General features: G+C 63.0%; 51 protein-coding genes. 32 read left to right on the forward strand and 19 right to left on the reverse strand.

What is annotated here, in order from left to right:
• From ACKUUH_RS11480 to ACKUUH_RS11490, 3 genes are all read left to right on the forward strand, one after another.
• Positions 1-530 (forward strand): hypothetical protein (locus ACKUUH_RS11480; RefSeq protein WP_407950055.1); only part of this gene is annotated, 530 nt, incomplete at its 5' end.
• Between the two features lie 41 nt (positions 531-571).
• Positions 572-1534, forward strand: coding sequence for a class I SAM-dependent methyltransferase (locus tag ACKUUH_RS11485; RefSeq protein ID WP_407950056.1), 963 nt, complete (start codon positions 572-574; stop codon positions 1532-1534).
• A 52-nt stretch (positions 1535-1586) separates the two neighbouring features.
• Positions 1587-2690 carry a glycosyltransferase gene (locus ACKUUH_RS11490; protein WP_407950057.1) on the forward strand — a complete coding sequence of 368 codons (1104 nt, stop codon included), beginning with the start codon at positions 1587-1589 and terminating at the stop codon, positions 2688-2690.
• A gap of 4 nt (positions 2691-2694) precedes the next feature.
• Here the strand turns inward: ACKUUH_RS11490 and ACKUUH_RS11495 are convergent, their stop codons facing one another.
• The gene (locus tag ACKUUH_RS11495) at positions 2695-3999 is read right to left on the reverse strand and encodes a UDP-glucose dehydrogenase family protein (RefSeq protein ID WP_407950058.1); all 1305 of its coding nucleotides are present in this window, start codon (positions 3997-3999) and stop codon (positions 2695-2697) included.
• A gap of 155 nt (positions 4000-4154) precedes the next feature.
• Here ACKUUH_RS11495 and ACKUUH_RS11500 point away from each other — a divergent pair, with 155 nt between their 5' ends.
• The 4 genes from ACKUUH_RS11500 to ACKUUH_RS11515 all read left to right on the forward strand — a co-directional run bounded on the left by ACKUUH_RS11500 (position 4155) and on the right by ACKUUH_RS11515 (position 9178).
• Positions 4155-5129 carry an NAD-dependent epimerase/dehydratase family protein gene (locus tag ACKUUH_RS11500; protein ID WP_407950059.1) on the forward strand — a complete coding sequence of 325 codons (975 nt, stop codon included), beginning with the start codon at positions 4155-4157 and terminating at the stop codon, positions 5127-5129.
• A gap of 114 nt (positions 5130-5243) precedes the next feature.
• A complete protein-coding gene (gene gmd / locus ACKUUH_RS11505; protein ID WP_407950060.1) occupies positions 5244-6323 on the forward strand; it encodes a GDP-mannose 4,6-dehydratase in 1080 nt (359 codons plus the stop codon).
• A complete protein-coding gene (locus ACKUUH_RS11510) occupies positions 6316-7347 on the forward strand; it encodes a GDP-mannose 4,6-dehydratase (RefSeq protein ID WP_407950061.1) in 1032 nt (343 codons plus the stop codon). The genes gmd and ACKUUH_RS11510 overlap by 8 nt, the downstream gene beginning before the upstream one ends.
• A gap of 304 nt (positions 7348-7651) precedes the next feature.
• Positions 7652-9178, forward strand: coding sequence for an undecaprenyl-phosphate glucose phosphotransferase (locus ACKUUH_RS11515; protein ID WP_407950062.1), 1527 nt, complete (start codon positions 7652-7654; stop codon positions 9176-9178).
• Positions 9179-9181: 3 nt separating this feature from the next.
• On the opposite strand, the gene galU is transcribed toward ACKUUH_RS11515, so the two are convergent.
• Positions 9182-10072 carry a UTP--glucose-1-phosphate uridylyltransferase GalU gene (gene galU, locus ACKUUH_RS11520; RefSeq protein ID WP_407950063.1) on the reverse strand — a complete coding sequence of 297 codons (891 nt, stop codon included), beginning with the start codon at positions 10070-10072 and terminating at the stop codon, positions 9182-9184.
• A 307-nt stretch (positions 10073-10379) separates the two neighbouring features.
• On the opposite strand from galU, the gene ACKUUH_RS11525 reads away from it, so the two are divergent.
• The 4 genes from ACKUUH_RS11525 to ACKUUH_RS11540 all read left to right on the forward strand — a co-directional run bounded on the left by ACKUUH_RS11525 (position 10380) and on the right by ACKUUH_RS11540 (position 14813).
• Positions 10380-11813 carry a mannose-1-phosphate guanylyltransferase/mannose-6-phosphate isomerase gene (locus tag ACKUUH_RS11525; RefSeq protein WP_407950064.1) on the forward strand — a complete coding sequence of 478 codons (1434 nt, stop codon included), beginning with the start codon at positions 10380-10382 and terminating at the stop codon, positions 11811-11813.
• A 187-nt stretch (positions 11814-12000) separates the two neighbouring features.
• The gene (locus ACKUUH_RS11530) at positions 12001-12591 is read left to right on the forward strand and encodes a polymer-forming cytoskeletal protein (protein WP_407950065.1); all 591 of its coding nucleotides are present in this window, start codon (positions 12001-12003) and stop codon (positions 12589-12591) included.
• Positions 12592-12698: 107 nt separating this feature from the next.
• Positions 12699-13466 (forward strand): MBL fold metallo-hydrolase, encoded by a 768-nt coding sequence (locus tag ACKUUH_RS11535; RefSeq protein ID WP_407950066.1) that lies wholly within the window; start codon positions 12699-12701, stop codon positions 13464-13466.
• A 243-nt stretch (positions 13467-13709) separates the two neighbouring features.
• Positions 13710-14813: a hypothetical protein gene (locus tag ACKUUH_RS11540; RefSeq protein ID WP_407950067.1), complete on the forward strand. Its 1104-nt coding sequence runs from the start codon at positions 13710-13712 to the stop codon at positions 14811-14813.
• 27 nt (positions 14814-14840) lie between these two features.
• Here the strand turns inward: ACKUUH_RS11540 and ACKUUH_RS11545 are convergent, their stop codons facing one another.
• Positions 14841-15731 (reverse strand): metal-dependent hydrolase, encoded by an 891-nt coding sequence (locus tag ACKUUH_RS11545; RefSeq protein WP_407950068.1) that lies wholly within the window; start codon positions 15729-15731, stop codon positions 14841-14843.
• Between the two features lie 175 nt (positions 15732-15906).
• Here ACKUUH_RS11545 and ACKUUH_RS11550 point away from each other — a divergent pair, with 175 nt between their 5' ends.
• The gene (locus tag ACKUUH_RS11550; protein WP_407950069.1) at positions 15907-16203 is read left to right on the forward strand and encodes a hypothetical protein; all 297 of its coding nucleotides are present in this window, start codon (positions 15907-15909) and stop codon (positions 16201-16203) included.
• A 9-nt stretch (positions 16204-16212) separates the two neighbouring features.
• Here ACKUUH_RS11550 and wbaP read toward each other — a convergent pair whose 3' ends face one another.
• The gene (wbaP, locus tag ACKUUH_RS11555) at positions 16213-17778 is read right to left on the reverse strand and encodes an undecaprenyl-phosphate galactose phosphotransferase WbaP (RefSeq protein WP_407950070.1); all 1566 of its coding nucleotides are present in this window, start codon (positions 17776-17778) and stop codon (positions 16213-16215) included.
• Between the two features lie 184 nt (positions 17779-17962).
• On the opposite strand from wbaP, the gene ACKUUH_RS11560 reads away from it, so the two are divergent.
• Positions 17963-18577, forward strand: coding sequence for a pseudaminic acid biosynthesis-associated methylase (locus ACKUUH_RS11560; protein WP_407950071.1), 615 nt, complete (start codon positions 17963-17965; stop codon positions 18575-18577).
• Positions 18578-18585: 8 nt separating this feature from the next.
• On the opposite strand, the gene ACKUUH_RS11565 is transcribed toward ACKUUH_RS11560, so the two are convergent.
• From ACKUUH_RS11565 to pseB, 5 genes are read right to left on the reverse strand one after another with little or no spacing between them, the layout of a single operon-like run.
• Positions 18586-19278: a glycosyltransferase family 2 protein gene (locus tag ACKUUH_RS11565; protein ID WP_407950072.1), complete on the reverse strand. Its 693-nt coding sequence runs from the start codon at positions 19276-19278 to the stop codon at positions 18586-18588.
• Positions 19251-20336, reverse strand: coding sequence for an N-acetylneuraminate synthase family protein (locus ACKUUH_RS11570; RefSeq protein WP_407950073.1), 1086 nt, complete (start codon positions 20334-20336; stop codon positions 19251-19253). The genes ACKUUH_RS11565 and ACKUUH_RS11570 overlap by 28 nt, the downstream gene beginning before the upstream one ends.
• Positions 20333-21217, reverse strand: a complete 885-nt coding sequence (locus ACKUUH_RS11575; RefSeq protein WP_407950074.1) for an SDR family oxidoreductase — start codon at positions 21215-21217, stop codon at positions 20333-20335. The genes ACKUUH_RS11570 and ACKUUH_RS11575 overlap by 4 nt, the downstream gene beginning before the upstream one ends.
• A gap of 19 nt (positions 21218-21236) precedes the next feature.
• A complete protein-coding gene (locus tag ACKUUH_RS11580; RefSeq protein WP_407950075.1) occupies positions 21237-21953 on the reverse strand; it encodes a cytidylyltransferase domain-containing protein in 717 nt (238 codons plus the stop codon).
• 29 nt (positions 21954-21982) lie between these two features.
• On the reverse strand, positions 21983-22984 hold the full coding sequence (gene pseB / locus ACKUUH_RS11585; protein ID WP_407950076.1) for a UDP-N-acetylglucosamine 4,6-dehydratase (inverting): 1002 nt from the start codon (positions 22982-22984) through the stop codon (positions 21983-21985).
• Between the two features lie 83 nt (positions 22985-23067).
• Between pseB and galT the strand changes: the two genes are divergently transcribed.
• Both galT and galK read left to right on the forward strand, forming a co-directional pair.
• Complete coding sequence (gene galT, locus ACKUUH_RS11590) at positions 23068-24159, forward strand: galactose-1-phosphate uridylyltransferase (RefSeq protein WP_407950077.1); 1092 nt, start codon at positions 23068-23070, stop codon at positions 24157-24159.
• On the forward strand, positions 24156-25205 hold the full coding sequence (gene galK, locus ACKUUH_RS11595) for a galactokinase (RefSeq protein ID WP_407950078.1): 1050 nt from the start codon (positions 24156-24158) through the stop codon (positions 25203-25205). Before galT ends, galK begins: the two co-directional genes overlap by 4 nt.
• Positions 25206-25229: 24 nt before the next feature.
• On the opposite strand, the gene ACKUUH_RS11600 is transcribed toward galK, so the two are convergent.
• Both ACKUUH_RS11600 and ACKUUH_RS11605 read right to left on the reverse strand, forming a co-directional pair.
• Positions 25230-26930, reverse strand: coding sequence for a DUF368 domain-containing protein (locus ACKUUH_RS11600; RefSeq protein ID WP_407950079.1), 1701 nt, complete (start codon positions 26928-26930; stop codon positions 25230-25232).
• Positions 26931-27027: 97 nt separating this feature from the next.
• On the reverse strand, positions 27028-28341 hold the full coding sequence (locus ACKUUH_RS11605; protein WP_407950080.1) for an alpha-glucosidase/alpha-galactosidase: 1314 nt from the start codon (positions 28339-28341) through the stop codon (positions 27028-27030).
• Positions 28342-28442: 101 nt separating this feature from the next.
• Between ACKUUH_RS11605 and ACKUUH_RS11610 the strand changes: the two genes are divergently transcribed.
• The 8 genes from ACKUUH_RS11610 to ACKUUH_RS11645 all read left to right on the forward strand — a co-directional run bounded on the left by ACKUUH_RS11610 (position 28443) and on the right by ACKUUH_RS11645 (position 37551).
• Complete coding sequence (locus ACKUUH_RS11610) at positions 28443-30428, forward strand: beta-galactosidase (protein WP_407950081.1); 1986 nt, start codon at positions 28443-28445, stop codon at positions 30426-30428.
• A 79-nt stretch (positions 30429-30507) separates the two neighbouring features.
• Positions 30508-31785, forward strand: a complete 1278-nt coding sequence (locus ACKUUH_RS11615; RefSeq protein WP_407950082.1) for a lytic murein transglycosylase — start codon at positions 30508-30510, stop codon at positions 31783-31785.
• A gap of 186 nt (positions 31786-31971) precedes the next feature.
• Positions 31972-33390: a circularly permuted type 2 ATP-grasp protein gene (locus ACKUUH_RS11620; RefSeq protein ID WP_407950083.1), complete on the forward strand. Its 1419-nt coding sequence runs from the start codon at positions 31972-31974 to the stop codon at positions 33388-33390.
• 7 nt (positions 33391-33397) lie between these two features.
• Positions 33398-34342, forward strand: coding sequence for an alpha-E domain-containing protein (locus ACKUUH_RS11625; protein ID WP_407950104.1), 945 nt, complete (start codon positions 33398-33400; stop codon positions 34340-34342).
• Between the two features lie 9 nt (positions 34343-34351).
• Positions 34352-35170 carry a transglutaminase domain-containing protein gene (locus ACKUUH_RS11630; protein WP_407950084.1) on the forward strand — a complete coding sequence of 273 codons (819 nt, stop codon included), beginning with the start codon at positions 34352-34354 and terminating at the stop codon, positions 35168-35170.
• Between the two features lie 52 nt (positions 35171-35222).
• A complete protein-coding gene (locus ACKUUH_RS11635; RefSeq protein WP_407950085.1) occupies positions 35223-35966 on the forward strand; it encodes a peptidase in 744 nt (247 codons plus the stop codon).
• A 74-nt stretch (positions 35967-36040) separates the two neighbouring features.
• Entirely contained in the window at positions 36041-37294 is a 1254-nt protein-coding gene (locus tag ACKUUH_RS11640; RefSeq protein WP_407950086.1) for a hypothetical protein, read from the forward strand.
• The gene (locus tag ACKUUH_RS11645; protein ID WP_407950087.1) at positions 37291-37551 is read left to right on the forward strand and encodes a hypothetical protein; all 261 of its coding nucleotides are present in this window, start codon (positions 37291-37293) and stop codon (positions 37549-37551) included. The genes ACKUUH_RS11640 and ACKUUH_RS11645 overlap by 4 nt, the downstream gene beginning before the upstream one ends.
• On the opposite strand, the gene ACKUUH_RS11650 is transcribed toward ACKUUH_RS11645, so the two are convergent.
• Both ACKUUH_RS11650 and ACKUUH_RS11655 read right to left on the reverse strand, forming a co-directional pair.
• Positions 37548-37916 carry a limonene-1,2-epoxide hydrolase family protein gene (locus ACKUUH_RS11650; protein ID WP_407950088.1) on the reverse strand — a complete coding sequence of 123 codons (369 nt, stop codon included), beginning with the start codon at positions 37914-37916 and terminating at the stop codon, positions 37548-37550. The genes ACKUUH_RS11645 and ACKUUH_RS11650 overlap by 4 nt on opposite strands.
• Before the next feature lie 66 nt (positions 37917-37982).
• On the reverse strand, positions 37983-40052 hold the full coding sequence (locus ACKUUH_RS11655; protein WP_407950105.1) for a 3-hydroxyacyl-CoA dehydrogenase NAD-binding domain-containing protein: 2070 nt from the start codon (positions 40050-40052) through the stop codon (positions 37983-37985).
• A 186-nt stretch (positions 40053-40238) separates the two neighbouring features.
• Here ACKUUH_RS11655 and ACKUUH_RS11660 point away from each other — a divergent pair, with 186 nt between their 5' ends.
• From ACKUUH_RS11660 to ACKUUH_RS11670, 3 genes are all read left to right on the forward strand, one after another.
• Positions 40239-40931 carry a TetR/AcrR family transcriptional regulator gene (locus ACKUUH_RS11660; protein WP_407950089.1) on the forward strand — a complete coding sequence of 231 codons (693 nt, stop codon included), beginning with the start codon at positions 40239-40241 and terminating at the stop codon, positions 40929-40931.
• A 118-nt stretch (positions 40932-41049) separates the two neighbouring features.
• On the forward strand, positions 41050-42366 hold the full coding sequence (locus ACKUUH_RS11665; protein ID WP_407950090.1) for a cytochrome P450: 1317 nt from the start codon (positions 41050-41052) through the stop codon (positions 42364-42366).
• 292 nt (positions 42367-42658) lie between these two features.
• Positions 42659-43792, forward strand: coding sequence for an aromatic ring-hydroxylating oxygenase subunit alpha (locus ACKUUH_RS11670; protein ID WP_407950091.1), 1134 nt, complete (start codon positions 42659-42661; stop codon positions 43790-43792).
• 11 nt (positions 43793-43803) lie between these two features.
• On the opposite strand, the gene ACKUUH_RS11675 is transcribed toward ACKUUH_RS11670, so the two are convergent.
• Both ACKUUH_RS11675 and ACKUUH_RS11680 read right to left on the reverse strand, forming a co-directional pair.
• Positions 43804-44112: a helix-turn-helix domain-containing protein gene (locus ACKUUH_RS11675; protein ID WP_407950092.1), complete on the reverse strand. Its 309-nt coding sequence runs from the start codon at positions 44110-44112 to the stop codon at positions 43804-43806.
• Positions 44113-44124: 12 nt separating this feature from the next.
• Positions 44125-44580: a type II toxin-antitoxin system RelE/ParE family toxin gene (locus ACKUUH_RS11680; protein ID WP_407950093.1), complete on the reverse strand. Its 456-nt coding sequence runs from the start codon at positions 44578-44580 to the stop codon at positions 44125-44127.
• A 126-nt stretch (positions 44581-44706) separates the two neighbouring features.
• On the opposite strand from ACKUUH_RS11680, the gene ACKUUH_RS11685 reads away from it, so the two are divergent.
• The 6 genes from ACKUUH_RS11685 (at position 44707) to ACKUUH_RS11710 (ending at position 51589) form a co-directional block, all read left to right on the forward strand.
• The gene (locus tag ACKUUH_RS11685) at positions 44707-45651 is read left to right on the forward strand and encodes an AAA family ATPase (RefSeq protein WP_407950094.1); all 945 of its coding nucleotides are present in this window, start codon (positions 44707-44709) and stop codon (positions 45649-45651) included.
• An 8-nt stretch (positions 45652-45659) separates the two neighbouring features.
• Positions 45660-47117 carry a VWA domain-containing protein gene (locus tag ACKUUH_RS11690; protein WP_407950095.1) on the forward strand — a complete coding sequence of 486 codons (1458 nt, stop codon included), beginning with the start codon at positions 45660-45662 and terminating at the stop codon, positions 47115-47117.
• A gap of 252 nt (positions 47118-47369) precedes the next feature.
• Complete coding sequence (locus ACKUUH_RS11695) at positions 47370-48374, forward strand: DUF459 domain-containing protein (protein WP_407950096.1); 1005 nt, start codon at positions 47370-47372, stop codon at positions 48372-48374.
• The gene (locus tag ACKUUH_RS11700; RefSeq protein WP_407950097.1) at positions 48343-49587 is read left to right on the forward strand and encodes a GDSL-type esterase/lipase family protein; all 1245 of its coding nucleotides are present in this window, start codon (positions 48343-48345) and stop codon (positions 49585-49587) included. Before ACKUUH_RS11695 ends, ACKUUH_RS11700 begins: the two co-directional genes overlap by 32 nt.
• 130 nt (positions 49588-49717) lie before the next feature.
• Positions 49718-51169 (forward strand): MBOAT family O-acyltransferase, encoded by a 1452-nt coding sequence (locus tag ACKUUH_RS11705; RefSeq protein ID WP_407950098.1) that lies wholly within the window; start codon positions 49718-49720, stop codon positions 51167-51169.
• Positions 51170-51175: 6 nt separating this feature from the next.
• Positions 51176-51589 carry a hypothetical protein gene (locus ACKUUH_RS11710; protein ID WP_407950099.1) on the forward strand — a complete coding sequence of 138 codons (414 nt, stop codon included), beginning with the start codon at positions 51176-51178 and terminating at the stop codon, positions 51587-51589.
• A gap of 2 nt (positions 51590-51591) precedes the next feature.
• On the opposite strand, the gene ACKUUH_RS11715 is transcribed toward ACKUUH_RS11710, so the two are convergent.
• From ACKUUH_RS11715 to ACKUUH_RS11730, 4 genes are all read right to left on the reverse strand, one after another.
• Positions 51592-51921: an AzlD domain-containing protein gene (locus tag ACKUUH_RS11715; RefSeq protein ID WP_407950100.1), complete on the reverse strand. Its 330-nt coding sequence runs from the start codon at positions 51919-51921 to the stop codon at positions 51592-51594.
• Positions 51918-52652, reverse strand: a complete 735-nt coding sequence (locus tag ACKUUH_RS11720) for an AzlC family ABC transporter permease (protein ID WP_407950101.1) — start codon at positions 52650-52652, stop codon at positions 51918-51920. The genes ACKUUH_RS11715 and ACKUUH_RS11720 overlap by 4 nt, the downstream gene beginning before the upstream one ends.
• 145 nt (positions 52653-52797) lie before the next feature.
• A complete protein-coding gene (locus ACKUUH_RS11725; protein WP_407950102.1) occupies positions 52798-54216 on the reverse strand; it encodes a glutamate synthase subunit beta in 1419 nt (472 codons plus the stop codon).
• Positions 54217-54219: 3 nt separating this feature from the next.
• On the reverse strand, positions 54220-56663 hold a 2444-nt coding region (locus ACKUUH_RS11730), incomplete at its 5' end, for a glutamate synthase-related protein (RefSeq protein WP_407950103.1).

Here is a 56663-nt window from a genome sequence, read left to right on the forward strand (position 1 = left end):
TGAACGTCAACCTGCACCGCTACAAGGATGTCTTTCAATGCATGAGGGCCAACGCGCTGAAAGAAGTTCCCTGGCCCGAGAACCGCGCGCCGGAGACCGAGTTTCATCTGAACTTCGTCCGGCGCTTTCCGGTTCTGATGCGAGAGCCAGCCATCTACCTGGTTCACGATGACGCCGAGACCCGCTTGAGCGTGCCGCAGACGTTGTCGCGCTTCAGGAGCGAGGCGGAGTTCGAAAGGCTGAATAGCCTCGAGCGCATCATCGACGGCCACGGCGATGCGCTGCGCGCCCATGGTCCGGCGCTCTGGGAACATATGCTGACGAATCTGATTTCTCTCGAAGCGATTTTCGGGCGGAAAGAGAAGATGCGAGAGCTATACTCTTACGGTATCCGAAATGGTGGCCGGAAACTTCGCCTCACGCTCGTGCTTGCGGCAGGCCTTTTGGGGCCGACGGTTATTGTGAAGATGAGGTTCTGGTATAAGCGGATGCGGGCACTGGCCAAGCTACGCAAACCAGCCTCGACATGAGACGCGCGTTGCAATTTTTCCTTCTCCAGCGGTGACCTGCGATGCTTGCCCCCCTGAAATCCATCGAACACATATTGGCGAGCCCGATCGATCCGTCCGCGGAGGTGGAGTTTCTGTGGCGTGGTGATGCGCTGATGGAATCGAAGGTGGTCGACGGGGCTGGCCGTTCTGTGCCGGTGCCGCTGATATCGGGGCAGCCGGTCCTGATCGACTTCGACGAAAGCGCGGTGCCTCGGCAGTGGTTTGAAGAGAGACGGGAAAGTTACTCCCTCGTCGCAGAGCGGCGCAGCCTCCCACGAGCGATCAAGGCCCGCTTGTTCGGGACCTACGAGGTGAGCAGGCGGAACTTCGAAAAATTCAGCCGGGAGATTACGTCCGGGCAGCCCGGCCCTCGTCTTGTGCTGATGGTGGGGGCGGGGCAGAAAGGTATGGGCACGGAGGTGCTCTACGACGATCCGGACACAACCCTGATCGCATTCGATATCTATCCTTCGCCGTTTACGGTGTTTGTGGCCGATGCCCACCGGATACCTGTGAAGAACGAATCCGTCGATGCCGTGTGCATCCAGGCCGTTTTGGAGCATGTTCTCGATCCAGCTCGGGTCGTGTCCGAAATTCTTCGCGTGCTGAAGCCTGGCGGCGTCGTCTATGCCGAAACGCCGTTCATGCAACAAGTGCACGAAGGTGCTGCGGATTTCACGCGATTTACAGAACTCGGACACCGCTGGCTATTCCGCGATTTCGACACGATCGAGCGCGGAGCGATCGGCGGTCCCGGGCTTTCCGTGTACTGGTCGATGAAATATTTCTTCCGTGGTCTGACCCGCAGCCGGAAGCTAGCGAACATTCTGAGCATTCCATTCGGGCTCCTTGCGTTGCTCGATGCTGTGATGCCATCCGGTCAGATTATCGACGGTGCGAATGGTGTCTATTTCATGGGCAGGAAATCGGGCGGGCGTCTCGCGCCGCGCGAAGTCTTCGAACAATATCTCGGTGCGCAGTGACCGTATGACCGCCCATCTGCCATAGAGAGATACCTCTGTTTCTGCGAGAGCCATGCGCATTCTCTATTTCATAAACGGTTTCGATCCCGGCGGCGCCGAGCATGGTTTGCTGACGCTTGTCGAGAGCGGGTTCTTTTCCGGCCACGATCTTCACGTCATGGGTATCTGCCGCGGACGAGGGGGGCTCGCGGATGCGCTGCGCGCTTCGCTCGGCGAGGGCAAGCTGAAGATCGTCGATGACCGGGAAGACCTGACCCTTCGCGCCTGTGTTGCGGCGGCCTTCGCGCTGGCGTGGGAGATCAGGCGCTTCCGTCCGGACGTCGTCGTTCTGTCCCTGAAGCAGGCCAATGTGATCGGCCGGTTCGTGCTGCAGGTGTTTCCCGGCCCGCGATGCGTTTCCTTCGAGCACATCTCGCGCTACCGCGCCCGCCGGGCCGAAGCGGTTTACGGGAAGCTGCTTGCCGCCTTGTCGGGGCGCGTTGACGAGGTCTGGTCCGATTGCGAGGAAACTCTTGAGGCCACGCGTCCCTATTTCAGGAAGCCGTCGCGGCGCGAGGCCGTCGTCCCGCTGTTCCGCGTTCGCCCCGGCGGTGCGGTCAAGACGGACTATTCAGCAGGCACGCCGCTCAGGATTGCCGCCGCCGGACGCCTGGTCGACCGGAAGAATTTCGACCGGCTCATCCTCGCGGTAAAGGCACTCACCGAGCGCGGAACGCCGGCGGCGCTCACGATATTCGGGGATGGACCCGAGCATGAAAGGCTGAAAGGTCTCATCTCCAGCACCGGTCTCGAAGCTCATGTCCGGCTCGCCGGGTATCGCGACCGGTGGTTCGAGGAGGCGGCGGACAGCGATCTCTTCGTCAATGCGAGCGACACGGAAGGCTTCTGCATCGTCGTTGCCGAGGCGATGTCGGTCGGTTTGCCGGTCGTCGCTACCGATGTGGGCGGGATCAGGGAGTATGGCCGCGACAACGAGAACATGCTGAAGGTCGCCGATGCCGGCATCGAGGCGCTCGTGGCCGCGATACAGGAGCTTGCAGGCGACGAAGGGCTTCGCCGGTCGCTCGGCGAGCGCGCCCGGGAAGACATATGCCGCCGCTACTCCGAGGAGAGCATCAGGGAGCGCGGACGCTCCGTCCTCGGTGAGGCTCGGTAGTTTCCTACCGGCCGATGCCGGTGTAGCTGAAGCCCGCGCGTTCCACCTCGGCCATATCGTAGATATTGCGGAGGTCGACCATGATGGCGCCGCGGAGGCTCTTTGCCAGCCGGGCGAGATCGAGCGCCCGGTATTCGTTCCACTCCGTGATGATGACCACGGCGTCGGAATTCAGGGCGGCCTCGTAGGGCGTGTCGCAATAGACGACGCTATCCGGCAGGAGGTGTTTTGCCTCTTTCATACCTTGCGGATCGTGCGCCCGCACGGTGGCGCCACGTTCGATCAGCGCGGGAACGATGTCGAGCGACGGTGCGTCGCGCATGTCGTCTGTTTCGGGTTTGAATGTCAGGCCGAGGACGGAGACCGTCTTTCCCTTCACGGAACCGTTGCAGGCGCGCTCTATCTTGTCGACCATGTGACGCTTGCGCTCGCTGTTCACTTCGACAACCGCCTCGATAATGCGGGTCGGCGATTGATATTGCTGCGCGGTGCGGACGAGGGCGAGCGTGTCTTTCGGGAAGCACGAGCCGCCGTAACCGGGGCCTGCATGAAGAAATTTCGAGCCGATGCGGCGGTCGAGGCCGATGCCGCGTGCGACGTCCTGCACGTTGGCGCCCGTCTTTTCGCAGATATCTGCCATCTCGTTGATGAAGGTAATCTTCATGGCGAGAAAGGCGTTCGCCGCATATTTCGTGAGTTCGGCCGTGCGCCGGTTGGTGAAGAGTATCGGCGTTTCGTTGAGATTGAGCGGGCGGTAGAGCTGGCGCATCACCTCGCGGGCGCGCTCGTCTTCTGCGCCCACGACCACGCGATCGGGCCGCTTGAAGTCGTCGATGGCGGCGCCTTCCCGCAGGAACTCCGGATTGGAGGCGACCGAGAAATCGGCATCGGGCGCGACGCGGCGGATGATGGCCTCGACCTCATCCGCCGTGCCGACGGGGACGGTCGATTTCGTCACAACCACGGTGTAGCCGGTGATGGCGGCGGCGATTTCCTCCGCTGCCGCATAGACATAGGAAAGGTCGGCATGGCCATCGCCGCGCCGGGTCGGTGTGCCGACGGCGATGAAGACCGCATCGGCATCCGCGACCGCGGAAGTGAGGTCGGTGGTGAAGGTGAGCCGGCCGGCAAACCTGTTGCCATTCACGAGAACGTCGAGCCCCGGCTCATAGATCGGGATTTGACCCTGCATCAAGGCGTCGATCTTGGAGGCATCCTTGTCGACGCAGATGACCGTATGGCCGAAATCGGCAAAGCAGGCGCCGGACACCAGTCCCACATAACCCGATCCAATCATCGCCACGCGCATGCCGGTACCTCTGTTCTGCTGGCTCGAAACCTCAGCCCGTTCATAGCGGCTTTGGCCCGTTAAATGAAGTCTCGGAGCCGTCTCCGGCTTGCTTTCCTCTGCATATATGGACCATCTTCCCGAAGCGGCCGATCATGGCAAGTGGACAAAAAAGCATGACAGTTCTCGTGACAGGCGCTGCCGGTTTCATCGGCAGTCACGTTTGCCATTATCTCCTCGATCGCGGCGATACGGTGGTCGGTATCGACGATCTGAATGCCTATTATGACCCCGCCCTCAAGGACGCGCGGCTTGAACGCTTGCGGGGCCGGAACGGCTTCTCCTTCCTCAAGGGCGACATTGCCGACACCGGCGCCCTGGCGGATGCCGTCCGGGGGAGAAAAATCCTCAAGGTGGTTCACCTCGCAGCCCAGGCCGGCGTTCGCTATTCGCTCGAAAATCCTCGCGCCTATGTCCGGTCGAATCTCGACGGACATCTCGAGATCCTCGAGCTGTGCCGAGGGCTCGGCACCGTCGAACATCTCGTCTACGCGTCTTCCAGCTCCGTCTATGGCGGTAACGAGAAGGTTCCCTTCAGCGAAGACGATCCGGTCGATCATCCGGTATCGCTTTACGCCGCCACCAAGAAGGCGGACGAGCTGATGAGCCATGCCTATTCGCATCTCTACGGCATTCCGCAGACGGGGCTCCGATATTTCACCGTGTACGGCCCCTGGGGGCGGCCCGACATGGCCTACTGGCTTTTCACCGAGGCCATGCTGAGGGGCAAGCCGATCCGAGTCTTCAATGACGGCAATATGTGGCGGGATTTTACCTATGTGGACGACATCGTCCGGGGGACGGTTGCCGCGCTCGATCATCCGCCGCAAGCCGGGACGGGGGCGCCGCACAGGGTCTACAATATCGGCCACAACAAGCCGGAGCGGCTCGGGACCTTCATCGACATCCTGGAGGAGGTCCTCGGGGTGAAGGCCATTCGCGAATATGAGCCCATGCAGGCGGGCGACGTGCCACGGACCTACGCCGATATCGGCGCGATCGGGCGGGATCTCGGCTTCAAGCCCGAGGTTGGCCTCCGCGAGGGACTGACCCGGTTTGCCGAATGGTATCGCGGCTACTTCAAAATCTGAGACTTTCAGGCGGGTTGCCGGGCTCCCTTGGGGCTTGCTTCGGGGGCCGAAAAACGCTCAATTCCGTCCGTTCCGGGCCGGTTTCAGGGCCGGCCGATGTAACGGGGAACGGATGTGACGGCGACGAGAGCGAGAAGGGCCTTGATCACGGGCATAACGGGGCAGGACGGGGCGTGGCTCGCACGCCTGTTGCTCGACAAGGGCTACATCGTCCACGGCGTAAAACGCCGCTCCTCCTCCTTCAACACCGGCAGGATCGACGATCTCTATCAGGATCCGCATCTCGACAGCGTCCGGCTCTTCCTGCACTACGGCGACCTGACGGACGCCACCAACCTCATCCGGATCGTGCAGGAGACGCAGCCGGACGAAATCTACAACCTCGCGGCGCAGAGCCACGTTCATGTCAGTTTCGAGACGCCCGAATATACGGCCAATGCCGATGCCGTAGGTACGCTGCGCCTGCTCGAGGCGATCCGTATTCTCGGCATGTCGGACACGGTCCGCTTTTATCAGGCTTCGACATCGGAGCTTTACGGCAAGGCCCAGGAGACGCCGCAGACCGAACGGACGCCGTTCTACCCGCGCAGCCCCTATGCGGTGGCCAAGCTCTACGCCTTCTGGACGACGGTGAACTACCGGGAAGCCTACGGGATGCATGCCTCCAACGGCATCCTGTTCAATCACGAGGGGCCGACCCGCGGCGAAACCTTCGTCACGCGCAAGATCACGCGGGCGGTTGCGGCCATCGAACTCGGCCTTCAGGAAACGCTCTATCTCGGCAACATCGACGCGCGGCGCGACTGGGGCCATGCGCGCGACTATGTCGAAGGCATGTGGCGGATCGTGCAGCAGGATGAACCGGACGATTATGTGCTTGCGACCGGCGAGACGCATTCGGTTCGAGAGTTCGTGGAGCTCGCTTTTGCCGAAGTCGGCAGGCACATTGCCTGGAAGGGCGAGGGGGTGGACGAGGTCGGTCTCGATGCATCGAACGACAAGGTGCTGGTGAAGATCGATCCCCGCTACTTCCGGCCTACCGAAGTCGACGTTCTCCTCGGGGATCCAAGCAAGGCCCGGCAGAAGCTTGGCTGGCACCACAAGACCAAATTCCCTGAACTTGTCGCCGAAATGATTGCGGCCGATCTGAAGGCCGTGGCCCGCGAAGCGAACCGGATCGGCCGGCATGACTGACAAGCGCTCGGCGCTGGTGACAGGCGTGACGGGTCAGGACGGCGCCTATCTGGTCGACCTGCTGCTCGGCAAGGGATATGCCGTCCACGGTATCGCCCGCGACGTGTCGGCATTCGATCACCGCAGGCTGTGCAATGCCCGAAGCGATGCGGGCGAGTTCCATCTCTACAATTGCGATATCACCGATGGTGCAGGCCTGAGAGATCTCGTTGCCGCGATCCGGCCCGACGAGGTCTATAATCTTGCGGCCCAGAGCCATGTTCCGACGAGCCTTGCCGAACCCCATCGGACGATGGAGATCAACGCCACGGCTGCCGTCAGCCTGCTGAAGATGATTGTCGACCTCGGCTTCCAGGGGCACACGCGACTCTTTCAGGCATCGAGTTCGGAAATCTTCGGGGAGGCGAGTGGAGCCGTTCTCACGGAATCGTCGCCCATGCGGCCCCGTAATCCCTATGCGGAGTCCAAATATTGGGCATACGTCGCATCGACGCGGCTGCGTGCTGAAACGGGACTTTTCGTGGCAAACGGCATCTTGTTCAATCACGAGAGCCCTTACCGGAGCCCTGCCTTCGTTACCCGCAAGATATCCATGGCGGTCGCTTTGTGGACGCGGGGCGGAAGCGCGCCGCTCCGGCTCGGCAATCTCGATGTCAGGCGGGATTGGGGGCATGCGCGTGACTATGTCGCAGGCATGTGGCTGTCGCTGCAGCGGGACGAGCCGGGCGACTACATCTTTTCGACAGGCGAGAACCATTCCGTTCGCGAATTCGTCGAACTTGCCTTTGCCACGGCGGGGCGAAGAATTCGGTGGCAGAGCGAGGGGCTTCACGAGGCCGGCTATGACGCCGAGACGACAGAGCGGCTTGTCGAAATCGACCCCGCCTTCTTCCGCCCCAATGAAATCAGCGCGACGCTGGGTGATGCTTCGAAGGCGCGTCACGAACTTCAATGGCGTCCACGGACGGATTTCGCTGAGCTCGTGCGCGAAATGGTTGTGGCGGACCTGGACCGAACTCGCTGATCCCTCAGGGCGGCCGTTAACCTACGTAAATGTAAGTTCTCCGCCGAAAGTTGCAGGCCGCCGCAAGGCGGACTGAAATGGTCTACAAATCAATACTGCAATTCGCGGCGGCGGCTGTTTTCGATCAAAGCTTATTGTCTTAGTATCGAGGATACTTCCTCTGTCCTTCGGAGCAGGAGCACGGCTGTTCTCCAATGCGCTGACGGGAGGGCTGTATTTCGGTGAGCAAAGCCGGGGTTCGTGAGGCATGCACTGCATGCATATCTGGTTGTCAGCCAGTCTGGCGTGAGGGGACGCCTGTTTCATGATGAGTGTTGGCGAAAAATCCGGCGATGGCATGGCGCGTGGGGAGGGACAGCCTGCGGGAGATGCGCCGCGCGACACGCCGGGTTCCTCCGGCGGGCGTGCGCCCCGTGTCCACGCCGAATTGGTGAGAGAGCAGGCACTCGTCTCGAAACGGGTGGTTTCCGACACCGTCATGTGCGTGGACGGTATTGCCATATTTCTCGCGGCTTTGGTTGCGAAGTGGGCTTACATTGTTACGGTCCTTCAAAACAACCCGGATATAGGTCCCTATGCCGCAGTCGGAGCCGTCGGCGCGGCGATCGCGGTCGCGGCGATGTATTATCAGGGGCTCTACGACTTCGAGGTGCTTAGCGAAGCCAGGGGACAGACGAAACGGATACTTCTGGGTCTCGTTGTGGCGGCGCTGTTTCTGATTGCGGCCGGCTATCTGCTAAAGATATCCGAACAATATTCGCGTGGCTGGTTCATCGTCTGGTTCACGCTTTCCGCGTTCACGGTGCTTGCGGTGCACGTCATCACTACGCAGGTCCTGCGGTGGCTCCGCGCGCTGGGTGCCTTTGCAAGAAACATCGTGATCTACGGCAGCGGCGATATTGCGGAGAGCATCATCCGACGGGTGGAAATGTCGTCGATGAACCTCAGGGTGGTCGGTGTCTTCGACGATCTGTCGCGCGATCAGACGGCGCAAGTCCCGGTGTTGGGCGGGCTTTCCGATCTCATTTCCTTCGGGCAGCAACGGCGCATCGATGAAATCCTCATCGCCATGCCGATGACAAACGAGTTGCGGATCGCAAATCTCGTCGAGCAGCTATCTTTGCTGCCTGCCGATATCAGGATTTGTCCGAGCGCAACGGCCTTCCGGATACCGCCCAAAAAACTTCTGGACTATGAGGGGTTGGCGGTGCTCGAACTCGAACGGCGGCCCATGGACGGTTGGGCGCCGATCATCAAGAATATCGAAGACAAGCTGCTTGCCGCGTTTCTCCTGATCGCCTTTGCGCCGTTCTTTGCTCTCATTGCTCTGGCAGTGAAACTCGACAGCCGGGGACCTGCCATTTTCAAGCAGCGCCGCCACGGCTTCAATCACGAGGTCTTCACCCTCTACAAGTTCCGTACGATGCATGTGGTCGAGGATGGGCCCGGCATAGCGCAGGCGACGCGGCATGATCCGCGCATAACGCGGGTCGGCCGCTTCCTCAGGAAGACCAGCCTCGACGAGCTGCCGCAACTTTTCAATGTGCTGCGTGGCGACATGTCCCTTGTCGGTCCGCGTCCGCACGCGCTCTCGCACAATGAATATTATTCGACGGTGCTGGCGCGTTATGCGAACCGGCACAAGGTGAAGCCCGGTATGACCGGGTGGGCGCAGGTCAATGGCTATCGCGGCGAGACCGACACGCCGGAAAAGATGCGCCGCCGCGTCGAGCACGATCTCTGGTACATCGAGAACTGGTCTGTCTGGCTCGACGTGAAAATTCTCTGCATGACGCCGTTCTACGGTTTTATCGGCACCAACGCTTTCTAGCGGCTATTTCTTGACGAGCTTGTCGAGCAAAGGCCGGAACTTCGGTTCGATGTCGGGCCGGTCGAGCGCAAGCGCCACATTGGCGGCCAGATACCCGACCTTGTCGCCGCAATCATATGTAGTGCCTTCGAAGCGATAGGAAAAGAAGTCCTGTTCTCCCATCAGCGCGATCATCGCGTCGGTCAACTGGATCTCTCCGCCTGCGCCGGGTTTCTGCGTCGCGAGTTTTGCAAAAATCTCTGGCTGCAGAATGTAGCGGCCCGAGATGATGAGGTCAGACGGCGCATCTTCGACCTTCGGCTTTTCCACCATGCCCGTGATGCGGAAGGTTTCATGGCCCATGTCGTCGGCGAGGGCGACCACGCCGTAGCGGTTGACGTGTTCGTGGGGCACTTCCTCAACGGCAATGATGTTGCCGCCATGCCGGGAATAGACGTCGATCATCTGTGCGAAGCAGCCGCGACGCCCGTGGATCAGCATATCCGGCAGGGCAAGCGCAAAGGGTTCATCGCCCACGATGTCCCGCGCGCACCAGACGGCGTGGCCGAGGCCGAGCGGCTCCTGCTGACGAACAAAGCTCGCTGCTCCCGCCAGAGGACGCGAGGCCTTGAGCATTTCGAACTCCGCAGACTTGCCGCGAGCCTTGAGCGTTGCCTCGAGTTCATAGGCAAGATCGAAGTGGTCTTCGATCGCGCCCTTGCCCCGGCCTGTCACGAAGACGAAGTGTTCGATCCCCGCTTCGATCGCCTCTTCGACGGCGTACTGGATGACGGGCTTGTCCACGACAGTCAGCATTTCCTTCGGAATGACTTTCGTGGCGGGCAGGAAGCGCGTTCCGAGGCCTGCGACCGGGAAAACAGCTTTTCGTACTTTTCGGGGGGATTTCGAGTTCATAGCTCTTGCTTGTTCCGGGAGACCAGTCTCAACAACTCTCGATGTCTCGTCTGGTTTCGCATTTCTTCCTAGGGGCCGCAAGCTGTGACCTCTCCGTGACGAGGCCAGATCACAAAGCGTCGCGCCGAGGTGGAAATCTGCCGGAAACCTTGGTGGATGGCCTTTGCTCATCCGTGACCGGAGCGCGGGCCTTAACCATCGGTGCCTGTCCGGGGATGAAATCTGCCTCGAATTCCCGTACCTTGAACATGTTGGCTTCTGGCTGGCTGGATCCCTTTCCCGTCGGGCAAACTGGATGGAGTTGTGCATGATCTACCCCGTAATACTTTCGGGTGGTGTCGGGTCGCGCTTGTGGCCGACGTCCAGGTCGCTGTACCCCAAACAACTGCTTCCCCTGGTGTCGGAGAGGGCCATGCTCCTCGAGACGGCGCTGCGCGTCACGGGAAACGACCGCTTCGCCGATCCCATCATCGTGTCGAACGACGAGCACCGGTTCATCATCGCGCAGCAGCTGCGGGAGGCGGGGATCACGCCGCTTGCGCATATTCTTGAGCCCGAGGGGCGCAATACGGCGCCCGCCGCCGCTGCCGCCGCTGCCTTCGTTCAGTCCCGCGATCCGAAAGGGATACTGCTCGTCCTGCCTGCGGATCATCACATCGCGGACCTCGAAGCCTTCCGCGCGGCGGTCGAACAAGGTGCCGCGCTCGCCGGCGCCGGCAAGCTCGTCACCTTCGGCGTGGTGCCCTCGGCACCGGAGACAGGCTACGGCTATATCAAACGCGGCGCGCCGCTTCCGGGCGGCAATGCCTATGCGGTGGAGCGCTTTGTCGAGAAGCCGGATGCCGGCACTGCCCGTGCCTATCTTCAGGAAGGCGGGTATGACTGGAACGCCGGCATCTTCATGTTCCGCGCCGACAGCATCCTTCAGGAGATGAGGACCCACTGTCCCGAGATAGCCGCCCATGCGGCGGAAGCCGTCGTCAAAGGGGTGCGCGACCTCGACTTCCTGCGCCTCGAGTCGACCTCCTTCGCCGCCTGTCCCTCGAATTCCATCGACTACGCTGTGATGGAGCATACCTCTTCGGCTGCGGTCGTGCCGGTCGACATGGGCTGGAGCGACATCGGTTCGTGGTCGGCTCTCTGGGAGATCGGCGACAAGGACGCGGACGGTAACGTCGTCAGCGGCGATGTGATCGTCGAGGACACCCGGAACTGCCTCGTGCGATCCGAGGCGGGGCTGACGGCCACGATCGGTGTGGAGAACCTCGTCATTGTGGATACAGGTGACGTTCTCCTCGTCGCATCGCGGGACCGGGTGCAGGACGTCAAGAAAGTGGTCGATCGGGTGGCCGCCGCTGGCCGCACGGAACACCAGGCCCACAAGCGTGTCTATCGGCCCTGGGGATTCTACGAGTCCCTTGATGAGGGCCTCCGGCACCAGGTGAAGCATCTCCTCGTTTACCCCGGAGCCGCGCTTTCGCTGCAGCTGCATCATCAGCGAGCGGAGCATTGGGTGGTGGTCAAGGGGCGGGCCGAGGTGACGGTGGGAGAGACGCAGAAGATTCTCGAAGAGAACGAGTCCGTCTACATTCCCGTCGGCACGAAACACCGGCTTGCCAATCCGGGAGATGAACCGCTGAGCATCATCGAGGTGCAGTCCGGTTCCTATCTCGGCGAGGACGATATCGTGCGCTTCGACGACGTGTATGGCCGCGAGGTCAAGATGCCGGCGGCGGAGTAACCCCGCTTCAGCCTTGCCGTATCGGTTCCATATCCGCCCGGATTTCCTCCGTGGTGGATACGTCTCCCTTTATCGGAAAGAGTTTTTAATCCTCCGCGGGCGCAGGCTAGGTGCTCGTGAATCGCTGCCCGCCGGGCTCCTTCAGCTCGTGGACGGTGCGATGAATCCATGAGGATGGGAGATGAAGATGTCGATGGGGAACATGAATACGGCCAGCTCCGCTGCCGCGGACGTCGCCAAGCAGGACAATCAGACCCGCCGCCCCGAGGCGCCGGTCCGGCTCATCAGGGGTGGGAACGAAGATATTGCGATCGGTGAGAACAGCCTCCTCGAGGGTTCGTTCGAAACACAAGGTTCGATCTTCGTCGATGGCGCGGCCGTCAATGCGGATCTGCGCGCATCGCAGCTCTCGATCGGTGCGAGCGGGCGCGTCGAGGGACAGGCGAGTGTTTTGCGCGCCGAGATCGCAGGCGTCTTCGACGGCACGCTCGAGTGCTCGGGCGAGGTCATCCTGCGTTCCTCCAGCCGTATCGCCGGAGAGGTCAAATGCGCGAAGCTGGTCACGCATCGCGGCGCCGTCATCGATGCGCAGATACGTGTCATCGCCGACAGCGACGAGGCCGAGGAGAAGTCTCCGCAGGGTGCCGTCATCGCTCAGGCAGCGCGAGAATCCGCCATCCGCCCGTGGACGCGGCGGCGCTTCAAGCGGGCGATCCCGATGATGTCCGGTGCCGCGCTTTCGCTCGGTCTGGTGGGTCTCGGTGCGCTGATCTTCTGAGGATAGCTCGCCGCGTTCGAGGAGGCTGGCCTTTTCGGGGAAATATTGCTCTCCTTCGGTGAGGGGCTTTGCGGTGAAGCCTCACCTCGAAGTGCGGAGTTCTGTTCTTGAAAATCGCCGAGCGCTGGTTCGAGAGGCGCGAGATGGGAGATGGCATCACTCTCCTCTATGAGAGCCATGTCCATCCCTTCATCCGCTGCAACATATGGTTCGTCCGAGGCCGCGACCGTGACCTCCTGATCGACACGGGCACGGGAATCGCCTCGCTGAAGGACGCCATTGCCGATCTCACGGAGAAGCCGCTTACCGCCGTCGCCACGCATATCCATTACGATCACGTCGGCTCCCTGCATGAGTTCGAGACACGTCTCATGCATGAAATCGAGGCGCCGCGCATGGCCGATTATCGCGAGTTTGCGGCGCTGACGGCGGCGGGCTTTCCGCCGGAAATCCGTGCCAGCCTCTCGGGCTACGGGCTTGACGAGGGCGACGGCCTTCTCGTCGATGCCCTGCCGCATGAAGGCTACGCGCCCGGCGATTACCGCATCACCTCCACTCATGCGACGGGGCATCTCAAGGAAGGCGACGTCGTCGATCTTGGAGACCGGCATTTTTCGATTTTCCACCTGCCGGGCCATTCGCCGGGATCGCTTGGCCTTTTCGAGAAGGCGTCGAAGACGCTTTTTTCGGGCGACGCGATCTATGACGGGCCTCTCCTCGACGAACTGCCCGATTCCGACATCGCGAGCTATTGCAGGACGATACGCCGTCTTCGGGAACTCGACGTCGATGTCGTTCATGGCGGTCACGATCCAAGCTTCGGGCGCGAGCGCCTCATCGGCATTTGCGACGCCTATCTCGCGCGACGGGGCTGAAGGCGCCGCTCGATCACGCCTGGGTCACGAAGGGGGTTCCGCTTTCACCGCGTGTTCGGCTCTCACCGTCACGGATCACGACAATTCACCAATAAAGTCACCGAAGGCGTCCCCCTCGGCAAAGTAGGATGGTCCGGGTGCCACCGTGAGCCCGGGTGCGCGCCTGCTGCCGGGACGCATCTGGCTGCATCGAGGAGCGGGCCCTGCGGGAAATCGAGAAAACACCACCGCGCCGGAGAGCAAATGATCCACTACATTTGCCGGGAGGGACAGCAGGATACGGTCGTGCCGTTTCTTGTGGCGCAGGGCACGGCATTCCGCAACGTGCTCTCCGTTACGACTTATGAGCGTATGTTCTCACGCTCGTCCCTGGCGCTGGGCCATCTTATCTTCACCGACGTCGATCTTCTCACGCTGCATGAACTCGAAGCGGCGCAGCACATCGCAGATGCTTTCCGCGCAGCTTCTCCCGGGGTTTCGATTTTCAACGACCCTGCACGGGTCCTGCAGCGTTATGCGCTTCTCTCCACGTTGCGCAAGGAAGGGATCAATCCTTTCCGGGTGGTGCGTCTCGACGACGACATACCGGACCTCGCCTATCCGGTCTTTCTTCGTCGTGAAGACGGCGCGCTCGGCCCGGAATCCGGGCTTCTTCACAACCGGAGCGAACTGCTCGATGCGCTGGAAAAGCTTTTAGCGGAAGGCCAGCCATTGCGGGGCCGCATCGCCGTCGAGTACTGCGCGGAAGCATGCGAAGAGGGTTACTTCCGCAAATATGGCGCCTTCCGTATCGGCCCGCATATATTGCCGCAGCACATCCTGTTTTCTCCGCAATGGATCGTGAAGCAGAACACGAGCGTGATTACGCCCGATTTGGTAGCGGAAGAAGAGCGCTATATCGCCGAGAATCCGCACCGGGTGGACCTCATGAGGATATTCGAGCGTGCCAATGTGCAGTTCGGGCGTATCGACTATGGTTTCGTGGAGGGCCACCTCGTCGTTTACGAGATCAATACCAACCCGACTTTCCCCTTCGGGAATCACCGAAACGGCCGCGAGCATCTGCGGCACGCCGCGCGTCGGCGGATTGCCGAGGTCCTGGGTGAACTCAATCGTCCCCTCGCGACGACGGCGCTTGTGCGGTACCAGCCGCCGTCGTTTCGATCCGCGGGCGGAGGTGGGCCCTCACGCAGCTTTCAGCTTGTCGGCAGGTCCGCCTTTCTCGACCGTGCGATCTCGCTCTACTGGGCGCTTGTTCCGGAACGTCTGAGGATCGCGATACCCAAGGGGCTCAAGCAGACCGCCCTTCAACTCATTGAACGGGCAACCCTTCCCAGGGACAGATGATCGTGCGGCGTGCTGCGGGCCCGTGCATTACGCGGCGGGTGCCGCCTGAAATTCGCTCTCGCCGTGCTCCGCTTTCCATGCGGCAACGAGGTCGCGGTTGTCGTGCTGCCAGGGATGAAAGCTCGGGCGGAACCAGTCGAGATAAGCCGGGATCGACTTGCGCAGCGGGCCCGGTTCAACCCAGAGATAGCGGAAGAGGCGAGCCCATGCGCGCGGCGACCATTGCAGGCCATCGGCTTTCAGGAGGTCGCGCAGGTGGAAGAACATGTTGATGTTGAAGAAGATCGTGGTCATCACGAGCGCGCGCACGCGATTGAAATAGAAGAACGGTTTCGACGAGACCGCCTTCAACACGTCGAAGGCAACCGCCTTATGCTCGGTTTCCTCGACGGCATGCCACATCCAGAGTTCGTATTCCTCAGGCGTTGCATGCTCGCGGAACGTTTCGTGTTCCTTCAGCAGATTGTCGGCAAGGATCGCGGTGAAGTGCTCCAGTGCCACCGTCTGGCCTAGTTGCGCACGGTACGGCATCAGAATGCGCATGAGCTTGATCATCCGCCGGGAGCGCCTCTCGATCCTCTCCATGGGGTAGCCCTGAGCCGCGATCCGGTCGTTGTAAGCCTGGTGCTCGCGGGAATGGATCATCTCCTGCCCGAGGAACTCCTTGATCTCCGCCAGCAGCTTCGGATCGGTGATCTTGTGCTTCTGCTTGCGTACCGTGTCGCAGAAAAAGCGCTCGCCACCGGGAAACATCGCCGAAAGCGCGTTGAAGTAGGCGGTGACGACGGGATCGCCATCGTACCAATGCCTCCGCTCGCCGGCCTTGAACTGGCGGTTCCGGGTCTTGAAGGGAAGCTTGCTGCCGCTCTGGGTGGAACCCGGTGCTACCTCATCCGAGGTCGTCGCGCCGATATCCATGGGAGTCCTCCTGCCGACGAAAGTCTTCCCTACATCTTTGTTAGAAGATACTCATCTTCAATAGCGGGTCACAAAATCTCACAAATAGCTGCCGGAATTCCGGCGGCGTCTTCGTATCTATCTGCAGCGGGCGACATGAGGGCCCGGCGACTTCGATCGGGAGCGGACGGCGTTCATGAAGATAAGGGTAGGGAAGTACCGGATTCCGGTCCCGAGAAGCCTTGTGGGGCGGATTGGTGCCGGCGTCACTCTCGTCATTCTGGGTTTTATTCCAGGTCCGCCGGGGCCTGCCGCCATCCCGGTCGGGCTCACCATTCTCACGCTCGATCATCCGCGTGGCCGCCGCTGGCGGCGCGTCACCATCGTGCGGGTGGGGCGCCGTTGGCAGGCGATACAGGCAAAAAGACAAATGCGCCGCGCTGAAAAGCGCGACGCAGTTATCGGTGGAATCGATCCGGAAGGCGGCCGGTGAAACTCTTCCTCAGCAGGCGCCGCGACGAAGCAGCACGGCGGGGAAGGTCTTGAACATGATGGCGATGTCCTGCCAGAGCGACCAGTTCTTCACATACCAGGCGTCGAGTTCGACGCGGCGCATGTAAGTCGTTTCGTTGCGGCCGCTTACCTGCCAGAGGCCGGTGATGCCGGGCTTCGCCGAAAGGTAGTATTCCGCATCCTCGCCATAGCGCAGCACTTCGGCGTAGGTCACGGGGCGCGGGCCGACAAGGCTCATCTCGCCGCGGATCACATTCAGAAGCTGCGGCAGCTCGTCGAGGCTCGTCTTGCGCAGGAACTCGCCCACCGCCGTGACGCGCGGGTCGTTGCGGAGCTTCTGGTCGCGGGTCCATTCGGCGGCGCGCAGCGGGTCGTTCTCCAGCACCTCTTTCAGGATCGCATCGCTGTCCACATGCATTGTGCGGAACTTACGGCAGTGGAACTCGCGGCCCTTTTCGCCGACGCGGCGATGGCCAAAGAATGCCGGCCCGCCGTCGAGACGGATCAGCATGGAGACGACGCCGAAGAAGGGCAGGAGTGCGAACAGCGCCACGGAGGCGACAACGAGGTCGAAACTGCGTTTCATCAGACGGGCCAGCGGCCGGTTGAGGTTGTCGGCCAGCGTCAGCATCACAAGGTCGTGGCTGAAGAAGTTACCGGCCTCGAGCGCCAGCGCGCCGATGCCCTTCACCGGAGGCACGATCGAGAAGGCGATGCGGGCGCGATGCAGCGCACGCAGAATGTTGTCGAGGCTCGCCATTTCCTCGGGCGAGGGGGCGAGAACGACGAAGCGGGCGCCATGCCGCTCGCAGGCGAGCTTCAGCGCGGCGGAGAGCTGGCCGCCCGCGCGATAGAGAAGGCTCGCCGGATCGGACGCGTTGCGCTCGGCGGTGAGTTCGGCGAGGTCGAGCGTGCCGGCCACTTCGTAACCGAGATAGGGCTCGTCCTCGAGCACCTGGGCCGCCTCGGTTGCGTTTTCGCGCGAACCGATGATGAGCACGGGCGCGGTCCAGCTTCCGTACCGCTTCAGGACATGTCTCATCCCGATACGGGCCATCGGCACGAAGAGGAGGGCCCAGATCCATGCCTGGAGCAGCCAGAGACGGGAGAAATAATCCTTCACGATGTACTGAAGAAAGCCATCGACGAGCGCGACGAGGGCGATCGCCTTCACGATCTCCTTCGCCTCTGCCCAGAAGGGGGTGCGCTTCGAATAATGACCCTTGGCCGCCCACCAAAGGATCGGCAGCATGGCAAGGAAACCGATGCTGACGAGGCGGCTCGTGAGCTCGCCGGCCTCGATCGCGAGGAATTCCGTATTCAGAACCTGCACATTGATGCCGAGTGCGATGTATCCGGCGATGGCTTGCGCGAGGGCCAGCGCGCCCAGATCGCCCAGCAGAAGCATGAAGCGGTCGGCAAGCGGGGTAAGGCGTGTGCCCGTACCCTGGCCTTCGCGGTGGATGTTTTCGAAGCCCGCGATGCGGGGCCCGGTGACCGGGGTCACCATGTCGAAAGCCTGTATGTCCTTGTTCAGTGCAGTCACGATGCTCACGCCAACCTGTGTCCGAATGCGACAGTCGGTTGGTGAGAGCGCAAGTTGTGCGCCAGTGCACTTCGTCCCGTTTTGAGCGCGTGCCGGAGGCCAATCCGCCGAATTTATGCCAATGCGTTAAGAGATGGACGGTATAGTTAATGCGCTGCACGAGCGGCGGAACAAAACGAACCGGGGCGGGGAAATGGTCTACAAGACGGAACAGGAAAATTTCTGGTCGGGCGAATTCGGGGCGGCCTATATTGAACGCAACAAGGGCGAGCGGCTGATCAATGCGAATATCGTCAAGTTCAGCCAGGTTTTGCGTTCGGCGCCCGGCGTCTCCTCGGTGGTCGAGCTCGGATGCAATATCGGGCTCAACCTTCAGGCGCTGAACAGGATCAACGCGGACTTTCAGCTCTGCGGATACGAGATCAACGAGATTGCGGTGGGCAAGGCGCGTGAACTCGGCATCGCCGACATCGTGCAGGGTTCGATCATCGAGCCGCTTTCATCCGGCAGAAAATACGACCTGGCCTTCACGTCAGGCGTGCTCATTCACATCAATCCCGACGAACTCGGAAAGGTCTATCAAAACCTCTACGACCTTTCGAGCCGCTACATTCTGGTTGTCGAGTACTACAACCCAAAACCCGTGACCGTGAACTATCGCGGCCATGACAACAGGCTCTTCAAGCGCGATTTCGCGGGTGAGCTGATCGACAAATTCGGCCTGAAGTTGAGGGACTACGGATTTCTCTATCACCGCGACAATTATTTCCCGCAGGACGATCTGACCTGGTTCCTGCTCGAGAAGTAGAGCAGGACTCAGGCTTCGCGTTCGCGCGAGGCGATCAGGCCGACCAGGTTTTTCACGTCCTGAACGACAATCTGTCCGAGTGCGGCGAAAATCCGCATGTTCGCGCGCAGGCGCCGGTCGAAGCGCGGCGCGTCCTGTCTGCGTGTACCGCTGACCGGGAGTTGACGGAAGACCACGCCGCGACGGATCGAGTTGATTGCGAGTTCCGTGCCGATGGAGTTCGTATGATCGAAGCCGCGATTCTCCATGGCGAGCTTCAGGTCGTAGCCCTTCATCCCGCAGAGAATGTCGCGCACGCCGAACCTCAGCCGGATATAGAGACCCATCGCGATCTCCGCAAAGCGTTGCTTGCGGGGGCGGACGCCGAGCACCAGCGGCACACGGCCTTCCGTGAGCAGGGATTTGAAGCCGGCAATCAGGGCCGGGTCGTGCTCTCCATCCGCGTCCATCGTGATTGCGAAGTCGAAACCAAGTTCGAGCGCTTTCTCGAAGGCGCGGTTCAGTGTGCCGTCATAACCGAGATTGGTTTTGTTGCGGACGATGATGGCGCCCGCTTCCGCCGCCCTCGCGCCGGTTTCGTCGGGCGATGCGTCGTCGACCACGATGACGTCGGCGTGTTCGCGCGCGGCCCTGACGACGGGGCCAATCGTTGCTGCTTCCCGGTAAGCGGGAATCAGGACGGCTGTTCGAGGTCCGTCCACAGCAGCTCCCTTCCAGCTTCCTTGTCGGATGACAGCCGCTTTCCGACAATATGCAAAAGTGCATCGGGCGAAACGGCGCCGTCAGGGCAGGGCCGCAAGGCTTCGAGGTGATCTTCCGCGAGAACTGTTCCCGCTTCGAGCGCGGTCTTGAACCTCAGTGCGCGGCGCTGGATCACCACCGTTTCCGTCTCGTTCCTTTCGATCCTCTTCACGCCATCGCCGAGAGCGGCCTCGAGCTCGCGCGTCGCATCGACCATGGCGCGCCAGGTCACCGGGTTGAGGGCAAAGGAATGGTCCGGGCCTTCGCGCAAATTGTCGTCCGTGAAATGCTTTTCGACCACCCGGGCACCCAGCGTCACGGCACCGAGAACCGCGGAATGGCCCGGGGTGTGATCCGAAAAGCCCAGCACCATTCCCGGCCAGCGCGCGGCGAATGTCTGCAGGACGCGGAGATTGACGTATTTGAAATTCTCTTCGCTGCCGGTGTAGTTGGTGTTGCACTGCATGAGGCAGAGCTGCGGGTTGTCCCGCAGGATCAGCTCCACTGCCGCCTCCACCTCGGTCATCGCGGCCGCCCCGGTCGCCAGGAGAACAGGCTTTCCCGTTCTCGCGATATGTTCGATCTCGCCGTGATAGGTGATGTCGCCCGAGCCGATCTTGAATGCGGGAACGATGTCGCGAAACATGTCGACCGCCTCGATATCGTAGGGCGTCGTCATGAAATGGATGTCCGCTTTGCGGCAGGTCTCGAGCAGTTCCGGCGTCCAGTCGCGTCGCGTGTGATACTGGTCGTAGACTTCGGTGACGGATTTTTTCCACTTCGCCTGGTGCGAAACCTGACCCTTTTGTCCTTCGAAGCCGACCTTGCTGACGATCCTGTCGGCGAGGAAGTGCTGGAACTTGGCACAGTCGGCCCCGGCCTCCTTCGACTTCCAGATCAGTTCCTTTGCGCGTCCCAGGTCGCCGTCATGGTTGGCGGCGATGTCCGCGATGAAATAGGCCGGCGCATCGAGCGATATCTCATGCGTTCCGATGCGAAGCGATGTGTCGTACTTCATGAGACGATTTCTCTTTGTAGCGTAGAAGGGCGGTATTGCTGCAGAACGGAAGTGACCACGTCGGCAAGATGCGGCAGCCCGTACCCGAGAACGGCTTCGGCCCGGCGAACGTCGAGGCCGAGACAATGAGCGCGAGGTGTCGAAAGCATGCGGACGGAGCCCGTCTTCGCGGCGGTCAGGTTGAGGCCGCGTTGACGTGCGATCTCGCGCACGAATTGTTCCTTTGTATATACCTCGTGCGCGGCAAGGTTGTAGAGGCCCGATGCGCCAGCCTCCACCATGTCGAAGGCGGCGCGGGCAAATGCCGCCACATCGATCGATGAGGACCAGGCATCGCTGAAAAGCGTGACCGGCCTGTCATTCTCGACCGCATCGATGGTCCATTCGGCGAATGTCGGCTGCTCCCAGCCGCGAATGCCGACGATGCTTGTGCGAAGGACGAGAGCGTTCGCCGCTGTGAGCGCGAATGCCTCGCCCGCGAACTTGCTGCGCGCATACTCGTTGACGAGAGATACGGACGCCGTCTCGTCATGCGCCGTAGCGTGCCCTTCGGTGAAATACTGGTCTGTCGAGACATGCAGGAGCCTGCCGCCCGTCGCCGTCGACCACGCGGCAAGAAAGGCGAGAGGGCGCGCGTTGATGCGCCACGCGAGAGCGGGATCGCGCTCGCATAGGTCGATGTCCACGAGTGCGGCACAGTTGACGACGAGATCAGGCTGTTCGGCGTCGAGGAGGGCGCAAAGGGCCACGTCGTCTGCAATATCGACCTGGATCGGGGCGCTGCGCCTCGCGGCCTCGCGCAGTTCTACGCCCCGGCGCCGCACTTCCCGCGCAACCGCCTGGCCCAGCAACCCCGTGCTGCCCAGCAGGAGCGTCTTCATCCGGGTCCGTCCTGTTCGTTCAGCGCTGACGCCGCATGGCGTTCAGCGCCGAAATGCCTTCATTCTTTTCGCATACACGCAGGGTTTCTTTCCATGACGGTATGCCTGCGCCGAGCAGCGGGAAAAGCGCGCGGCAGAATTCGAGATCTTCGGGATAGTCGAGCGTCCAGCGCAGCTTGCCCAGCTCCTCGCTTGGACCTTCGAGCGAGATGCGCTTGATTCCCGGTGCCCGGCGCAGCCAGGGCGTCACATGTTCGCGATCATAGGGCTCGCTGGCTTCCCTCCAGTCGCGGTCCATGGCGCTCCATGTGAAAGCCTCGCAGTCGAGTCCGTGCGGAAAGCGATGGACAAAATTGTTGGCGGCGTAGTCTGCCTTGGGATCGGCGAGAAGGGCCGCGAGAACCTCGCCGCAGAGCCCCGGGTCGATCAGCGGGCAGTCGCTCGTCACGCGCATGATGACATCCGCGTCGAGATCGCGCGCGGCTGTGTAATAGCGGTCCAGCACGTCATATTCCGAGCCGCGCGCCACGACGGCGCCGCAGGCTTCCGCTTCGGCGGCGACCGGCTCTTGCTCCGGCCCCTCCGGCACGGCGCAGCAGACGATGTCGATGCCGGGGATCGCCGCGCATCTCGTCAGGACATGCCGGAGTACGGTCGCGCCCGCCAGATCCTCCAGGACCTTTCCCGGCAGGCGGGTCGACGTCATGCGGGCCTGAACGATCACGACATTGGGCATGGCGGTCTCGGTATTCCTCTAACGGGCGGTCAGGCGTCGGCGCGGTCGTTGTAGGTCTTGATTTCGTCGACGTTCAGGAAATGCGGGTTGGTGCCGGAGCTGTATTCGAATCCCTGCGCCACGGTTTCTCCGCGTTCCTCGAGGTTGTTCGTCAGATAGTCGATGTCGCCCCGGAAGAACTTGATCGTCGGGCGGATCACGAAATGATCGCTGAATTCGACGGTCAGATGCGAATCGTCCGCCGGGCACATGGTCTCGTGGAGTTTCTCGCCCGGCCTGATGCCGATGACCTCCTGCCGCAGATCCGGCGCCATTGCCGCCGCAAGATCGGTGATGCGGACGGAGGGAATTTTCGGTACGAAAATTTCGCCGCCATGCATGCGCACGAAGTTCCGGATCACGAAGTCGACGCCTTCCTGCAGCGTGATCCAGAAGCGCGTCATGCGCGCATCCGTGATGGGCAGCGAGGACGCCCCCTCGGCCATGAGCTTCCTGAAGAAGGGGACGACCGAGCCGCGAGAGCCGACGACATTGCCATAGCGCACCACGGCGAAGCGTGTCTTCTCGGGTCCGACCATGTTGTTGGCGGCGACGAAGAGCTTGTCGGAGGCGAGCTTGGTCGCGCCGTAGAGGTTGATCGGGTTCGCGGCCTTGTCGGTCGAGAGGGCCATGACCTTCTCGACGCCTTCCTCGATCGCCGCCTTGATGACGTTCTCGGCGCCGTGAATGTTCGTCTTGATGCACTCCATGGGATTGTATTCGGCGGCGGGCACCTGCTTCAGTGCAGCCGCGTGGATCACGAAGTCGACGCCCCGCATCGCCTGGCGCAGGCGTTCGTCGTCGCGCACATCGCCGATGAAGTAGCGCATCTGCGGCCCCGAAAATTCCTGGGACATCTCGTACTGCTTCAACTCGTCGCGCGAAAAGACGATGATGCGGCGCGGCTTGTGATGGTCGAGAAGGGTGCGGACATATTTGCGGCCGAAGGAGCCGGTACCGCCGGTGATGAGTACGGATTTATTGTCGAACATCCGGGTTTTTTCACTCTCGTTTGGGTGCCCGATTCATTGCACGATAACCCTAACGGGGCCTTAACCATGATGGCGAGCACCGATTGCGGAGATTGCGCCGGGCGCATGGCGTCCGGGGGGAGGACATTCTGTTCGATCTGAGGGAATTCCGGCTGCCGGACGGGCGGGAGCTCCTGCTCTACGGTCATGCCCCTCATGAGGGGGAAGTGCGCGCGTGTCTGCCGCCGGCGCCCGATTCGGGGGGCGGGCATCTCAGATGGCATCCGCTGCGGCGTGAATGGGTCGCTTATGCCGGTGCGCGGCAGGGCCGGACGTTTCTGCCGCCGGCCGCCTCCTGTCCGTTATGCCCCGCGGCGGAGGGCCGCCTCGGCGAAATCCCCTTCGGGCATTTCGAGGTCGCCGTCTTCGAGAACCGCTTCCCGGCCCTTACCGGCGCCGCCCTGCCGGTCGAACTTGGGGGCATCGAGACGGCTCCGGCCAGGGGCCGTTGCGAGGTCGTTGTCTTTTCCGACGATCATCATGCCGGGCTCGGCACGCTTGGCGAGGACAGGCTTGCGCTCCTTCTCGAGGTCTGGGGCGTGCGCGCCGAAGCGCTCGGCGAGACCTACCCTTATGTCTTTCCCTTCGAGAACAGGGGCGAGGAGATCGGGGTGACGCTCCACCATCCCCACGGTCAGATCTACGCGTTCCCCTTCGTTCCCGCGCAGGCGCGCCGCGCGGCGCAAGCGCAAGCCGAGGCGCCCGTCATCGAGGGGCTTCTTCGCGATGCCGGTGCGCTTGTTGTCGAGGAGACGGAGGTGGCGGTGGCGCTTGTCCCGCCTTTCGCGATCTATCCCTACGAAATGTGGATCGCGCCCCGCCGGCGTGTGGCGGGCCCGCAGGCGCTTGACGATGCCGAGCGGCAGGCGATGGCCGGGCTTCTCGGGCGCGCGGTACGCCGTCTCGACGGGCTCTTCGGCTCGCCCATGCCCTACATCCTCACGGTGCAATGCGCGCCGAGGGGTTTCGAGGCGACGTTCCACATGACGATCGACATCCGCCCGCTCCGCCGCGACGCGGGCAAGCTCAAATATCTCGCTGGCGTGGAACAGGGAACGGGCGTCTTTCTCGCGGATGTCCTGCCGGAGGATGCGGCGGCGCGGCTGCGTGCCGTGCCCGCGGGGGAGGCGCCATGAGATCAACCTTCCGGGAAGCATTCGGATGCGAGGCCGAAGCGGAAGGCCGCGCGCCCGCCCGCGTCAACCTCATCGGCGACCACACGGATTATGCCGAAGGCTTCTGCCTGCCCATGCCACTTCGCTGCGAAACACGGGTGCTGATGGCGCGCGCGCCTGCTTTCGCTGCGCGGAGCGAGGGGCATCCGGCTTCGGCGTTCGACCCTTTCGGCCCGCCGCGCGGCGACTGGACGGACTATGTCGCCGGGCCGCTCGCCGAGCTTGCGGCAGCCGGCGTCGAGGTGCCGCCGGTTGCGGTGCTCGTCGCCTCCGACATTCCGCAAGGGGCGGGCGTCTCCTCGTCCGCCGCACTCGAAGTCGCCGTCATTCGCGCCGCGCTAGTCCTCGCGGGCAGGTCGCTTCCCGATGCCGAGATCGCGCGCATGGCGCAGCGGGCGGAGAACCGCTATTGCGGCGTCAATTGCGGCATTCTCGATCAGATGGCATCTGCCGCAGGCCGTACGGGCGAGGCGTTGCTGCTCGATTGCCGCACGGGCACGGGACGGCTCGTCGGTGTGCCCTCCACCTTCCGGTTCCGCGTCGTCCATTGCGGCGAAGAGCGGCGCCTTGCCGATGGCGCTTACAACGAGCGCCGTCGCGCCGTCGAGGAAGCGGCATCGCTCCTTGGGCTTTCCGCGCTCCGCGATGCCGTGCCGGAAGATGTCGAGCACCTGCCCGCTGCTGTGCGGGCGCGGGCGCGTCACGTCGTTACCGAGAACATGCGCGTGCTGGCGGCGGTTGCTGCGCTGGAGGGGGCGGACGTCTCCGCTTTCGGCCGCCTGATGACCGAGAGCCATCGCTCGCTGGCCGCGGATTACGAGGTCTCGACGCCGGCACTCGACCGGCTGGTCGACGCGATGCTCGCCGCCGGCGCGGCGGGCGCGCGGTTGACTGGTGCAGGGTTCGGCGGATGCGCGGTGGCGCTTCTGCCGCCGGATACCGATGAGGCGGCGTGGTGGGAACGGGTCTCGGCGGCGAACCCGCAGGCATGGCTTGTCCGCGGTTGAACCGACAACCGTGCCTGCGGCCCGTCAGAGCGTTTCGTCTTCTTCCGCGTGCTGCGCCAACCGGTCCAGGAAACGGTACAGGACGATACCCGCCGCGACGGCGACGATGGTGAAGGCAACGGTCGGATCGAACTGTTGCGGAACATACGGGTCCGCGGAAACGAGCAGCATCTTCTCTCCGACCTCTTCGTAGTGGCGGTCCTTGAAGGGCCAGACCGCGAGCAGCGATCCGGCAAGCACGCCGATCACCGTCAACAGCGTCTGGCGATAGAAGTGCTCAAGCATCCAGCTGATCGCACGGGAGAAGAGCAGGGCACCCGTCACCACGCCAGCGGCCAGCGGAGCGATGAAGGAGAGGTCGAGCTTGCCCAGCGCTTCGATCGCATCGGTATATTTGCCGAGGATCAGGAGCACGAAGGAGCCGGAAATACCGGGCACGAGCATGGCCGCCGCCGCCGCTATGCCGCAAAGAAAGATGAACCAGCTTGCATCGGGTGTGCGCACGGGCACGAGGATCGCCGCAAGAAGGCCCAGCACGACGCCGAGCGCGATCCAGAGCCAGCCCGTCGCGCCTTTCACATGCACATGCGAAAGCAGGCCGACGATGGAGGCCGCGATCAGCCCGAAGAAAAAGCCGAAGGTGATTTCAGGTAGGGTTGTCACCAGCATCGACAGCGGAACGATCCGGCTGAAAATGATGAGCGACAGCAGCACCCCGATGCCGATGGTGCCGAGGAAGAGAATGTCGATGTGCCGTGCCGCCGCGAGCATCTGGCGTCCGGCGAGAAGCCGCAGGAATTCCCTGTCCACATGGGCGATTGCGCTGATCAGCCGCTTGTAGATGCCGAGGATGAGGGCCATCGTGCCGCCGCTCACGCCGGGTACGAGATCGGCCGCGCCGATGCACATGCCGCGCAGCACCTGCCGTGTCGGGTTTACATTGTCCTGGCCGTCGGGGCTGAGACGGTTCGCGAGGCCCGTCCAGAACGAAAGCGCCCGATCCACCGGCGTCAGAGCCGCGCGATAGATGTGCCAGGGGATCGGCGTTCCCGCGAGGATCGCTCCGGCGATCAGCGCCACGGCGCCGCCGCCGATCGCGGCATCGCTCGCCCAATGCGCGCCGGCGGCAATGTGGGGGAGCGTAAAGAACAAGACGAGCACCACACCGGCAAGGCCGATACGCCAGTTGAAACCGCGCCACCAGATCGTGGCGAGAGCCATCGCCAATGCCGCGCGGTCTCCGGGAAAGCTCGCATCCGAAACTTCCTGAACGGTCGACCACGGAACGGCGATCCGGATGGAGTTGAAACCGTCGAGGACGCGCGATGGCGACGGACGCGGATTGAAGGCGAGAAGATGTTGAAGCAGGATGACGGCGAGCAGCAGCACCGCCGTCATGAGACCGAAGACGAGGCCGTGCCGGAAGCGCGCCAAATCGCCGGAGCCGATGTAATTGATGTAGATGCCAAGGGTCGTCAGCATCAGGAAGATGTCGAAACGGGTGCTTCCGGTGAGCGCCCAGATCGTCGCCCAGATGTCGCTCGTGCCGGCCGTGCCGTTCATGACCTGAAAGACCCGGACGTCGAAAAGGTCCCACCATTCGCGGGTGAGCGGCCATATCCACGAAGCGAAGAGCAGAAGGCCGGCGGCGGTCCAGCCGGCAAGAGGCTTCCATTGCCAGCTCTTTGGCAGCGTGAACTCGCTCGGATTTTCGTTGGACGTCATCAAGGTCTCCGGCATCGTCCTGCCCCAGAATCACCGCCGATTCTAGCGTGCCGGCACGGTTTTGATATGCGAAACCCGCGCGATGCCTGTGCCGGGTTCAGTGCCACGCCGGCAACCATCCGCCATGCGCTTCGATGAGGTCGTCCACAAGCGACCAGATTTCATCGAGCGAGAGTTCGGCCGCCGTATGCGGGTCCATCATGGCGGCATGATAGATGTGCTCGCGCTTGCCCGTGCGGATCGCTTCGACCGCGAGCGCCTGCACGTTGATGTTGGTCTGCATCATGGCGGCAAGATGCGGCGGCAGCTTGCCCACCCTTGCCGGTGTGATGCCGTTCGCATCGACAAGGCAAGGCACTTCCACACAGGCGCCGGCAGGCAGATTGTCGATGAGCCCGTTGTTCAAGACATTTCCGTTGATGACGGCGGGCTTGCCGGCTGTGACCGCCCGCATGATCTTTGCGCCATATTCGCCGGAGAACTTCACCTCCAGCCGGTTCGCGGAGACGAGCTCGCGCTCCTGCGCCTCCCAGGCCGCGATCTGTTCCTCGCAGCGGCGGATGTATTCGTCGAGCGGAATGTTGAACTTCTCGATCAGGTCCGGCCTGTCGCGTTTGATGAACCAGGGCACGTATTCGGCGAAGTGCTCGCTCGATTCGGTTACGAAATAACCCGTGCGCCGCAGGATTTCGTAGCGCACCTTGTTCCAGCCGGGTTCCTCGCCGCGCGCCGCTATCTCCTTCAGCTTCGGATAAAGGTCCTCGCGTGTGCCGTCGGGAAGCTCGCGCTCGAACGTCGTATAGAAGGCCATGTGGTTGATGCCCGCGCATTGGTAGCGCAGCGACTTGTAGTCGACGCCGAGGTCCTTCGAGAGTTCGAAGGCCGTGCCCTGCACGGAATGGCAAAGGCCGACATGGCGAATATCGGGCGCAAGCTCGTTCAGCGCCCAGCAATTGATCGCCATGGGGTTCACATATTGCAGCATCAGCGCGTTGGGGCAGACCTCGCGCATGTCTTTCGCGATGTCCAGCAACACCGGCACGGTGCGCAGGCCCCGCATGATGCCACCGACGCCGAGCGTGTCTGCGATGGTCTGGCGGAGGCCGTATTTCTTCGGAATCTCGAAGTCGGTGACAGTGCCGGGCTTGTAGCCCGCGACCTGGATCATGACGATGACGAAGTCGGCGCCCGCAAGCGCCTCGCGCCGGTCGGTCGTCGCGACGATCCTTGGCGAGACGGACAGCGCGTCGGCGATTTTTTCCGCGACCACGGCGGAAGTCTTCAGCCGCGCCTCGTCGATGTCCTGGAGCGCGATCTCGCAATCCGCGAAAATCTCGTTCAGCAGGATGTCGCCCACCAGATTCTTCATGAAGACGGTGCTGCCCGCCCCGATCATGCAGACTTTCGTCATGCCCGTGCTCCCTCTTTTGCGAGTGAGCATCGGTCAGGGCGGGCACGCTTGCAAGCGGGGCGGTTTCCGGCAAATTTGATGCACAAGGGAAGGGAGGCTCCATGCCGCAAGCGGGTTCCATGGCGACGGACGTCTCGATCGGTGTCTGCTACTACCCCGAGCACTGGCCGGAGACGGTCTGGGCGGAGGATGCGCGACGCATGCGCGAAGCGGGCATTTCGCGCGTCCGTATCGGCGAGTTCGCCTGGTCGCGGCTCGAGCCTTCGCCCGGCGAATACGATTTCGGCTGGCTCGCCCGCGCGCTCGACGTGCTGCATGGGGAGGGGCTTCAGGTCATTCTCGGTACGCCGACGGCGACGCCGCCCAAATGGCTCGTCGATTCCATGCCCGACATGCTGCCTGTCGGCCGCGATGGACGTCCGCGCGGATTCGCTTCCCGCCGCCACTATTGCTTTTCGCATGCCGGCTACAGGCGCGAATGCGCGCGGATCGTGCGCGCGCTTGCCGAGCGTTTCGGAACGCATCCCGCCATCGTCGCCTGGCAGACCGACAATGAATATGGCTGCCACAACACGGTTCTTTCCTGGTCGGACGAGGCGAAGCTCGGTTTCCGTCACTGGCTGAAGGATCGCTACGGCACTGTGGCCGCGTTGAACGAGGCGTGGGGCAATGTCTTCTGGAGCATGGAGTATCGCGACTTCGACGAGATCGACCTCCCGGCCGGCGCGGTCACGGAGACCAATCCCGCTCACCGCGCGGATTTCCACCGCTATTCGTCGGATCAGGTCGCTGCCTTCAACCGCGTGCAGACCGATATCCTTCGCGCGCTGTCGCCGGGGCGCGACATCCTCCACAACTTCATGACCTTCTTCCTCGATTTCGATCACTACGAGACGATGAAGGATCTCGACATCGCGACATGGGATTCCTATCCGCTCGGCAGTCTCGACGTCTTTCCGGCCTCGTCCGAACACAAGGCCGCCTTTGCTCGCACGGGCGATCCCGATCTTCAGGCCTTTCATCACGATCTTTATCGCGGGGCGGGGCGCGGGCGCTTCTGGGTCATGGAGCAGCAGCCGGGCCCGGTGAACTGGGCGGACTACAATCTCGATGCGCTACCGGGTCTCGTCCGCCTCTGGGGTCTCGAAGGTTTCGCGCATGGCGCCGAGACCATGTCCTACTTCCGGTGGCGGCAGGCGCCCTTCGCGCAGGAGCAGTTCCATGCCGGGCTCAACCTGCCGGACGGTTCGCCCGACCGAGCGTATCGCGAGGTGCAGCAGCTCTCGGCCGATCTCGCCGCGCTCGGGCCGCTTGGCGCGCCGGTCCGCGCGAAGGCCGCACTCGTCTTTTCCTACGAGGCCTCGTGGTTTCTGCGGGTGCAGCCGCAGGGCCGCAACTTCTCCTATATCGAGCAGGCCTTCGCCATGTACCGGGCGCTCAGGCGGCTCGGTCTCGATGTTGACATCGTCGGCCCGGATGCGGCACTTTCCGGATACGCCCTCGTGCTCTTGCCCTCCATGCCGCATGTACCGGAGCGGCTTGCCGCCGAACTCGTGCGCTTCGAGGGGACGGTCCTTGCCGGGCCGCGTGCCGGCAGCCGCACGGCCTCGCATCGCATTCCGGACAATCTCGCGCCGGGGCCGCTTGCCGGTCTCCTCGGGCTTCGCGTGACACGGGTCGAGAGCTACCGCGCCTGGAGCGCCGTTCCCGTCCGCTACGAGAATGAGACGTTCTGCTTCGACCGTTGGCGCGAATTCGTGGAACCGTCAGCGGGCACGGAGGTTCTCGCGGAAACGGAGGACGGGCATCCCGCCCTCACGCGCCGGGCCCGTGCGCACTATCTTGCCGGTGCGCCGGATGAAGCGCTGCTGCAGCGGATCGTCGCCCGGCTGGCGGGGGAGGCGGGGCTTGAGACGCTTGATCTTCCCGCCGGACTGCGGACGCGAACGCGCGGGGATTATCGCTTCGTCTTCAACTACGGGCCGGAGCCTGCCGACATCTCGCCGCATTTTCCCGCTACCCGGTTCGAGCTGGGCGGCGCGCGGCTCGATGTGGGCGATGTCGCGGTCCTGTGCGAGGCCGGTTAACCAGCCCGGCAGGAGCCGTCTGCGAAAAATTCCGGGCCGTGCTAGCGTCCCGTCCATGAGTTCAGCCCGGGGGCACCTGATGCGTCTTTCCTTTGTCTTTTCCGGCCGTCGCAGGCTGCGTCTGGCGGTGCCCGCCATGGCGATGCTCGCGCTCAGCCTCACGGGCTGTGCCGCCGATGCCGCGCCGGAGGATGCCCGCTTGCCGCTTCCCTCTCCCATTACCGAAGACGCCGCCTTCGCCGACTGGCTCACCGCCTTCCGTGCCGATGCGCTCAAGGCCGGTATCGAGCCCTCGACCTTCGACCGCTCGCTCGCCGGTATCCGGATCGACCGGGACGTGATCGAGGCGAACGAAGCGCAGCCCGAGTTCACGAAGCCGGTCTGGGAATATCTCGAAGGCGCGCTTTCCGACACGCGGGTCGCGAAGGGCCGCGCGCTGCTGGCCGAGAACAAGGCACTGCTCGACCGCATCGAGGCGCGTTACGGTGTCGACCGTCATGTGCTGGTTGCGATCTGGGGGCTCGAATCGAACTACGGCTCCTTCCAGGGCAAGATGAGTGTCGTCCGCTCGCTGGCGACGCTCGGCTTCGAGGGGCGGCGCGTCGAATATGGCCGCACGCAGCTCATCGCCGCGCTGCAGATCATCCAGAACGGCGACATCACGCCGGAAGGCATGACCGGCTCCTGGGCGGGCGCGATGGGCCACACGCAGTTCATCCCGACGACCTACAATGCCCATGCCGTCGATTTCGACGGCGACGGGCGGCGCGACATCTGGAACTCGCATGCCGACGCGCTCGCCTCCGCCGGTCATTATCTCGGCCAGTCCGGCTGGAAGACGGGTGCGGTGTGGGGCTACGAGGTGAAGCTCCCGGAAGGCTTCAACTACGCGCAGGCCGACATGTCGATTTCCCGTCCCGTCGCCGAATGGGCGAAGGCGGGTGTCATGCGCATGAACGGGCGGCCTTTCCCGAGCGGGGAGATGGGCGAGAAAGCCTCGATCTTCCTGCCGTCCGGCTACCGGGGTCCGGCCTTCATCGTCATGAACAATTTCCGCACCGTGCTCGCCTACAATGCCTCCACCTCCTATTCGCTGGCGGTGAACCTCCTTGCCGACCGCTTCAAGGGGCGGGGCGAGATCGAGGGGAACTGGCCGCGCGGCGACCGTCCGCTCGGGCGGCAGGAGCGGCACGACCTGCAGCAGCTTCTCAGCGACCGCGGCTACGACACCGGCGGGGTCGACGGCATTATCGGCTTCAACACGCGCAAGGCCGTGCGCGCCTATCAGGCGAGCCTCGGCCTGCCCGCGGACGGCTACCCGACGCACGACCTGCTTCGGCGCCTTCGCGGGCGTTAGCCGCAGCTCTGGGCACATTGCCTCTTTTCGTGGCGTTCCTTTGCCCGCCGGGCTCGCAAAACTGGTCGCGGCAAGGTGTCTTCTGCCTGCAATTCGCCTGAATGACCGGTTCGCGAGCATGGCATCGCTTTTGCTCTCCCTATAGGCTCAAAAGGCAGAGCAAAAGCCACACTGGCAGGAGAGTCGATGGCGCACGCCATCTTTGACGAAATGGGAGGACCGGGCGGCGATGTCCGGCAGGCATACCGCAAACTGCAGTCCTGGCTGGAGGAGACGCCGCTCGACATCCTCACGCTGAGGCGCGAGGAAGCCGAAACCTTCCTTCGCCGCATCGGCATCACCTTCGCGGTCTATGGCGAGGGCGGCGATCCCGAACGCATCATTCCATTCGACATCATCCCCCGCATCATCGAGGCGGCCGAGTGGCGGCTCATCTCGGAAGGGCTCATCCAGCGCGTGAAGGCACTCAACGCCTTCATTGCGGACGTCTATGGCGGGCAGGAAATTCTCCGCGCGGGCCTCGTTCCGCGCGACCAGGTTCTCCTCAACGACACCTATCGCTACCAGATGCAGGGCGTCTCTGTGCCGCAGAATGTCTATACGCATATTGCCGGCATCGACATGGTGCGCGTCGGCGCGGAAGACTTTTATGTGCTGGAAGACAATTGCCGCACGCCGTCGGGGGTCTCCTACATGCTGGAGAACCGAGAGATCACGATGCGGATTTTCCCCGATCTCTTCTCGCGCTACAACGTCGCCCCGGTCGATCATTATTGCGACGAGCTGATGCGCACGCTCACCTCGGTCGCGCCGCGCAACTGTCCGGGCGAGCCGACCGTCGTTGTGCTCACGCCCGGCATCTACAACAGCGCTTATTATGAACACTCGTTCCTCGCCGACCAGATGGGCGTCGAACTCGTCGAGGGCCCCGACCTCTATGTCATGGACGACATCGTCTATATGCGCACGACGCAGGGGCCGAAGCGCGTCGACGTGATCTACCGGCGTGTCGACGACGAGTTCCTCGACCCGCTCACCTTCAGGCCGGATTCGGTTCTCGGCGTTGCCGGACTGATGAATGCCTACCGCGCGGGAAATGTGAACCTCACCAATGCGGTGGGGGCGGGTATCGCCGATGACAAGGCGATCTACACCTATGTGCCCGGCATGGTGGAGTTCTATCTCGGCGAGAAGCCGATCCTGAAGAACGTGCCGACATGGCGCTGCGGCGAAAAGGACGATGCGGCCTACGTGCTCGATCATCTCGCCGAGCTCGTCGTGAAGGAGGTCCACGGCTCCGGCGGTTACGGCATGCTTGTGGGGCCGAAATCCACGAAAGAGGAAATCGAGGCCTTCGGCGCAAGGGTGAAGGCCGCGCCGGAAAAATACATCGCCCAACCCACGCTCGCGCTTTCCACTTGCCCGACCTTCGTCAATGAAGGCGTCGCCCCGCGTCACGTCGATCTCAGGCCCTTCATTCTTTCTGGTGCCGACATTCGCGTCGTGCCGGGCGGGTTGACGCGCGTCGCCATGCGCGAAGGATCGCTCGTCGTCAATTCGAGCCAGGGCGGCGGCACGAAGGACACCTGGGTGTTGAAGGACTAGCGCCATGATGCTTGCCCGCACCGCGGACAATCTCTACTGGATTTCGCGCTATATGGAGCGGGCGGAGAATCTCGCACGCATGCTCCGTGTCACCGACCGTCTCTCGCTCATGCCGTCCGGCACGGATGCGGACGGGTCCGAATGGCAGTCGGCCGTCATCGTCTCCGGCGCGGAGGAGGACTTCTACCGGAAGCACGAAGAGGCGACACCGGAGAACGTCATCTCCTATCTCGCCTTCGATACAGAGAACCCGTCGAGCATCCGCAATTGCATCGAGACGGCGCGGCGCAATGCGCGCGCCGTGCGCACCGCGCTCACCACCGAACAATGGGAATGCCTCAATTCGGCGTGGCTCGAACTGCCGCGCTGGAACGAGACGCGCGTGCGCGGCAGCGGCCTTCACCGCTTTCTCGACTGGGTGAAGGACTGTTCGCTGCTCTTCACCGGCGGAACCGTGGCGACGATGCTTCGCCGGGACAGCTTCTATTTCTCGCGGCTCGGAACCTTCATCGAGCGTAGCGACAACACAGCGCGCATTCTCGACGTGAAGTACCATGTTCTGCTGCCGGAGCATGCCGAAGTCGGCGGCGGCATCGACTATTATCAATGGGCGTCGATCCTGCGGGCCGTCTCCGGCTACCGCAGCTACAATGCCGTCTACCGGGAAGGCCTCAAGCCCTGGCTCATCGCCGAATTCCTCGTCATGCGCGAGGAAATGCCACGCTCGCTCATCAGTTGCGCGGCCGAGATCAAGGAGTGCCTGGACAAGCTCGGTGAGGAATACGGGCAGCGCCATGAGTGCCACCGCGTCGCCGGGCAGATCTATTCGAGGCTGCGTTTCGGCAAGGTCGAAGATATTTTCCGCCAGGGCCTGCATGAGTTCCTGAGCGAGCATATCGAGACCAATGACCGCCTCGGACTGGAAATCAGCCGCAGCTATCTTTTGGGGTAGTATGCAGACATGCTTATCCAGATTCGCCAGGAAACGACCTACCGCTACGCGGTAGAAGCCAATTACTCCATGCAGGTTCTGCGCGTGCAGCCACAGGACAGCGGCACGCAGAAAGTGTTGTCCTGGCGCCTCTCCGTGCCCCCTTTCGCGTCGCTGACGGAGGGCAGGGACGCTTATGGGAACCTCTTCCAGACCCTCTATGTCGACCGTCATCACGGCACGATCGCGCTGAGCATCGCGGGCGAGATCGAAACCACCGATACGGGCGGCGTGGTGCGCGGCACGGCGGAGCCTTTCCCGCCGGCCTTCTTCCTCCGCCAGACGGACCTCACCGCACCCGACGAGGCGATCCGGGCGCTCGCTGCCGAGGTGAAGCGGCTTTCCGGCGGTTCGGCGCTCGATTTCGCGCACCGGCTGATGGGCGCTGTCCGCGATGCGGTCGATTACCGGATCGGAGAGACCCATGCGGCAACGACCGCTGCGGAAGCGCTTTCCCACTCCTACGGCGTCTGCCAGGACCATACCCATGTCTTCGTTTCGGCGGCCCGCGCGGAGAGGCTGCCGGCGCGCTATGTCAGCGGCTATCTCTGGGACGACGTGGACACTGAATATGAGGCTAGCCACGCATGGGCCGAGGCTTATATTGATGGCCTTGGCTGGGTCGGATTCGACGTCGCCAACCGTATCTGCCCGACCGACGCGCATGTCCGTGTCGCTTGCGGCCTCGATTATCTGGAGGCCGCACCCGTTCGCGGGCTCCGGCGCGGCGGCGGCGAGGAAACGATGGAAGTCCGGCTTCGGGTCGATGCCGGTGCTGCCCAGCAGTGAGCGGCAAATGAAATGAGACCGGCGCGGACGCCGGCGATATCTGGAGACGAGAATGACTTATTGCGTCGCGCTTCGGCTTGAAGGCGGCCTCGTGATGCTGGCGGACACGCGCACCAATGCCGGCGTCGACAATATTTCCACCTTCCGCAAGCTCAGTATCATCGAGCATCCGGGCGACCGGGTGATCGGATTGATGACGGCAGGCAACCTCGCCGTCAGCCAGGCCGCGATCAACATGGCGACGGAGCAGGGCGTTCGCGTTCGCGGTTCCGACAAGCCGGAAACGCTTCACACCGTGCCGACCATGGTGCGCGCGGCGCAGCTCATGGGCCAGGCCGTGCGCGAGGTCTACCGCATCGACGGCCCTTCGCTTGAGGCGCAATCGGGCGACTTCAATGTCTCGATCCTGATGGGCGGGCAGGTCGGCAATGGCGAGCTCCGTCTCTTCCAGATCTACTCGGCCGGCAACTATATCGAGGCCACGGAAGACACGCCCTATCTCCAGATCGGCGAGCACAAATACGGCAAGCCCATCATCGACCGCGCCCTCACCTACGGCACGCCGCTCGCCGACGGGTTGAAGCTCGCGCTCATCTCGATGGATTCGACCATGCGCTCGAACCTGTCGGTCGGCATGCCGATCGATCTCATGGTCTATCGCCGCAATGCGCTCAAGATCGCTCTGCAGCGGCGCATCAGGGACGACGACGAGTATTTCAAGGGGCTCCGCACTTCCTGGTCCGATGCCCTGACCCAGGCATACCGCGCCATTCCGGGGCCGGGCTGGGAGTTCTGACGGGCAAGTAATCCCCGCCACCGGCGCACCGCTCCAGACTGTCCGGCGAAATCATCCGGACAAGGAGCAGCTTCATGTCTTACATCCTGCGGTCCGCCGGCTTTGCGCCTGGCGGTTCTCCCTCATGGCCTCTCTCTCAACCGCCCTGCTGGCGGGGTTTCGCCGGTGCCCCGGCGCCGGGCTTCTCCGCCGCGACGGTATGGTGGCAGCCGGGTGACGTTCTCGCGCTCGACTTCGCCAATAGCCGCTACATGCGCGAAGGAGGGACCGCCTCTCTTGGAGCGGTTCTTTCCGCATCGCGCACCTCGCCCGCAACATGGTTCACGGATGCGGGTATCCTCCAGCCGTTCGATGCCAACGTCCCGGCGATCACGGATCGCGGGCTCTATGCCGGCGGGCAGCGCGTCAACAAGTGCCGGAACTTCAACGCCAACCCCACCGATCTGACGGGTGTGTCGAAAGCAGGCGATGCCGCCGCCACGTTGACGGTTGTGGACGACACCGCCGAACTTGCAGCCGCGGGTCTCGGCGGCATCTGCACCTCCGGCATGGCGTTCAAGCTCGATAACTCGGCGGGCTCAGCGAATGCACAAGCCTATGTGACCGGGAACAGCGGCAACACGAACCCGCACACCATGAGCGCCTATATGCGCTCCACGGGTTCGGCCCGCATGGTACTTTCCTCCTCCGGCGGCACGGGCTGGACGAACTCGGCCGTCTACACGCGGCGAAGCGCGACCGTCACCCCGGCAAACTCGTCGCAACAACTCGTGATCGAGGCTGCGGCGGGCAAGATCGTCTGGTTCATCCTCAACCAGCTTGAGGAAGCAACCTTCACCTCGCCGCCCATCGTCACGGCGGGCGGAACCGGCACCACGCGTCTGGCCGACGCCCTCGCCATTCCGGATTTTGCGGCGCTGGCGGCGGCGGTCGGGTTTGCGGACGGGTTCACCGTCAAATCGAGGGTCTACTTCGATCCCGCAATTACGGTGACGCAAGGCATATGGGCATTCGGTGCAGACAGCGGCAACTATGTTCAGGGCTACATTGCTGTCGGCGGTATTCCCCGTTTCCGTCTTGCCACGGGAGGAACCACCCACTTTGCGCTAAGCGCAGGCACCTGGCTCACAGCCGGGTGGAAGGATATCGAGTGCCGAGCGATCGATGGCGCATGGCAGATCATCGCGACCGATCTGGCCGGGGCGAGCGATGCGTCGAGCTTCGCCTTGCCTGCTCTTTCCGTCGGCCAGATAGGCCGCATCCTGTCGGGGACCGGCTTTGAAATGAACGGCCAGATTGGCGAAATCCGGGTGGGGGTTGCATCATGAGCGAGCTTCACCATTACCCGATCCGGGCTGCGGGCCGTGAGGCTCTGCTCGATCTGCTCGATGTGGCCCAGGCTGGGAAAGGCAAGCCTTTCCTGATCGTGGACGAAAACGGCGAGCGAAACGTCGATCCCTCGCGTATCCGCTATCCTTACGAGGAAATGACAGAAGACGAAGAGCCCGCGACCACGGGCTTCTGGCTCTGCGAGATATGGCTCGATGAACCGGATGCCGAACTCGCGGCGATGGCGGGCGTCTAGCCCGCCGCCTTCGCGAAAGTCGGCAGGTCGAAATAGTCGCGCCAGACCTTGATCTTGCCGCCCTGCATTTCGAAGACGCCGCAGCAGGGAAGGGCGACCGGCTTGCCGCCGACCTTCATCCGGTCCACGCGTTCGGCGATCACGAGGTCGCCGCGCGAGACGAGATTGACGATCTCCCACTTCGCGTCCGACCAGTTCGCGATGAAGCCGGCGATGAAGCCCTTGAGCGCCGCCTGGCCCTTCACGGGGTCGAGCATCATGTTGTGGTAGACGCCGTCCTCGGCGAAATAGCCGACGATCTCGTCGGCATCGAGGCGCGGCCAGGCGTTCACGAAGTCGCGGATCGTCTGTTCGTTGTCGCTCATCTGTTTTCCTCCCAAAAACATTCGGGGCGGTGCCTGGTATGCACCGCCCCGTCTTGCTTGCGTTCCTCAGAAGTCCGAGAACTTCTTGCCTTCCGCGACGATCTTTTCCAGAAGCGCGGCGGGCTTGAAGTCGTCGCCCATCGTCGCCTGGAATTCCTTCATCTTGGCGAGCACCTTGTCCGCGCCCACCGTGTCGCCATAGAACATCGGGCCGCCGCGATAGACGGGGAAGCCGTAGCCGTTGATCCAGACGATATCGATGTCGGACGAGCGGATCGCCTTGCCTTCCTCGAGTATCTTCGCGCCCTCGTTGATCATCGGATAGATGCAACGCTCGAGGATTTCGTCGTCGCTGATCTTGCGGCGGTTGATGCCCTTTTCGGCGGCATAGTCGAGGATCATCTTCTCGACGACCGGCGAGGGCTTCGCGTTGCGGTTCTCGTCATAGTCGTAATAGCCCGCGCCCGTCTTCTGGCCGCGGCGGTCCATCTCGCAGAGACGGTCGCGGAGCGTTTCGCCCTTCGACTTTTCCTTGTTCCAGCCGATGTCGAGGCCGGCGAGGTCGGACATGGCGAAGGGGCCCATCGGCAGGCCGAAATCGTAGAGCACGCGGTCGACGTCCCAGGGCATCGCGCCTTCCATGATCAGCTTCTGCGCCTCGCGCTGACGCTGGGCCAGGATGCGGTTGCCGACGAAGCCGGGGCAGACGCCGACAAGCGCGGCGATCTTGCCGATCTTCTTGGCGATCTGCATCGATGTCGCGATGACGGACTTCGAGGTCTTGTCCGCGCGCACGACTTCCAGAAGCCGCATCACATTCGCGGGCGAGAAGAAGTGGAGGCCGATCACGGCTTCCGGCCGCTTCACCGCCGTTGCGATTTCGTCGATGTTGAGCGCGGACGTGTTCGTCGCGAGGATCGCACCCTGCTTCACGATCTTGTCGAGCTTGCCGAAGACGTCCTTCTTCACGTCCATGTTCTCGAACACGGCCTCGATCACGAGGTCGCAATCGGCGAGCGAACCCATGTCGAGCGAGCCGGTGAGAAGCCCCATGCGCTTCTCGACCTCTTCCATCGGGAAGCGGCCCTTCTTCGCCGAGTTCTCGTAGTTCTTGCGGATGACGCCGAGGCCCCGGTCGAGCGCGTCCTGCTTCGTCTCCACGATGGTGACAGGCAGGCCGACATTGAGGAAGTTCATGGCGATGCCGCCGCCCATCGTGCCGGCGCCGATGATGCCGACCTTGTTCACCGGAATGATCGGCGTGTCGGCCGGCACGTCCGGCAGCTTCCAGACCTGGCGTTCGGCGAAGAAGACATGGCGCTGCGCCGCCGACTGCGTGCCGGTGACGAGTTCGCGGAAGAGCTTCTGCTCCACCTTGACGCCTTCGTCGAAGGGCAGGTTCACCGCCGCCTCGATGCACTGGATGTTGTATTCGGGCGCGAGGAAGCCGCGGAACTTGCGGGCATTGGCCTTGCGCACATTCGCGAAGATTTCGCGCTTGCCGCGGGCGGCTTCCACCTTGTCGTTGAGGTCGCGCACCTTCTTCAGCGGGCGCTTTTCGGCGACGATCTTGTTGGCGAAGGCGACCGCGCCCTCGCGCAGCTTGCCTTCTTCCGCGAGTTCGTCGACGAGGCCCATTTCGAGGCACTTCTTCGCGCCCACATGCTGTCCGGTCGTCACCATTTCGAGGGCCTTTTCGGGGCCGACGATGCGCGGCAGGCGCTGCGTGCCGCCCGCGCCCGGCAGGAGGCCGAGGTTCACCTCCGGCAGTCCGCATTTCGCCGAAGGCACCGCCACACGGTAGTGGCAGGTCAGCGCCACTTCCAGGCCGCCGCCCAGCGCCGTGCCGTGGATCGCCGCGACGACGGGTTTCGGCGCATTCTCGATCATGGCCTGCGCGTCGAAGAGGCTCGGGCCTTTCGGTGCCTTGCCGAATTCGGTGATGTCCGCGCCTGCGATGAAGGTCTTGCCCTCGCAGATCAGCACGATGGCCTTCACGTCCGGGTCGTCGATCGCCTGCTTGATGCCGTTGGCGATACCTTCGCGTACCGGCGCCGAAAGCGCGTTCACGGGTGGCGAATTGAGGGTGACGACGGCGATGCCGCCTTCCTTCTCAAGCGTGGTGACGTCGTTGATCGCTGTCATGGCGCTCCCTGCCTCTTCGTTATGGTTGGTTGTTGGCGGGGATTATAGCGCCGGGGGGCAATGGCGCCAGACGGGGCTTGGCTCCCGCCTGTGCAGGACTGATCGGGGCCGGTCAGGGGATGAACAGGACGTGCGGCGTGATAGGATCGCGGAACGGCGTAACGAGGAGACAGGCGCGTGGCGGAAAGGCCGGACAAGCGAACCCCGGAAAAACAGGCAAGGGCGGTTGGGCGCCCCCGGAGCGGCGATGCCGCAGCTTCAGGCGACCCGCGCGCCGATATCATCGCCGCCGCCGCCCGCCTTTTTCGCGCCAAAGGCTTCGCGGGCGCATCGGTCCGCGAGATCGCGGCCGAAGCCGGGCTGCGCAAGGCCTCGCTCTACTACTACTTCCCCTCCAAGGAAGAGATCGTCTACGCCATGGTCGAGGACGTGCTCGCGCCAGCGCTCGACATGCAGAAAAAGCTCGGCCGGGCCCCCCTCACGGAGGCCGCGCGGCTCTTCCTCTATCTCCGCTTCGATGTCGAGATGCTCTGCGCCGCGCCTTACGACTGCACCTGGCTTCTTTCGCAAGGCAATCTGAACGACGCGCGCATGGCAGCCTACGGGAAGGAGCGCCAGAAGCTCCTTGCTTGGCTCCGTGCGCGGCTTCGCGAAGGGCATGCGAAAGGCGAGTTCGTTGCCTGCGATGCGGCGACGGTTGCGAAAACCCTTCTTGCCGCGACGGAATATTCGGTCACCTGGGCCGAGCGCGAGGACCGCGCCCGGATGCGCAGCACGGCCGAAGAAGTCGCCTCGCTCCTCCTGCGTGGCCTGCTTGCCGGAGGCCGGGGCCTCGACGAGGTGAAGGCGGAAGCGGCGGCAAATACGTAGCGCTGCTCCTCGTGTGACCGTATGCAAAACGGACGAAGGAGGCTTTGCGTATCTCGCTGGATTCTTGCCCCGCGCGCCATACATTAGAGGGGAAAAGCGGCAAACCGGGAGGAAGTCCATGAGCGACGAACAAATAGCCATCGGGCGGGACTACACGCGAAAGAACGCCGATCTCGCCGCGCGCTGGAAGATCGACGTCAATCGCGATCCTTACTCGATCCCGCTCGAAGAACTCGACCCCGCGCATGACGAGCTTTTCGCGGCCAACAAGGCGCTGCCTTATTTCGAGCGGCTGCGGAAGGAAGACCCCGTCCATCTCAACGATACCGGTCCCTATGGCCGTTACTGGTCGATCACCAAATACGAGGACATCATGTTTGTGGACACGAACCACAAGCTGTTCTCGTCCGATATCCGCAATGGCGGCATTCGCCTCGGCGGGCTGCCGCTCGAAGGTGAGCCCGATCCGCTCACCTATCTTCCCATGTTCATCATGGAAGACCCGCCCAAGCATGACGAGCAGCGCAAGGTCGTGCAGCCCATGTTCACGCCGCAGAACCTCGCCGATCTCGAGCCCGTCATTCGCGAGCGCGCGGGGCTCATTCTCGACGAATTGCCGCGCGGCGAGACGTTCAACTGGGTGCGCGAGGTTTCGGTAGAGCTTACGGGGCGCACGCTGGCGACGCTGTTCAATGTGCCGCAGGAAGACCGCCACAAGCTCATTCACTGGTCGGACACGGTGGAGCGGATCGGCGATCCGGAATATTTCGAAACGCCGGAAGACGCATTCAAGGAGCTCTGGAATTGCTGGGAATATTTCGACGCGGTCTGGAAGGACCGTCTCGCCAACCCGGGTTCCGACCTCATCTCGCTGCTGGCGCATGGCGAGTCCACGAAGAACATGCCGCCCAACGAATATCTCGGCAACATGCTGCTCCTCATCGTCGGCGGCAACGACACGACGCGCAATTCCATCACCGGCGGCGTGCTCGCGCTCAATCAGCATCCGTCGGAATACCAGAAGCTGAAAGCCGATCCCGGCCTCATTCCGAACATGGTGTCCGAGATCATCCGCTGGCAGAGCCCGGTCGCGCACATGTGCCGCACGGCCATGGAAGATGTGGAAATTCGCGGCAAGACGATCAAGAAGGGCGACAAGGTCGCCATGTGGTACGTCTCGGGCAACCGCGATCACGAGAAGATCGAGCGCGCCGATGAATTCCTGATCGACCGCGAAGGCGCGCGTCACCATCTCTCCTTCGGCTTCGGCATCCATCGCTGCATCGGCAATCGCGTCGGCGAGATGCAGCTCCGGATTCTCTGGGAAGAGATCATGAAGCGGTTCAGCAAGGTCGAAGTGGTGGGAGAGCCGAAATATCTCCGCTCCAACTTCATCCGCGGCATCACGGAACTGCCGGTGGCGGTTCACGGGTAGGTTTTTGTTTATTTGAAACGTCACCCCCGGGCTTGACCCGGGGGTCCAGAAGCCGCCGGCTCGTCCGGCGGCGTTCTTTTTCGCATGAATCGTTCTTGCCGGCTGTCCTGCGTCCTCGTCCCTGGATTGCCGGCCTCCTTAAAAGTTCAAAGGAGGGCCCGGCAATGACATTTTGAATGAAGGTCGACGCTCGCGAGACAGCAGGTTCCTTTCTTCGCGGCGGTCCATCCGCTTGACTCGACACCTCCTCCACCCTAATTTCGACCGAACGGTCGAAATTAGGAAAGTCCCCATGTCCACCTCGCTCGAAAACCTCATGCCGGCAGGCCGCGCCGCTGTCCTGCGGCCGCTCGCCCAGGCATCCACGCTGCCGCCCGCCTTCTACACCTCGCCGGAGGTCTTCGAGGCGGAGACGGAGCGCGTCTTCGCGCGCAACTGGGTTTCGGTCGGCCGGGCCTCGGAAATCCCCAATGCAGGCGACCGCTTCCGCATCGACGTCGCGGGAGAGCCGCTCCTCATCGTGCGCGGCAAGGACGGCGAAGTGCGCGCGCTTTCCGCCGTCTGCCGTCACCGCTGGATGCTGCTCGGCACCGGCGCGGAAAGCTCGGGCACGATTTCCTGCCCTTATCACAAATGGACCTATGCGCTCGATGGCTCGCTCATGGCCGCGCCCCTGATGGAAAAGGCGGAAGGCTTCGAGCACAAGGATTGCGCGCTGCCCATCTTCGGTTGCGAGGTCTGGAACGGCTTCATCTTCGTCAATCTGAGCGGCGATGCCGCGCCACTCGCGCGCTCGCTCGCGCCGCTGGCGGAGGAGTTTGCGCCCTGGAAGATGGACGAGATGGAAATCGTCGGCCAGATCGAGTTCGACCAGCCCTACAACTGGAAGGTGCTGGTCGACAATTTCATGGAGGCCTATCACCACTTCGCCATCCATCCCGAAACCTTCGAGCCGAACTATCCGGCCGCGATCTCGCGGGCGGAGGAGACGAATGCGCCCTATGCGGTGTTGCGCATGCCGCGCAAGGATGATGGTCTTTCAGACTCGCTCTTCAAGCCGCTCGACGGCGTTCCCGATCGCGCGCGGCGCGGTTTCTCGGTCTTCAACGTCTATCCCTCGATGCTGCTCGCGGTGCTCGCGGACAGCGTCGTCTGGTACCGCATGGAGATCGACGGCGTGGACCATTTCAAGCTCACCGTCTACCTCCTTGCGCATCCCAAATCGCTCGATGTGCCGGATGTCGAAACGCTGAAAACCTTCCTGCGCGAAGGCACCTTCGCCGTCCACATGGAAGACATTGCCGCTTGCGACGGCGTGCAGAAGGGGCTGATGAGCGGCGCCGCGCGCGCCGGCCGCCTCAGCCACCTCGAAGGCGCGATCCACGAGCACCAGAAATGGCTTCTCGGCGAACTCGGACGGGAGTGAGAAGGAACGCCTCAGGCGGCGTCTGCTTCCTCCTGTTCGTCCAGCGCCTCCTTCACCGCTTCGGGAGCGCGCTCGATGAGCCGCACAAGAGTACGTGCTGCCCCACGGGGCTGGCGGGCTCCCTGTTCCCATTTCTGCAAACCGGAAACGCTGGTGCCCATGAGTTGCGCGAACTCGGCCTGCGTCATGCCAAGAGCCTTCCGGGCTTTCTTGACGTCGACAGGCTTGACCTGACGCATCTGCACGCCCGTCTTGCCGCCTCTGGCGTGCTCGCGCGCTTCCTCCATGGAGGCAATCAGTTCCTTCGCGAAATTGCTCATGCCGTTACTCCTCTACCTGTCTCTCCGCTTTGCGGCCTTCTTGATCTCGCCCGCCAGTATTGCAACGGTTCTGCGGTCGGCTGCGGACAGGTCCGCCTTCTCGTTTTTTCCATAGATCAACAAGGCATAAAGCGGTGCATCGTCTGAGTAGTAGTAATAGATGACGCGAACACCTCCGCTCTTTCCCTTGCCTCTCGCTGCGAACCGGACCTTTCGTACACCGCCCGTTCCGACAATCTCGTCTCCTGCCTCCGGATTCGTCGCCAGGAATTCGATCAGTTCGTCGTGTTCCTCTTCGCTCAGCAAAGCTGCGGCACGCTTCCGGAATATGCTGGTCTCGGCCACGGTGAGCATGTCGGGAGAGTAACCCATTGGGGTAGTTTGTCCAACTAAAATCGCCCATTGGGTTTGTTTTGACGCCGTAACGGTGCCGCGCTCTGGCAGGCTCGGTGGTTCACGGGCGTTCAATTCGGCCTTCGTTCGCGAACAGGCGGGAGAGCTTTGCCGTGGCGCGGCCTCGTCCTGCCTGTGCTAGGTTGCCCCCCAACGAAATCACAGATCAGGGAAGGGGCGGCTTGCCGCCTCTCGAGGCATTTGACGACCGACAAGCAAGGCGCCATCGACGACATCGAAGCAATCCGCAAGGGCTTCGAAACGCGCGGCTATATCTGCAATGCGCATATCGCCACCTCCATCTTCCTCGCCGAAAAGCTGCAGAAGCCGCTTCTCGTCGAGGGGCCTCCCGGCGTTGGCAAGACCGAGCTGGCCAAGGCCACGGCCGAAATGGTCGGCAAGCCGCTCATCCGCCTTCAGTGCTATGAGGGGCTCGACGAGGCCAAGGCGCTTTACGAGTGGAAATACGGCAAGCAGCTTCTCTACACGCAGGTGCTGAAGGAGAAGCTCGGCGATCTCATGTCCGGCGCTCAGGGCCTGAAAGAGTCCATGGCGCGGTTGCACGATTTCGACGACACCTTCTTCTCCGAGGAGTTTCTGGAGCCGCGCCCGTTGCTCAAGGCGCTCTGGCAGCCGGGCGGCGCCGTTCTCCTCATCGACGAGATCGACAAGTCCGACGACGAGTTTGAAGCCTTCCTGCTCGAACTCCTGTCGGACTACCAGATTTCCGTCCCGGAACTCGGCACCATCAAGGCGCGCACCACGCCCATCGTCTTTCTCACGTCGAACAACACGCGCGAGATCGGCGACGCGCTGAAGCGCCGCTGCCTGCATCTCTACATCCCCTTCCCGGATACGGACCTCGAACAGCGCATCATTGCGGCGCGCGTGCCGGAGATGGAAATGCGTCTCAGGACGCAGCTCGTTGCCTTCGTGCAGGGGCTTCGCCAGCTTGATCTCAAGAAGCTTCCGGCGGTCAGCGAGACGATCGACTGGGCGCGCACGATGGTGCTCCTCCATGCACGCGAGCTCGACGCCGATCTCGTCCGTAACACGCTGAATGTGCTGCTCAAATTCCAGGACGACATCGACAATGTCGATGGCGAGATCAACGCGCTCGTGTCGAAGGCGGCGCAGGCAGGGTAGGGCGCGCGATGAGCGAAGTCCTCGGCGATTTCATCAGGGCGTTGCGCGCCGCCGATATTCGCGTATCGACGTCGGAGTCGATCGACGCCGGCAATGTGATCGATCTCGTCGGCTTCGACGATCGCGCGACCTTGCGGGATGCACTCTCTCAGGTTCTCGCAAAGAGCGAGGACGAGAAACAGGCCTTCACCGAAACCTTCGACACCTATTTCTCCTTCGAGCAGTTCAAGAAGCGCCCCGCTTCCGTCGAGGAAGCCGCGAACGAGAACGGCGAGAGCGAAGAGCAGGAGAGCGAGGAGAACGGTGGCGACGGCGAGGGCGGCGACGGCGGCGATCCCTCGCAGGAGGGCGGTTCCTCCTCGCCCGGTGGGGGCGGCATGGGGGGCGAGCGGCAGGGCGACCGGCCTGCTTCGTCCATGGATCTTGCGTCATTGCTCGAACGCGGCGACCAGGCCGAGCTTCAGATGGCGCTTGCGGAGGGCGCGCGTCAGGCGAAGCTCAACCGCATCCGCCTTTTCACGCAGCGCGGCATGTTCACGCGCCGCATCATGGAGATCATGGGGCTCGACGGTCTCAACGAGGAGATCGAGCGCCGCGAGACTGCCGGTCTGCAGGAAAGCGCCGAACGCCTTGCTCAGGCCCGCGAGGAGTTGCGCGGTCAGGTGCGCGACTATGTCGAGAAGCAGCTCGAAATCTTCACCGCGAATTCCGGCCGCCAGCTTCGCGAGGAAGTGCTCGCGCAGATGCGGCTTTCCAATGTCGACCGGTCCGACATGCGGATCATGCGCGACCTCGTGCGCAAGATGGCAAAGCGGCTCATCGCGCTTCATTCGCGGCGCAAGAAGGTCGCACGGCGCGGCACGCTCGACGTGCGCCGGACGATCCGCGCGAATATCGAGTTCGACGGGCTTCTCTTCCACACCATCTGGAAGAAGACGAAAGTCGACCGGCCGAAGGTCATGGCGATCTGCGATGTGTCGGGCTCGGTCGCGCAGGTCTCGCGCTTTCTTCTGATGTTCCTCTACAGCCTTCAGGAAGTGCTGCCGAATGTCCGCAGCTTCGCCTTCTCCGGCGAGCTCGGGGAGACGACGGAAATTTTCGAGCGCGAGAAGCTCGAACAGGCACTCACGCTCGTGCTGCGAGATTTCGGCGGCGGCTCGACCGACTATGGGCGTGCCTTCGAGGATTTCGAGGCGCTGGCGATGAACGACATCGACCATCGCACCACCGTTCTTATTCTCGGCGATGCGCGCTCCAATTATGGCAATCCACGGTCGGATATTCTGAAGCTGGTTCACGCACGGGCGCGCCGCGTCATCTGGCTCAACCCCGAGGGACGCTCCATGTGGAATTCGGGCGACAGCGAGATGCGCCGCCTCTCCCCTTATTGCGACAAGGCGGTCACCTGCGCCTCGCTGAAGGACCTCGAGCGGGTCGTCTCCGAGCTCCTGCGCAGCGCCGTCTGATTCCGGGGATTACCCGGAGGCGGGGAAATCCGCGCCGTATGTGACGTTTCCATAACATTTCGATGACAGTCGGGCCTCCCCTAGGCAAGTAATCCCCGGCCCGCTAGACTTTTTGTCTCATTTCGGGGCAGTCGGGGCACCCTCATTCAGGCATGCCTGCTGCACGTCGAGTGCTGTCGCCGGTGCTGGCGCAGCTTCCGGCTGTGCCGGGACGGGACGGTTATCGGGCTTGTTTTCGGGTACGGGGGCAATATGGCGGAGCGCGCCATCGTCAGTTCACAGAGCGTCGAAAGGCGGCGGGTTGCGTTTGCATTGATGCTGGCGCTGCCGATTGCCGTTCTCTGGTGGGCGACGGCGCAGGCCGAGCCCATGCGGCTCACGCCGCCCTCCGTGGAGAGTGCCGCGCTGAATGATCCGGTGAGTGGACCCGTCGTGACCGCACCCGCGCAAACGCCTCCGCCCACCCTCGAAAAGAAGCGGCGCTACAATGTCGTCGTGTTGGGCGACTCGCTCGGCGACGGTACATGGGCCGGGCTCTATCACGTTCTGCGTAAGGACAATCGTTTCAATGTCGTCAAGAAATCTCGCGTCGCGACGGGCTTTTCCCGTCAGGACTATTACGACTGGAACGAAGCCGCACGCGAAATCGCGGCGGAAGCAAGCATCGACATCGCCGTCGTCGTGATGGGAACGAACGATCGTCAGCCGATCGTCAAGGATGGCAAACGTCATGCGCTGTTCGACCCCGAGTGGCGCGACATCTATCGTGCGCGCGTGGACGATTTCACGGCAACGTTGAAAGCGTCCGGTGCACGCATTTACTGGATGGAACTGCCGGTCATGCGCAGCCCGCGCTTCGGCGCCGACATGGAACAGTTCAACGAGATCTTCGAGGACCGAGCGGTGGCGAACGGGGTTGCCTTCGTGAAGACCGAAGGCCTCGCGACGGGCGCCGATGGCGGCTACACAGCCTATGGCGAGGACCGCTTCGGGCGCACGCGGCTCTTGCGCGCCGAAGACGGCATACATTTCACCATGGCGGGCTACGAACTTCTGGGCGACCGTATCGCCGATGCGATACTCGCCGATCTCGAAGGCACCACGCTCGTCAATGCGGAACCGCAGGCGGACCGTCCGGTGACGTTGAGCGTTGCCGATGATGCGGCGAGCGAGCTGGAAAAGGCTGAACGGTATGACATGGCGGACAGGCGGCCGGGACGTTCGGATGACTGGCTCTGGCTCGGCGCGACGAACTGATCGGTTCTGCGGCTTTCTCCGCGCGCCGATTGCCGCGCTCCTGATCGCCGCCGTTCCTTCCATCTCCCATGCCGCTCAATGCGTTGTGCCGCAGGGTCTCGAGCGTTTTCACGAGGCCGTTGAGAAGGTCGAAGCGAAAGAGCGGACGCGTCCGCTCACCGTGCTTCACTTGGGCGATAGCCACATTTCCCTCGACAATTTCACGCGTGGTTTGCGCAAGCGCTGGCAGGAAGCCTATGGCGACGCGGGCCGCGGTCTGATGCCCGGCGTTCCCTTTCGCTATTACGCGCCGGACGGGTTCGATGTCGGCATGAGCGGCGCCTGGGACATTGCATCGAGCCTTCCCGCCGATGCTTCCGGCCCCTTCGGCATACAAGGTTTCCGCGTGAGCGGCAGCGACACGAGCGCCGTCCTGACGCTTCACGCGGAACAGCCGCTGACGCGCATCGAGATCGACGCCTATGGCGGTCCAGACACAGGCGCACTCCTGCTCAAGCTTGGCGATGCGGCGGCACTGAAACTGCAGACGCGGCAAGATGCACCGGGCCTCGTAAGGCTCAGCGTGCCGGCTGCCAATGTGCACGATGTCCGCCTGTCTCCGGCGGGCGGCGGCGCAGTTCATCTTCTCGGCTGGAACGCCTTCTCATCCGCATCACCGGGCGTTCGCTACGACAGTTTCGGCGTCGTCGCGGCGACGGCTTCGATCACCGAGCGCTGGGACGCCGCCGTCGTGCGGCAGCAGATTGCGGCGCTCAAGCCCGACCTCGTCATTCTCGGCTACGGCACGAATGAAGGTTACCACAACGGTCTCGATCTCGATGGCTACAGTCGCCTCGTTGCCGGTTTCATCGACCTCATCGAAATGGCCGCACCCGATGCCTCGATTGCCTTGCTCGGGCCCTTCGACGGTGCGCGGCAGGGCACGGGCGCGGCCTGCGGAGAGGGGTGGGCGACGCCGCCTAAGCTTGAAGGTGTGCGCGGAGTGTTGCGGAGCCTTGCCGCCGCCCGTGATGCCTTCTTCTGGGATGGTGGTGCGGCGATGGGTGGGCGCTGCGCGGCAGATGAATGGGCGCGGGCGGATCCGCCGCTCATGTATGCGGACCGGGTCCATCTGCGTGTTGCGGGGGCGGAGCGTCTCTCGGCGGCGCTATGGGCAGCGTTGATGGGGCAAGGACAAACGGGCGCGGCGTGCGGCGCGGCGGGTCGCGGTTAACCATGAAGACAGGCAGCGATTGAGCTTTTTGGCCTCAGCGGGGATGATGCAGGAAATGCCGTCATGCCCCCCTGATGGCTAGTTTGGGCGGCGTGTGCGCGGGCGATGCACGCGCGGGTATCGGGGCGGCATGCTTTTTCCGACGATCGAGTTCGGGATCTTTTTTCTTGTCGTGTTCGCGGCCGGCTGGGCCGTGCGCGACGCGCCGGAAATCCGCAAGCTCTTGCTGCTTGGCGCCAGCTACTTTTTCTATGGCTGGTGGGACTGGCGCTTTCTCGCGCTTCTTTTCGTCTCGACCTTGATCAACTATCTCGCGGGCCTTGCGCTTGCGCGCAGCGAGCGGGCTGGTCTCAGAAAATTCATTGTCGGCGTCGCTGTCGTTGCCGGGCTTTCGATCCTCGGCTTCTTCAAATATTACGGCTTCTTCCTGACCTCCCTCTCCGTGCTTCTCGAGACGGCGGGTCTGGCGCGCGATCTGCCTTTCATGCAGGTGATCCTGCCGGTCGGCATTTCCTTCTTCACTTTCCAGGGCATCTCCTATGTCGTGGACGTCTATCGCGGGCATGTGCCGGCGGAGCGTTCGCTCACCAATGTGATGCTCTACATCTCATTCTTTCCGCAGCTTGTCGCGGGGCCCATCGTTCGTGCTGCGGATTTCCTGCCGCAGCTTCACCGTCCTGCGAACCTCACGCGCGCGCATATCGGGGTCGGTGTCGTGCTCATCCTGTCAGGCCTTCTGAAGAAGATGGTGGTGGCGAATTATCTTGCGACCGAGCTTGTCGACCCCGTCTTCTTCGATCCGGCGGCGGTCGGTGCGCTTGACCTTCTCGTCGGCGTCTATGGCTATGCGATCCAGATTTATTGCGACTTCTCCGGTTACAGCGACATCGCCATCGGTGTTGCGGCGCTGCTTGGCTATCGCTTCCTGGAGAATTTCGATCAGCCCTATCGCGCGTCGAGTCTGCAGGACTTCTGGCGCCGCTGGCACATCTCGCTGTCGACATGGCTTCGCGACTATCTCTATGTGCCGCTCGGCGGCAACAGGCATGGCGAGGCGAAGACCTATCGCAATCTCTTCCTCACCATGTTCCTTGGCGGCATCTGGCATGGCGCGGCCTGGACGTTTGTTTTCTGGGGCGCTTTTCATGGGACGATGCTCGCAGTCGAGCGTTATGCGCGGCGCCAGATCGAGTTTTTCGCTCCGGTGGGAACAGCGCCCGGCGGGATCATGAGCGCGCTCGGTAACGGCGCGCAGCATCTCGTGGGCATCGTCTGGACGTTTCATCTCGTCTGCTTCGCCTGGATATTCTTCCGCGCGGACAGCTTTGCCACGGCAGGCAGCTATCTCGCGGGGTTCGCGCGATGGGGCGAGGCCAGCCAGTACGTCACGCCTTTCATGGTCGGCCTCATCGCCATCGCCATGTTCTTCCAGTTCACGCCGCGGCATCTCGGGCGCTGGCTCGCGCGCGGCGTGCAGCATTTTCCGTCGCCGTTGCTCGGGCTTCTTCTTGGCGGCGGCATCTGGCTCATCTGGGCGATTGCGCCCGAGGGCGTTGCGCCCTTCATCTATTTCCAGTTCTGAGGCGCCATGCTGGACCTGCTGCGCGAAATAGAGAGAGAACTCGGCGGACATCCCGACGAGGTGGGCGAGGCGGAGCGGATCGAAGCCGCCGCGACGCGCCGCGCGGTCGGGCGCCTGCTTCGCGCGCTTGCCGTCGTTACCGCTCTGCTGTTCGTCTTCAGCAGCGAACGGCTCGTCACCTGGGTCAATGGTTTCGAGGTGGGACCGGTGCAGGACAGGGTGGTGGCGGCTTCGACCGCATGGAATGCGCTGATGGACGAAGGCGGCCTGACCATGCCTGCCGAGGCAGTGCGTGCGGAAGTGAACGAGCTTCGCGGCATGAGCTGGCCGGAAGTCCGCGCGCGCCTCGAAAACGAGAAGGCGCGAGGTCGCGAGGGCGCGCGGCTTCTGCGCGGCGCGCTTTCCGACAATCCGGGGTAGCGCTAGAGCAGCGCCTGCAGGGCCCAGAGGCTTCCCATGCCCGCGACGAGCGTTGCGATGACGCTTCTCGTCGTCCACGCCACGAGTGCGGCGATCGCGCCTGCAATGAGACGCGGGTTGTCGAGCCCGAAATAGAGCGTGCCGGGCGCAGTGCGCAGGATGGCGGGCAGGATGATGGCGCTCAGAACGGCGGCCGGCAGGAAGCGCAGCGCGCGCGTCACGGCATGAGGCAGCGCAACACGTCCCGCAAGCTGAAGGAAGGCAAAGCGCAGGACGAAAGTTCCGGCGCCGATCGCGAGGATCGATATCCAGATGAAGGTATAGCTGCTCATCTGTCGTCCCCTCTTCTGGAGCTGTTCCGGCCCACCGCAACTTCCACGGCATAACCGGCGGCAATGCCGCAAAGCGCGGCAGCGAAAAGACCGATGTTGAAGGGAAGGCTATACGCCGCAACGGCGGTGCCGCCGCCTGCGAGAGCAGCGATGGCCGTCGCCCGGTCGCGAATATTCGGCACAATGAGGGCGAGGAAGCTCAGCGGCACGAAGAAGTCGAGCGACCAGCTCGCGGGAACCTTGTTGCCGAGGAAGTATCCCGCCGCCGTGGCCGCTGTCCAGACGACCCACATCGCGGCGGCGCCGCCCATGTAGTAGCGGAACTTCGCCATTGGCGTCATCTCCGCATCCGACATGTAGCGCGTGATGGAGAGGGCGTAGGCCTGGTCCGTCATCAGATAGGCGATGAGCGCGCGTTTTCCGGTGGAAAGCGATCCGAAATGAGGGCCGAGCGACGCGCCGTACATGGCGAAGCGCAGATTGATCACGAGCCCGGTCAGGATGACGACCGCAAGCGGCGCTGCGTCGGCGATGAGTTGCGTCGAGGCAAGCTGCGCCGCACCGGCGAAGACGATGATGGATTGGCCGATCCCCTGCAGCGCGGTGAATTGCGCGTCGGCCGTGACGGCGCCGGTGATCATGCCGAAAGGCACGGCGCCCGGCAGCAGCGGCAGCATGACGCGCATGCCGGCGATCCAGTCCTGCCGCTTCCTTGCATTCGTCTCGCTCATTTCTCTCTCCGTGGCCGGCGCTTCATGGCACAGGCCCCTCCTTCGGTCTCGCGGGAACCGGACATGGCGTTTCCGCCGCCGTTTCCAAGAAAAAGGCCCCCGGGAATTTCTTCACGGGGGCCTGGCGTTCGATCGTTGCGCGCGTCTAACGCGGAAGTCTCGTTTCCCCCATGAGGAACAGGTCTACCTCGCGGGCAGCCTGGCGGCCCTCGCGGATGGCCCATACGACAAGCGACTGGCCGCGCCGCATGTCGCCGGCCGCAAAGACCTTGTCGAGGCTCGATGTGTAGGTAGCCGTATCGGCCGCGACATTGCCGCGCTGGTCGAGTTCGACGCCCAGTTCCTTCAGCATGCCTTCATGCACGGGATGCACGAAGCCCATGGCGAGCAGAACGAGATCGGCCTTGATCTCGAATTCCGATCCTTCGACCGGCTGCATCTTGTCGTCCACGCGCACGCATTCAATGGCGGTAACGTGACCGTCCTTGCCGAGGATACGGCGCGTCATCACGGCGAAGTCGCGCGTGGCGCCCTCGGCCTGGCTCGATGAGGTGCGCATCTTCAGCGGCCAGTCGGGCCAGGTGAGGAGCTTGTTTTCCTTTTCGGGCGGCGCCGGCATGATTTCGAGCTGGGTCACGGAAACAGCGCCCTGACGGAACGAGGTGCCGATGCAGTCCGAGCCCGTGTCGCCGCCGCCGATCACGACGACATGCTTGCCGTTCGCGAGGATCGGTTCGACCTGGCCGATGGGTTCGTCGGACACGCGCCGGTTCTGCTGCGGCAGGAACTCCATGGCGAAGTGAACGCCGGAAAGCTCGCGGCCTTCCACGGGCAGGTCGCGCGGCTTCTCCGATCCGCCGGTGAGGATCACCGCGTCGAACTCGGCCGTGAGCTCTGTCGCCTTCTTGTCGACACCGATTTGGACGCCGTAGTGGAAGGTAACGCCTTCGGCTTCCATCTGCGCGACGCGGCGGTCGATCAGATGCTTCTCCATCTTGAAGTCCGGAATGCCGTAGCGAAGCAGGCCGCCCGCCTTCCGGTTTTTCTCGAAGAGATGCACGTCGTGGCCGCGGCGCGCGAGTTGTTGCGCGGCGGCAAGTCCGGCCGGGCCGGAACCGACGATTGCGATGCGCTTTCCCGTCTTTTGCGCCGGCACCTGCGGCTTGAGCCAGCCTTCCTGCCAGCCGCGATCGACGATCGTGCATTCGATCGTCTTGATGGTGACGGGCTGGTCGGTGAGGTTCAGCGTGCAGCTCGCCTCGCAGGGGGCGGGGCAGATGCGGCCGGTGAACTCGGGAAAATTGTTCGTCGAGTGGAGGTTGCGGCAGGCTTCCTCCCAGTCGGAACGATAGACGAGGTCATTCCAGTCCGGGATCTGGTTGTTCACCGGACAGCCATTGTGACAATAGGGGATGCCGCAATCCATGCAGCGCGCCGCCTGGTCCCGCACCGCGTTTTCGGTGAGCGGGATGACGAATTCGCGATAGTTGCGGATCCGGTCCGCGGCCGGCAGGTACTTCCGGTCCTGCCGGTCGATTTCCAGAAAGCCTGTGATCTTGCCCAACACTTACTCTCCCGCTGCGGCCATCGCCTGCGCAGTTTCCTGCGCGCGCTGCATTTCCCGAAGTGCGCGGCGGTATTCCACCGGCATGACCTTCCGGAACTTGGGCAGCATGGCCTCCCAGTTGTTCAGAATGTACTGCGCACGCGCCGAATTGGTGTAGTGCGCATGGTTCTCGATGAGCTGATGCAGCCGCTCCGCGTCGAAGCGGGTCATGTCGCTCATCACGTCGACCCGGCCGTGGCTTTCGAGATCACCCGTCTGGTGGCGATGCCGCTCCATGAGGTCGTGCTCTTCCTGAACCGGTTCGAGATCGACCATCGAAAGGTTGCAGCGCTGCTCGAACATGCCGTCCTCGTCCAGCACATAGGCGATGCCGCCCGACATGCCGGCCGCGAAGTTGCGGCCCGTCTCGCCAAGAACGACGACGATGCCGCCCGTCATGTATTCGCAACCGTGATCGCCGGTGCCCTCGACGACGGCAATGGCGCCTGAGTTGCGCACGGCGAAACGCTCGCCTGCAACGCCGCGGAAGTAGCATTCGCCGCTGATCGCACCATAAAGCACGGTGTTGCCGACGATGATCGACTTCTCCGGCACGATGGCGCTCTTTGCGGGCGGATAGACGATGAGCCGGCCGCCGGACAGGCCCTTGCCGACATAGTCGTTCGCCTCGCCTTCGAGTTCGAGCGTCACACCAGCCGCGACCCAGGCGCCGAAGCTCTGGCCGGCCGTGCCGGTGAACTTCACGTGGATCGTGTCGTCGTTGAGGCCCGCATGGCCATGCGCCCGGGCGATCTCGCCGGAAAGCATGGCGCCGGTCGTCCGGTCCGTGTTGCGGATCGGCAGTTCGATCTGCACCGGCTTTCCGTGTTCGATTGCGTCCTTCGCCTTTTCGATCAGCGTGCGGTCCAGGACGTCGTGGATCTTGTGATCCTGGGCTTCGCAATGATGGATCGCGACGCCTTCCGGAGCGGCGGGCTTGTGAAAGAGCTTCGTGAAGTCGAGGCCCTTCGCCTTCCAGTGCTTCACGACCTTGCGCTTGTCGAGCATCTGCATCTGGCCGGTCATTTCGCTCATCGTGCGATAGCCCATCATCGCCATCAGCTCGCGCACTTCCTCGGCAACGAAGAAGAAGTAGTTGATGACATGCTCCGGCGTCCCGACGAAGCGCTTGCGAAGCTCCGGGTCCTGCGTTGCAACGCCCACAGGGCAGGTGTTCAGGTGGCACTTGCGCATCATGATGCAGCCGGCCGCGATGAGCGGTGCCGTGGCGAAGCCGAACTCGTCCGCGCCCAGAAGCGCGCCGATGATGACGTCGCGCCCCGTCCGGAGCCCGCCGTCGACCTGCACGGCGATGCGGCCGCGCAGACGGTTCATCACAAGCGTCTGGTGCGTTTCGGCAAGGCCGATTTCCCAGGGGCTGCCCGCATGCTTGATCGAGGTGAGAGGCGAGGCGCCGGTGCCGCCCTCGAAACCGGAGATCGTCACGTGGTCCGCGCGCGCCTTCGAGACGCCCGCCGCCACCGTGCCGACGCCCACTTCCGAGACGAGCTTCACGGAGATCAGCGCGTTCTTGTTGGTGTTCTTCAGGTCGAAGATGAGCTGCGCCAGATCCTCGATCGAATAGATGTCGTGGTGCGGGGGCGGCGAGATGAGGCCGACACCCGGCGTCGAGTGACGCACCTTGGCGATCACTGCATCCACCTTGTGACCGGGCAGCTGGCCGCCTTCGCCGGGCTTTGCACCCTGCGCCATCTTGATCTGGATCATGTCGGAGTTGACGAGATACTCCGTCGTCACGCCGAAGCGTCCCGACGCCACCTGCTTGATCGCGGAACGCATGCTGTCGCCATTCGGCAGCGGCCTGAAGCGGTCGGCTTCCTCGCCGCCTTCGCCAGTGTTCGAGCGGCCGCCAATTCGGTTCATCGCGAGCGCAAGCGTCGTATGCGCCTCGCGGCTGATCGAGCCGAAGGACATGGCGCCGGTCGCGAAACGCTTCACGATTTCGGACGCCGGTTCGACCTCGTCGAGGGACACAGGCTTGCGGCCGTCATCCTCGGCGGTCTTGATGTCGAAAAGGCCGCGGATCGTGAGCAGACGTTCGTTCTGCTCGTTGATCTGGCGCGCAAAGGCCCGGTACTTGTCGCGGCTGTTGCCGCGCACGGCATGTTGCAGGTCGCGCACGCTGTCCGACGTCCAGGCGTGATCCTCGCCGCGAATGCGGAAGGCATATTCGCCGCCCACATCGAGCGCGTTCTTCAGCACGGGTGCATCGGAATAGGCGAGGCGGTGACGCTCGAAAGTCTCGCGCGCGATTTCCTCAATGCCGACACCCTCGATCATCGACACGGTGCCCGTGAAGTAGCTGTCGCAGAAGCTCGTGGAGAGACCCACGGCGTCGAAAATCTGCGCGCCGCAATAGGACTGGTAGGTCGAGATGCCCATCT

The sequence above is a fragment of the Parvibaculum sp. genome, assembly GCF_045863935.1.
Lineage (GTDB): Bacteria > Pseudomonadota > Alphaproteobacteria > Parvibaculales > Parvibaculaceae > Parvibaculum.

Bases quoted from the DNA above. Each gene is read 5' to 3' on its own strand.
- ACKUUH_RS11485 (WP_407950056.1), top strand. From the start codon at position 572: ATGCTTGCCCCCCTGAAATCCATCGAACACATATTGGCGAGCCCGATC.
- ACKUUH_RS11490 (WP_407950057.1), top strand. From the start codon at position 1,587: ATGCGCATTCTCTATTTCATAAACGGTTTCGATCCCGGCGGCGCCGAG.
- ACKUUH_RS11495 (WP_407950058.1), bottom strand. From the start codon at position 3,999: ATGCGCGTGGCGATGATTGGATCGGGTTATGTGGGACTGGTGTCCGGC.
- ACKUUH_RS11500 (WP_407950059.1), top strand. From the start codon at position 4,155: ATGACAGTTCTCGTGACAGGCGCTGCCGGTTTCATCGGCAGTCACGTT.
- ACKUUH_RS11510 (WP_407950061.1), top strand. From the start codon at position 6,316: ATGACTGACAAGCGCTCGGCGCTGGTGACAGGCGTGACGGGTCAGGAC.
- ACKUUH_RS11515 (WP_407950062.1), top strand. From the start codon at position 7,652: ATGATGAGTGTTGGCGAAAAATCCGGCGATGGCATGGCGCGTGGGGAG.
- galU (WP_407950063.1), bottom strand. From the start codon at position 10,072: ATGAACTCGAAATCCCCCCGAAAAGTACGAAAAGCTGTTTTCCCGGTC.
- ACKUUH_RS11525 (WP_407950064.1), top strand. From the start codon at position 10,380: ATGATCTACCCCGTAATACTTTCGGGTGGTGTCGGGTCGCGCTTGTGG.
- ACKUUH_RS11530 (WP_407950065.1), top strand. From the start codon at position 12,001: ATGTCGATGGGGAACATGAATACGGCCAGCTCCGCTGCCGCGGACGTC.
- ACKUUH_RS11540 (WP_407950067.1), top strand. From the start codon at position 13,710: ATGATCCACTACATTTGCCGGGAGGGACAGCAGGATACGGTCGTGCCG.
- ACKUUH_RS11545 (WP_407950068.1), bottom strand. From the start codon at position 15,731: ATGGATATCGGCGCGACGACCTCGGATGAGGTAGCACCGGGTTCCACC.
- ACKUUH_RS11550 (WP_407950069.1), top strand. From the start codon at position 15,907: ATGAAGATAAGGGTAGGGAAGTACCGGATTCCGGTCCCGAGAAGCCTT.
- ACKUUH_RS11560 (WP_407950071.1), top strand. From the start codon at position 17,963: ATGGTCTACAAGACGGAACAGGAAAATTTCTGGTCGGGCGAATTCGGG.
- ACKUUH_RS11570 (WP_407950073.1), bottom strand. From the start codon at position 20,336: ATGAAGTACGACACATCGCTTCGCATCGGAACGCATGAGATATCGCTC.
- ACKUUH_RS11575 (WP_407950074.1), bottom strand. From the start codon at position 21,217: ATGAAGACGCTCCTGCTGGGCAGCACGGGGTTGCTGGGCCAGGCGGTT.
- ACKUUH_RS11580 (WP_407950075.1), bottom strand. From the start codon at position 21,953: ATGCCCAATGTCGTGATCGTTCAGGCCCGCATGACGTCGACCCGCCTG.
- pseB (WP_407950076.1), bottom strand. From the start codon at position 22,984: ATGTTCGACAATAAATCCGTACTCATCACCGGCGGTACCGGCTCCTTC.
- galK (WP_407950078.1), top strand. From the start codon at position 24,156: ATGAGATCAACCTTCCGGGAAGCATTCGGATGCGAGGCCGAAGCGGAA.
- ACKUUH_RS11600 (WP_407950079.1), bottom strand. From the start codon at position 26,930: ATGACGTCCAACGAAAATCCGAGCGAGTTCACGCTGCCAAAGAGCTGG.
- ACKUUH_RS11605 (WP_407950080.1), bottom strand. From the start codon at position 28,341: ATGACGAAAGTCTGCATGATCGGGGCGGGCAGCACCGTCTTCATGAAG.
- ACKUUH_RS11610 (WP_407950081.1), top strand. From the start codon at position 28,443: ATGCCGCAAGCGGGTTCCATGGCGACGGACGTCTCGATCGGTGTCTGC.
- ACKUUH_RS11615 (WP_407950082.1), top strand. From the start codon at position 30,508: ATGCGTCTTTCCTTTGTCTTTTCCGGCCGTCGCAGGCTGCGTCTGGCG.
- ACKUUH_RS11620 (WP_407950083.1), top strand. From the start codon at position 31,972: ATGGCGCACGCCATCTTTGACGAAATGGGAGGACCGGGCGGCGATGTC.
- ACKUUH_RS11625 (WP_407950104.1), top strand. From the start codon at position 33,398: ATGCTTGCCCGCACCGCGGACAATCTCTACTGGATTTCGCGCTATATG.
- ACKUUH_RS11630 (WP_407950084.1), top strand. From the start codon at position 34,352: ATGCTTATCCAGATTCGCCAGGAAACGACCTACCGCTACGCGGTAGAA.
- ACKUUH_RS11635 (WP_407950085.1), top strand. From the start codon at position 35,223: ATGACTTATTGCGTCGCGCTTCGGCTTGAAGGCGGCCTCGTGATGCTG.
- ACKUUH_RS11640 (WP_407950086.1), top strand. From the start codon at position 36,041: ATGTCTTACATCCTGCGGTCCGCCGGCTTTGCGCCTGGCGGTTCTCCC.
- ACKUUH_RS11645 (WP_407950087.1), top strand. From the start codon at position 37,291: ATGAGCGAGCTTCACCATTACCCGATCCGGGCTGCGGGCCGTGAGGCT.
- ACKUUH_RS11650 (WP_407950088.1), bottom strand. From the start codon at position 37,916: ATGAGCGACAACGAACAGACGATCCGCGACTTCGTGAACGCCTGGCCG.
- ACKUUH_RS11665 (WP_407950090.1), top strand. From the start codon at position 41,050: ATGAGCGACGAACAAATAGCCATCGGGCGGGACTACACGCGAAAGAAC.
- ACKUUH_RS11670 (WP_407950091.1), top strand. From the start codon at position 42,659: ATGTCCACCTCGCTCGAAAACCTCATGCCGGCAGGCCGCGCCGCTGTC.
- ACKUUH_RS11675 (WP_407950092.1), bottom strand. From the start codon at position 44,112: ATGAGCAATTTCGCGAAGGAACTGATTGCCTCCATGGAGGAAGCGCGC.
- ACKUUH_RS11690 (WP_407950095.1), top strand. From the start codon at position 45,660: ATGAGCGAAGTCCTCGGCGATTTCATCAGGGCGTTGCGCGCCGCCGAT.
- ACKUUH_RS11695 (WP_407950096.1), top strand. From the start codon at position 47,370: ATGGCGGAGCGCGCCATCGTCAGTTCACAGAGCGTCGAAAGGCGGCGG.
- ACKUUH_RS11700 (WP_407950097.1), top strand. From the start codon at position 48,343: ATGACTGGCTCTGGCTCGGCGCGACGAACTGATCGGTTCTGCGGCTTT.
- ACKUUH_RS11705 (WP_407950098.1), top strand. From the start codon at position 49,718: ATGCTTTTTCCGACGATCGAGTTCGGGATCTTTTTTCTTGTCGTGTTC.
- ACKUUH_RS11710 (WP_407950099.1), top strand. From the start codon at position 51,176: ATGCTGGACCTGCTGCGCGAAATAGAGAGAGAACTCGGCGGACATCCC.
- ACKUUH_RS11715 (WP_407950100.1), bottom strand. From the start codon at position 51,921: ATGAGCAGCTATACCTTCATCTGGATATCGATCCTCGCGATCGGCGCC.
- ACKUUH_RS11720 (WP_407950101.1), bottom strand. From the start codon at position 52,652: ATGAGCGAGACGAATGCAAGGAAGCGGCAGGACTGGATCGCCGGCATG.